Genomic DNA, 53,660 nt, shown 5'->3' on the forward strand with positions numbered 1-53,660 from the left:
TTCGGCGACTTCACAATTGCCCAGGCCAAGGCCCATATGGCCGAGGCGGGCTTGAACATGAGGCTCGGCGCATGACTCTTGACGATCTCGACGCCATCATCCAGTCGCGCAAATCTGCGGACCCGGACAGCTCCTGGACGGCCAAACTGCTCGCCAAGGGCCCTGAGAAATGCGCCGAGAAATTCGGTGAAGAAGCGATCGAAGCGATCATCGCCGCCACCAAGGGCGACACCGAGAACCTGACCGCCGAGGCGGCGGATGTGCTCTACCACCTGCTGGTCCTGCTCGCCGCGCGCGATGTGAAACTGGCAGATGTGATGGAGACCCTCGCCGCACGCACCGGGCAATCCGGCCTCGCCGAGAAAGCCGCCCGTTGAGCGACGCGAAAAGCGACCCATTGCTGATCCCGGTCCTGTCGGCCTCGAACTTTGTCATTGGCATGGGCGCGTTTCTGGTCGTGGGGATGCTCACACCGATCGCCACGTCGCTCGACATTTCCGCCGCAACGGCGGGCCAGATCATGACGGTCTACGCCATCGCCTACGCGATCCTGTCGCCGCTGCTGGTGGCAATGACGGGCGCGATCGGCCGCCGGCGGGTGCTGGCAGCAGGGCTCTGTCTGTTCGCGCTCGGCGCGGCGCTTGCCGCCGTCTCGAGCTCGACACTGGGCCTGAACCTGTCGCGTCTTTTTGCTGCCGCAGGTGCGGGCCTCTTCACCCCGGTCGCCGCCGCCACCGCCGCCGGGCTCAGCTCCGAGGCCACGCGCGGGAGGGTGCTCGCGGCGGTGTTCTTCGGCCTGACGCTGGCCCAAGTCGTAGGCGTGCCCGCAGGAAGCTACATCGCCTACACCTTCGGCTGGCGATGGGCCTTCTGGCTGGTCGTGGCCCTTGCCCTGCCCTGCATCGCGTTGGTCTGGATGCGCGTCCCCAAGGGCCTGAGCTTCCAAGCCACCAAACTGTCCGACCTTGCGCAGGTGATGAAGAACGGCCCGCTGATGCTCGCGATCCTGTTCACCGCATCCTTTCTGGGCGCGATCTACGTCGTTTTCACCTATCTCGCACCGATGCTGGAAGACCTGATGGGCTTCGGACGTGACGGCATCACGCTGGCCCTGCTGATCTTCGGCGCAGGCGCGGTGGTGGGCAACATCCTGGGCGGCATTCTGGCCGACAAGCTCGGCCCCGCCCGCACGCTTTTGCTGGTCGCCATCGGGCAGGCCGCGATCATGCCCGCCTTTTCCTTCCTGCCGATGCCGCCTTGGGTGGTCTTCGCCATCATTGCGCTGTGGTCCGTGGTCGGCTGGTCCTTCATGGCGTCGCAGCAGTCCCGCCTGATCGCCCGCGCACCCGAGGCCGCCTCGGTCGTGCTCGCCCTCAACGCCGCCTCCATCTATGTGGGCGCGGCAGCGGGCTCCGCCGCGGGCGGGCTCGTGCTGGCCACTGCAGGCCCATCGGGCCTTGGCGTCGCGGCGGGTCTCTTCATGCTGGGGGCTGTGGCCCACGTCATCGCGTCAAACCGCGCCTAGCGCAGCCAAAGCTTGGCGCGTTTGAGCTGGTTGCGCAGCGCCTGTTCTCGGCGCGGCAGGTTTTCGCGATCAAACATCGCCCGGGCCTTCTCGCCCTTGTTCTGGTAGATCATCCGGCGGATCGGCTCATATTGCTTGAGCACTTTTTTCAGCTTGTTCGGCGCGCAGACCTCTTCCAAAATCTCGACCACCGCGTCCCGCTCCCGCGCATAAAGCAGCGGCAGCACGCGGTAATGGCAGGTCACGTCGTGGTCCATCAGGTCGGACACCTCCGGCACCCGCCCCCCGCCAAGGCTGTGGATCACCAGCGGCAGTGCGACTTGGTCCAGCCAAGGCCGCATCTCCTGACACACAAGCTCTTCCGGTGGCTCGTCGCGGATCGCGCGGGCATATTCCAAGAACCGGTCCCCGAATTTCTTGGGGCATTGGTAATAGAAGAACCCGGCGTTGAAGTAGAGATACCGCCGCCAGTACTCCTCCGGCTGGCTCTTGTCCTGCGAGCTGTCGAAATCCAGCCCGAACTTGTCATAAAGCGAGCTCCAGATCTGGCTGTAGGTCGGGCCGTACAGCTCTTGGCTCGGCCAGGTATTTTCGCGCTTCATCGACGCGGTGGGCCGCGCGAAATCGAACGGCACGCGGGACAGATCGCCCGTGATCAACGTGTCGGTATCCAGAAACAGAAACGGCTCGCCCTCGGGCAGGGCTTTCAGACCTTCGATCTTGTTGCCATAGGGGTAGCCGCAGCCGAAGACCTCGTTCTCGAACGGCACGATCTCGGCACCGAGCGCCTCGAGTGCCGCGCGCACCTCCGCGTTGTTGATCGCGGGATTACTGTCCCAGCGGTGGTTCTTCTGCGGCTCCGCGATGATCACGCGGCCTTTGAAATCCGGGTTAGTGTGGCGCAGCGAGGCCACCGCGATCAGCGCCTCGTATTGCAGCCGTCCGCCCTGGCCCACCATCATGATGTTGAACCGGTCGCTGGTCACGGGCTTCGTCTTTTTGGTCTTTGCCATCTGCTCTGGTCTCTCAAACCTCGGCGCGACCATAGGGCGAAACCTGCGCCCTCGGAAGTCGCCCCGGGTGAGGATTTGCGAAAAGTTTGCCTAAAGGACGCAGCGGGCCGATACTGGCCGCATTGCCGCCCGGAGACTTGATATGCGTGCCTTGATTTTCGCCTGTGCTCTCGCCCTGCCTTTGCCCGCTATGGCGAATGATTTCACCACCTCCGCCGGGGTGAAGCCGATCCTGGAGCTGATCCGCCCGCAATGGATCGCGATCAGGCCCTACGAGGGTCAGGACCTGCTCTACATGACGACGCTACTCACCTATCGCTGTGGGATCGAGCAGATCCGCTTTTCCTACAATGGCGGCGATCTGCAGGTGTGGGAGGGGGAGCCATGCTACCACGGCGAGGCCTCGCCGATGGCGCTGAAAATGGAAAACCATCTGCCCTATGCCGTAGCCCCGCTCGACAGTTTGCAGAACGTGACCATCAACCTGCTGTTCGATGACGGAACGACGCTGGAGCAAAGCTACACGCGCGCCGAGGTGCAGATCAACTGAGAGGGAAAGTGGTGGGCGACCCTGGAATCGAACCAGGCGTGCGTCTCCGCGAGGGAGTTACAGTCCCCTGCCACACCTTGCGGCCTGTCGCCCACTGGCGGGTGGGATATAAGCCGGGCCAAGCCCCGTCAATATCAAAACTCCCCGCAACTTGCGCTTTTGTGCGCCAGATGATCTAGACGCCCGCATGAAGCAGAAAAAACCCACCTGGGTCATCCAGAAAGAGCGCGACAGGCGCGCTGCCGCCGCCGAGACCGTGTGGCTGTTCGGCATTCACGCCGTGCGCGACGCGCTCGTCAATCCGATGCGCGAGCGCCTGCGGCTGGTGGTCACCAAGAACGCCCATGACCGATTGGCCGACGCGATTGCCGCCTCTGGCATGACGGCGGAAATCTCTGATCCGCGCAAATTCGCAGCGCCGATTGATCCGCAATCCGTGCACCAGGGTGCGGCCTTGGAGGTCAAACCGCTCGATTGGGGCAACCTGACCGACCTCTGCGCACCACGGGGGCAAAATGCCCGCGTGATTCTGCTGGACCGTGTGACGGACCCGCATAACGTGGGCGCGATCCTGCGCTCGGCGGAAGTCTTCGGCGCGCGCGCCGTGATCGCGCCCCATCGCCATTCGGCGCCAGAGACCGGCGCGCTGGCCAAAACGGCGTCCGGCGCGTTGGAGCGGCAGCCCTATCTGCGCATCAAGAACCTTGCGACCACGATGGAGGCCCTCAAGGAGATGGGCTACCTAATGGTCGGGGTCGATGCGATCGGAGAAGGCACGCTGGCTGATCTGGCGCAAGACCAGCCGATCGCGCTTGTCCTTGGGGCCGAGGGGCCCGGCCTGCGCGACAAGACCAAGGAAACCTGCGACGCACTCGCCCGGATCGACCCGGCGGGTCAATTCGGCTCGCTCAACGTTTCAAATGCGGCGGCCGTGGCCCTATATGCTGTGGGCAAGCCCAGCTGAAGGACACCGCCCATGCGCCCGCAGATCAAACTCGCCACTTGCTGCTATTGCAGCGCGCGCACGATGTTGAAGCCCACTGCGCGCGACGGCCATGAGCTGGCCTGCGGGTCGTGCGGCGCACCGCTTCATGAGATGAAATGGCTCAAATCGCCCGAGCCAGCGGCCCCGAAGCGCAAGGGTGCCAAGCCCGCACCGCGGCCCACACCCTACCGTGCAGAGCAGGCGCGCTACGAGAAGCCGCGCAAATACAAGAAGCGAAAGCCCTTCTGGCGCAAGGCGCTTGAAGAGGTCTGGGACGAGATCGAGGATATCTTCGACTGACAGGGGCCGCTCGGGCCTGTTCACAAGTTTGTAAGACAGCTGGAAACTGCGGCTTGGCACACCCATCTCATGTGTACAGGCGCAGCACCGGAACTGCAGCGCCTATTTTCACTGTCCCTCGTTCCGCGACTTAGCGCCCGTGGCCCCCCCGCCATGGGCGCTTTTTTCTTTCCCTACCGCTCGCTCCCTTGCATATATGCGCCATGGATTACACCGATGCGCATCTCAAAAAGATACTCCAGACCACAAAGGTCGTCGCCTGCGTCGGTGTATCGATGAACCCGGTGCGGCCAAGCTACTACGTCGCGCGCTATCTCAGCCTGAAAGGCTTCACCGTGATTGGCGTGAACCCGGGCCACGTGGGCAAGATGCTGTTCGGCCAACCCATTGCGGCCAGCCTGTCGGACGTTCCGAACGGGGCAAAGGTCGATATGGTTGATATCTTCCGCCGTCCAGAGGCTGTGCCGGGCATTGTGGACGAGGCGCTAGATTCCCTGCCGGACCTGCGGACCATCTGGATGCAGATCGGGGTCACCCATGAGCAAGCCGCCGCGAGGGCGGAGGCGCAAGGGATCACCGTCATTCAGGATCGCTGCCCGAAGATCGAATACCAGCGGCTATTTGGCGAGCTGCGGATGGGCGGCTTCAACACCGGCGTGATCTCGTCGCGGCTGTGATCCAATCGTGCGCTGACGCGCGCGCGATCTATTTGTGCTCTTGGGAGGTTTCACCTCCCGCCGCACGGGCACCCCACCAGAGTATTTCCGACCAAATGGAGATTAATGCGCGAAGACACCCTTGAGGTCGCGGAAGCCCTTGATCTCGATCGGGTTACCCGACGGGTCACGAAAGAACATGGTCCATTGCTCGCCGGGCGCGCCCTCAAACCGGACCGAAGGGGCCAGGACCCAATCCGTACCCGCGGCCTCCAACCGGTCGGCCAGAGCGCGCCAGTCATCGTAGCCCAGAACGAGCCCCAGATGGGGCATGGGCACCATGTGATCGCCCACCTTGCCTGTCAATGCGTTCTCAAAAGGCGTGCCCAGATGCAGCGACAGTTGATGCCCGAAGAAGTCGAAATCGACCCAGGTGTCGGTTGAGCGACCCTCGGTACAGCCGAGGACGCCGCCATAGAAGGCACGGGTCTCGTCCAGATCGGTGACGTGATAGGCGAGATGAAACGGGGTCAACATGAACATGACTTTCACAGCATTGTGGCCCGCCTGCCAAGCCTCTAATGTCCGCGCAACGAAATAAGGGAGACCTCCATGTCCGACACCGAAAGCTACGGCTTCGACACGCTGCAAATCCACGCAGGCGCCCGCCCCGACCCTGCCACAGGCGCGCGGCAGACGCCGATCTATCAGACCACGGCTTACGTGTTTCGCGACGCGGAGCACGCGGCGGCGCTGTTTAACCTGCAAGAGGTGGGCTACATCTATTCGCGCCTGACCAATCCCACGGTGGCCGTGCTGCAGGAACGCATCGCAACGCTGGAAGGTGGCGTCGGCGCGGTGTGTTGCTCGTCCGGCCACGCGGCGCAGATCATGGCGCTCTTCCCGCTGATGCAACCGGGCTGCAATGTCGTGGTCTCCACCCGGCTTTATGGCGGCACGGTCACGCAGTTCAGCCAAACGATCAAGCGCTTCGGCTGGGAAGCCAAGTTCGTCGACATGGACGACACCAAGGCGGTCAAGGCCGCGATCGACGACAAGACCCGCGCAGTCTTTGGCGAGGCCATCGCCAACCCCGGTGGCTACATCATGGATGTGCGCGCCATTGCCGACATCGCCGATGAGGCGGGCGTGCCGTTGATCATCGACAACACCACCGCCACGCCCTACCTCTGCCGCCCGATCGAGCATGGCGCGACGCTGGTGGTGCACTCGACCACGAAATACCTGACCGGCAACGGCACAGTGACCGGCGGCTGCGTTGTCGATAGCGGCAAGTTCGACTGGCAGGCCTCCGACAAGTTCCCGTCGATGTCCGAGCCCGAGCCCGCCTATCACGGCCTGAAATTCGCCGAGACCTTCGGCCCGCTGGCTTTCACCTTCCACAGCATCGCCGTGGGGCTGCGCGACCTGGGCATGACGATGAACCCGCAGGCCGCGCATTACACGCTGATGGGCTGCGAGACGCTGTCTTTGCGCATGGAGCGCCATGTCGAGAACGCCGAGAAGATCGCCGAGTGGCTGGAGAAGGACGACCGGGTCGACTTCGTGACCTATGCCGGGCTGAAATCCTCGCCCTATTACGAGCGCACCAAGACCGTCTGCCCGCGCGGCGCGGGCGGGCTGTTCACCTTCGCGGTCAAAGGCGGCTACGAGGCCTGCGTGAAGCTCGTCGACAGCCTCGAGATCTTCTCTCACGTGGCCAATCTGGGTGACACGCGCTCGCTGATCATCCACTCCGCGTCGACTACCCACCGCCAGCTCACCGCCGAGCAGCAAGAGGCCGCCGGTGCCGCGCCCAATGTGGTCCGCGTCTCCATCGGGACCGAGGACGTGAAAGACCTGATCGCCGATCTTGACCAGGCGCTCACCAAGGCCTGCACTTAAGCCGTCAGCCGCCCCGGCCGGTCCGGGGCGGTTTAACTTTCTTCCCGGGCGGTTCTGCGATATCCTTTGCGTGTCAGGAGCTTCGCGCCTGGCATCAAGATAACTGACGAAGTGGCCCCGCGCGCGATGATGCCAAATTTCGCCCTGAACATGTCCGAGGACGGCATTGCCTTGCTGCATCGTGCAGCCAATGGCGCGGGATGGGTCGAAGTGGGTCGGGTGTCCCTCGACGCCGCCGATCTGGGTGCGGAGCTGACCGCTTTGCGCGAGACGGCCGCGGCCATCGAAGGGTCGGATTTCGCCACAAAACTGATCCTGCCGCCCTCCCAGCTTCTGTATGCCGACATCACCATCGAGGGCGATCTCAGCGCCGATGTCGTGACTGCGTTGGAAGACCGCACGCCCTATTCCGTCGACGAGCTGAGCTACGACATCTCCGGCGCGCCGCCTCAGGTGCAGGTCGTGGCCGTGGCCCGCGAAACCTTGGCCGAGGCCGAAGGTTTCATCGGCCCCTACGATTTCAATCCGGTGGGCTTCACCGCAATTCCAGAGCCGGGGCATTTCAGCGGCGAGCCGAACCTTGGTGCGATGCCCTCGAGCGGGGCGGATTTCGACCCCGACCCGGAGCCGATCCGGATCATCTCGGCCGAGGAGGCAATGCCTGTCTTGGCGGACATGGAAGCCACGGCTGAAGAGAACGAGACCACCGAGCCTGTCGCGCCCGAACTCTTGGACGCCGAAGAGCCTGTGATCGCGGAAGAGGATGCGACCGAGCCCGAAGCGGCAATGGAGCCCGCGCCTGCAGAGATAGAGGCGGCGACCGAGGTCGAACCAGAGCCAGCGGTCCCAGACACGGCACCGCCCGCCGAAGAAGCATCGGCCGACGAGGAGCCCGATCTTGAGACCGCATCGGTCGAGAGCCCGCCCGGGGAAACGCCTCCCGCGGCTTTCTCATCGCGCCGCCGTCCGGTGCTTGGGCCCGCGACGGACACGCCCGGCGAACGCGTCACCTCCCGCGCGCCGCGGATTGCGATCCCCACCGACGAGACGACGAAAAGCAAGAAGTCCAAGACGCCGCCCCGCATCGAGCCCCGGATCAAGACCGGTGAGGCCGCAAAATCGAAACCCGCGCCGCCGATCATTCCACCCGCCACGCCGCCTTATGTCGCCGAGGCGGCCAAACCCGCCAAGAAATCCCCGTCGCGCATGGGGGCCGGGATTGCGGCGCTCAAGAAGCGCAAGAAGACCGTGCCGCCGGTCATGCCGTCCGCCGACAAGCCCGACCCGATTGCCGAGCTTGCCGCACGCCAAGCCGCGGGAAAGCCGCGCTTTCTGGGACTGATCCTCACCGGCATCCTGATCGTCGTGTTGCTGTTGTTCGCGGTGTTCTCGTCCTATTTGCTGCCAGATGAGGTGGCCCGGCTCTTCGGGCGCGACACGCCGCAGGAAACCGAGATCGCCATCGCGCCGCCTCCCCCGGCCACGCCCGAGGCGGTCGAGGAATTCTCACCCATTGCCGAGCCCGACGTCCCGTCCTTCATCGTTCCTGCCCCAGAGGAAATCGCGGAGGCCGAGACACCCGAGCCGGAACAGCCTGCGCCCTTGGTCATGTCGGAAACCGACGCAGAAACCGCATACGCCGTCTCCGGCATCTGGCAGCTGCCGCCCGCGCAGCGCCAACCACAGGTTGAACTGGATCTCGACACGCTCTACGAGAACACGCTCGATCCGGAGCTTGCATTCGAGGACGCGCCGGCCCTTGCCCGCTTCGATCCCGATGCCCAACGAGCCCCCACGCTGACCGCGACGCCGCCCCCGGCAGACATCCTGTTCAGCCTCGATGAGCGCGGCCTCGTGCGCCCATCGCCCGAAGGCGCGCTGAACCCGGACGGCGTACTTGTCTTCACCGGCCCACCACCTGTTGCAGCGGTGCCGCGCCCCGGACCTGCACCATTGGTTGAGACGCCGCCGGAAGACGCCGCCGAAGTGGAGCCGGCGACCGATCCCGAGACCGATCTGGTCGAGGCGGAGACCGCGGCTGTCGTAGTTGACCCGCGTCTTGCAGTCATCCGTCCCGCGCTGCGCCCCGAGGATCTGCAGGAGCGCTTCGAGCGCGCAAATCAGGGTGGGCGATCCACCGCAGAGCTTGCGCGCATCCGGCCTGAACCGCGCCCGCAATCGGCCATCGAGCAGGCCCGCGACGAAGCTATCGCCCGTGCTTTGGCCGAGGCTGAAGCAGGCGTGCAAGAAGCCGAAGCGCGCGCCGCGGCTGAGGCCGCCGCACAGGCCGAACTGGATCGCCCCACGGCGCAAGCGGTTGCCCGCTCCACACGGCCCGGTGCTCGACCGCGCAATTTCGCCCGTGTCGTGGCGCGCGCGAGAGAGGCCGCCCCTGCCCCGGCCGCTGCGGCCTCCACCGCCAGTGTCGCTCGCGCCACCGGCCCCGCGGTCGCGCGCGCCAGCCGCGCGTCACCGACCGGCACCACCCGCGCCTCCGTCGCGCGGGCGGCGACAGACAACAACGCGATCTCGCTGGGGCGCGTGGCCCTCGTCGGGGTCTTCGGCACCTCGTCAAACCGCCGCGCGCTCGTGCGCATGCCCAATGGCCGCTTTAAGAAAGTCTCCGTCGGGGATCGGGTCGATGGCGGCCGGGTCGCGGCCATCGGCGAGGGTCAGCTGAAATACACCAAGGGCGGGCGCACCCTGACGCTCGAGATGCCAAAGGGCTAGACCAGCAGCGCCGCCGCCAGTCCCAGGAAGGCGAAGAAGCCCACCACATCCGTCACCGTCGTCACAAACGCGCCCGAGGCCAGCGCGGGGTCGACGCCCAGCTTGTCTAACACCACAGGCACCAGGATCCCAGCCAAGGCGGCCACCATCAGGTTGACCACCATCGCCACGGCGATCACCAATCCCAACGCAGGCGTGCCAAACCACAATATGCCGATAACCCCCATGATCACGGCAAAGATCGCACCGTTCAACATGCCTGCCACGGTCTCCCGCCGAACGACGCGCCATAGGTTGGACCCGGTCAGATCCCGCGTCGCGATGGCACGCACCGCCACCGTCAGGCTTTGCGTGCCCGCGTTGCCGCCCATCGAGGCCACAATCGGCATCAGCACCGCCAAGGCCACGACTTGCGCCAGAATTTCCTCGAACTGCGCAATCACCAGCGAGGCCAGGATCGCGGTCGCAAGGTTCACCGCCAGCCACGGGAAGCGCTGTCGCACGGTATCGAGCGTCCGGTCCGACAGGCTTTCCTCGCCGCTAACGCCCGCGAGGCGCAGGATGTCTTCCTCCGCCTCTTCGTCCAGCACGACCATGGCGTCGTCAATCGTGATCACCCCCACCAGCCGGTTGTCCTCGTCCACTACGGGGGCCGAGATCAGATGGTATTGGTTGAACGCGTAGGCGACTTCGGACTCAGGCTGGGTCACCGGGATTGCGCGGAAGCTGTCCTCCGTCAGAGTGCGAAGCTTGGTCTGGCGCGGCGCGCCAAGCAGCTTGCCCAAGGTCACGTAGCCCGTGGGGTGATAGACCGGGTCGACCAGAATGATGTGATAGAACTGCTCCGGCAGATCGTCTTCGGCCCGCAGGAAATCGATGGCCTGGCCCACGTTCCAATCCTCCGGCGCCACGACCAGCTCGCGCTGCATCAGACGCCCGGCGGAGAACTCCGGATAGCTCAGCGCCTGCTCGACCGCGGCCCGGTCGGCATCTTCCAGCACGTCGAGAATGGCCTGCTGCTGAGCCTCTTCCATGTCCTCGACAAGGTCGACGACATCATCAGATTCCAGCTCCCGCACCGCTTCGGTCAGCACACCCTCGGGCAGGTAGCCGATCACCTCTTCGCGCAGGTTTTCATCCAGCTCCGACAGGATTTCGCCGTCGATGCCCATGGACCAGAGCGACAGCAGCGCCCGGCGCTCAGGCCCGCCGATCTGTTCCAAGAGGTCGGCAATGTCGGCGGGGTGCAGCGGCTCGAGTAGCGTGTCGAGCGTGCGCGCTTCCATCGCGTCGATCGCGTCAAGCACCTTGTCCGTCAGGCCGCGCTCCAGCGCGTATCCCTCGTCACCTTGCTCCGGAGCCTGCTGTTCTGGCGCTTGATCAGACATGGGCGGCAAACCTCTCAGCAAAGGGCGTGATGCGTCCCTGATAACCTGTCGAACGGCAAGGATATAGCCGCAATCTGCAATTCCCTTCGCGCCGTCCGCACGCTAGATGGAAGCGATGACTGCAAAGAGCCATATCCTGCTGGGCCAGACACTTAGCTTCGACGGCGACCCGTTCAATGACCCGGGTGCCCCGCGCCACGAGACCCGTGGTGCGGTCGTGGTCGAAGACGGCGTGATCACTTCCACGGGCCCCGCCGACACAATCCAGCGCCCGGCGGGCGCACAGGTGCACGACTACGGCGAAAAGCTGATCACGGCAGGCTTCATCGATGCCCATATGCACTACCCGCAGACCGCGATGATCGCGAGCTGGGGCAAGCGACTGATCGACTGGCTCAATGATTACACCTTCCCCGAAGAAGCCCGTTTCGGTGATCGCGCCTACGCACAGGAGATTGCCGCGCGCTATTTCGATCTCGCGCTCGCCCATGGCACGACGACTTCCGTCAGCTATGCGACGATCCACCCCGAAAGTGTCGACGCCTACTTCACAGAGGCCCAGCGCCGCGGCCTGCGCGCGCTCACGGGCAAAACCTGCATGGATCGCAACGCGCCCGACGATCTGCGCGATACGGCGCAAAGTGCCTATGACGACAGCAAGGCGTTGCTTGAGACATGGCATGGTCGCGACAGGCTCGGCTATGTGATCACGCCGCGCTTTTCGCCCACGTCAACTCCGGAGCAACTTGAGGCACTCGGCGCGCTCTGGGCCGAGCATACCGATTGCCTGATGCAGACCCACATCTCCGAGCAAGTCGAGGAGATCGCATGGGTGCACGACCTTTTCCCCACCGCGCGGGACTATCTCGACACCTACGAGGCCCACGGCCTGCTTGGCACCCGCGCCCTTTACGGCCATGCGATCCACCTGACCGAGCGCGAGGAAGCCCGGATCAAGGAGGTCGGCGCGGGCCTTGTGCACTGCCCCACGTCCAACACCTTCATCGGCTCTGGCCTGTTCGAGACCGCTCGCCTCAAATCCGCAGGCCATCGCGTGGGGCTTGCCACAGACACCGGCGGCGGATCGTCTTTCTCGATGCTGCGCACCATGGCCGCCGCCTACGAGCTCAGCCAGTTGCGGGGCACCGCGCTGCATCCGTCGCAGCTGATGTGGCTGGCGACCTGCGGTTCGGCGGACGTTCTCCATTTGAGAGATAAAATCGGCAATCTTGCACCGGGAATGGAGGCCGATCTCGTGGTGCTTGACCTGCACTCCACAGCTGCTATTGCCCAACGCGCCGCCCGTGCAAACGATATCTGGGAGGCCGTCTTCCCAACCATCATGATGGGCGACGATCGGGCCATTTCGGCCGTGTGGGTAGGAGGTAGACCATGTCTGGATTGACGGCGTATCGGCGCATTCTGGCAATTGCCTTCCTAATGATCGGTCTGATCTCGATCTTCGCGCCCGCCCGGTTTGCCAGCCTCTACGGCCTCGATTTTGCCAGCCCGGTTGGTGCTGCCAGCCTTGCCGCGATCTTGGGCGGCGGAGAGCTGGCAATCGGTCTGGCGTTGGCCGCGCCGCGCTATGTCGGGCTGACTGAGACGGGCATCATTCGGTTCGTGGCGTTGTTGCTCGCTTGTGTCGCGGCGACACGGCTGCTTTGGCTTGCGGTCTTCGGTGTCTGGTCCGTCGGCATCCTCGCCGAGCTTGCGCTAGAGCTTATCGTGATCGGCCTTGCGATCTGGCTCCTGCGTGGACGGACTGTGCCGGCCTGAGCGAGGGACTGCTCAGCACCCGTCGCGGCCGAAGACCAGAACCCAGTGATTTCCGGGTCCCCGGGCGGCCCCGAACGCCCGCGCCTCACGCGACAGGTTATTGCGGCGATGCCCCGGGCTTGCCATCCAGGACGCCATGGCCGCGGCAGCGCTCGGCTGGCCTTGGGCGATGTTTTCGGCGACGTAGCAATACCCAAAGCCTTGCGCCTGCACCCGGTCAGACACTTGCGAGCCACCGCTGCCGGTGTGGCTGAACCGACCCGTGCGCGCCATATCCGTGGCATGCGCCTGAGCTGCCGCAACGAGCCGCGCGTCGCGCGCAAGCGGCGGAAGCCCTCGCGCCGTCCGCTCCGCGTTCAGCAAAGCGCCGAGTTCGCCCTGCGTGGCGACTGGCACTGTGACGACAGGCTCCTCTGGCGTACACCCCAGAAGGACCGTGAGTAGAACTGTACCAAGGAACATCCGCATCGCAGCTCTCCTACAGGCTTTCGGCCAGCTTCCCGGCCAGCGCGTTTTGGCGCGCGATTGTCGCCGACAGGTCGAGCGTTTCAAATTGGCCGTCGCGGATCACCACGCGGCCTTCGACAATCAGATCCCGCACGCGGGTCGGACCAGCCAGCAGCAAGGCGGCAGGATCCCATGACCCCGCGCTCTCGATGCCGCTGACATCCCAGATCGCGATATCGGCGCGGTAGCCCTCGCGCAGCTGCCCACATTCGCCGCCACGACCCAGCACTTGTGCGCCGCCGCGGGTCGCAATTTCGAGCGCCTCGCGCGCGGCCATCGCATCTGCCCCGCGTGCGACGCGCTGCAACAGCATCGTCTGCCGGGCCTCCGCCACCAGATTGCCCGCGTCATTCGAGGCCGAGCCATCGACGCCCAGGCCGACCGGCACGCCCGCATCGCGCATCGCCCGCACCGGAGCGATGCCCGAGCCGAGCCGGCAATTGGAGCACGGGCAATGGGCCACGCCGGTCTTGGTGCGCGCGAACAAATCAATCTCGCGGCCATCCAGCTTGACGCAATGGGCGTGCCAGACGTCATCCCCGACCCAGCCCAGATCTTCGGCGTATTGTCCGGGGCGGCAGCCGAAGGTCTCCAGCGAGTAGGCGATGTCTTCGTCATTCTCTGCCAGATGAGTGTGGAGCATCACGCCCTTGTCGCGCGCCAGAAGGGCCGTTTCACGCATCAGGTCGCGCGACACCGAGAAGGGCGAACATGGCGCGAGGCCCACCCGCACCATCGCACCTGCGCTGTCATCATGGAACCGGTCCACCAGCCGGATGCAATCGTCGAGAATTGCGCGCTCATCTTCGACCAGATCATCGGGCGGCAGGCCACCGCCGCTCTCGCCAATGGACATGGAGCCGCGTGTCGCGTGAAAGCGCAGGCCGACCTCGCCCGCCGCGGCAATCGTGTCATCAAGGGTCGCGCCACCGGGATAAAGATAAAGATGATCCGAGGTCATCGTGCAGCCCGACAGTGCCAGCTCCGCCAACCCGACCTTGGCCGAGGTAAAGATCTCCTCCGGCCCGAACCGCGCCCAAATTGGATAGAGCGTCTGCAGCCAGCCAAATAGAAGCGCGTCCTGCCCGCCGGGCACCGCGCGTGTCAGCGTCTGGTAGAGATGGTGATGGGTGTTAACCAAGCCGGGTGTGACGACGCAGCCCGCTGCGTTGATGGTGGTGCCGGTGCTCTCGAGCCCATGACCGACGCCCACAATGACACCATCGCGCACCCGAATGTCCGCATCCGCAAGCTCTTGGCGCGCGTCGTTCATAGTCAGGATCGTGTGTGCCCCGCGGATCAGCAGCTCAGACATGACGGGCCAGAATTTCAAGTACCGCGGCGTGCATTTCGGGCGAGGCAGCGGCCACCGCCGTGCCCCCCTGATCCGCGGGCGCGCCCTGCCAGTCGGTGACCACGCCCCCGGCGGCCTCGACGACGCCGATGGGGCCTTGGATATCGTAGGGTGCGAGCCCCGCCTCGATCACCAGATCAATCTGGCCCGCTGCCAATAAAGCATACGCGTAGCAATCCATGCCGTAGCGCGTCAGCCGACAGGTCTCTGCGACCTCACGGAACGCGGCTGCCTGCGTGGCGGTGCCCACTTCGGGGAAGGTGGTAAAGATCGTGGCATCCGCCAGCGTTTTGCAGCCCGATACTTGCAAGGGCCCGTCACTATGCGGACCTTTGAAGCTGGCCTGTCCCAGACCCCCGAGAAAGCGCTCGCCGATATAGGGCTGGTCGATCAGCCCAAGGATCACCCGCGTGCCGTCGTGCAATCCGACCAGCGTGCCCCATGTGGGCGTGCCCGAGATGTAGCCGCGCGTGCCGTCGATCGGGTCAAGCACCCATGTCAGGCCAGAGCTGCCCTGTTTGGTGCCGTATTCCTCGCCCAGGATCGCGTCCTGCGGCCGCTCGCGGTCCAGGATATCGCGCATCGCCTTCTCGGCCGCGCGGTCTGCCACGGTGACGGGATCAAACCGGTCCGCCTCCTTGGAGCTGGTATCAAGCCCGGAGCTCCGGAAATAGCGCAGTGTCTCGCCACGGGCGGCATCGGCCAGCCGGTGGGTGAGCGCCACCAGTTCCGTCTTGTCGATCTCTCCCATGCTCCGCCTCCGCTGCACCACGTTCTCTTGTGACGCGCGGGGCGCGCGGGATCAAGCGTCCGCGCTCTGCTCAGGCGCGCGGCGCGGCGTAGCTGGCGCGGCGCGCACGAAGCTGGCCGCCCCGTCCGGTGCGCCTTCCGCCTCGTCCAGCCCATCAAAGAAGTATGATACCGGGACATCCATGGCCTGCGCGATATCCCAAAGACGCGAGGCGCTGATGCGGTTCGCGCCCGTCTCGTATTTCTGGATCTGCTGAAACCGGATGCCCAGCGCATCGGCCAGCTCGGACTGGGTCATGCCGACGAGCCATCTTTGATGACGCAGGCGTTTGCCCACGTGAATGTCGACGACATGTGCCATGCCCAGCTACTCCATTGTCCGTTCCCGACTCTGTGCGCAAGAAAGCAAACAATTCCTTAACACAGGCGCGCCTTTCGTCGGGGAAGCGGTGGCCTCTGCGGACAGGCTTGGCTAGGCTCGCCCGCGACACCGTCCCACGAAGGAGCCCCCATGCGCGCGTTTCAGGTCACCGCTCACGACACCCCGCCCAGCCTGCAAGATATCCCGCGCCCGGCGCCCGGCCCCGGGGAGGTCCTGCTCGACATCGCGGCCTGCGGGTTGAATTTCGGCGACCTACTGATGGTCAAGGGCACTTATCAGGAGCGCCCCGATCTGCCCTTCACGCTCGGAATGGAGGTCGCAGGCACAGTGGCAGAGGTCGGCGAAGGCGTGACCTCTCCCTCCGTCGGCCAGCGTGTCGCGGTATTTGGCGGCCATGGCGGGCTGGCGGAGTGTGGTGTCTACAAAGCCGCGCTCTGCGTCCCGCTGCCCGAGGCGATGAGCTTCGAGCATGCGGCGGCTTTTCAGGTGGCCTATTCCACCAGCCATGTCGCACTGGATTACCGCGCGCAGCTGAAGCCCGGCGACACGCTGCTGGTCACCGGGGCCGCCGGCGGCGTGGGCCTGACGGCGGTCGAGCTTGGAAAACTCATCGGTGCCACGGTGATTGCTGCGGCGCGTGGCCCGGAAAAGTTGGAAATCTGCAAGAAGGCCGGGGCCGATCACCTGATCGACACCGACAAGGACGACCTGCGCGAGGTGGTCAAATCCTTGGGCGGCGCGGACGTGGTCTATGACGCGGTCGGGGGCGATCTGTTCAAGGCCGCCCTGCGCGCCTGCAAGCCCGAGGCGCGCGTGCTGACGATCGGTTTTGCATCCGGCGACGTGCCGCAAATCGCGGCCAATCATATCCTGGTCAAGAACATCAACGTGATCGGCTTCTACTGGGGCGGCTACCTGACGTTCAAACCCGAGGTGCTGACCGACAGCCTCAAGACACTGGCGGGCTGGTACACCGAGGGCAAGTTGCACCCGCATATCAGCCACACTCTGCCGCTCGAGCAGGCCGGCGAAGGGCTGGAGCTTTTGCGCTCCCGCCGCTCCACCGGGAAGGTTGTGATCACCACTTAGGCGGCGGCGATCTTGCGATCCGCACCATAGGCTTCGTGTATCATGGCGCGCAGGGCCGACAGAACCGGGTCCTCTTTGCTTTGCAGATACAGCGCGATCTGGGTTTTTCCCGGGTCCGGCAGCGCACCGTCATGGGGGATCGGCGCGGTCTGGCGCGGATAGACCCCGGTGATCGCCGCATGCACGCCGAGATCGGCACTGACCACGGCCTCGACCGCGTTGTCGAGGTCGGAGTAGACCACCGGCTCCCATGCCACGCCCACATCATCAAGTCGCTTCAGGACACCGGGGCGGAAGATACAGTTCGTGCAGAACGCGACAGGCAACGGCCGTTGCTTCCACGCGGTGCCGCCTTCAGCCCCAATCCAGACCAGTGGCAGCTCCACTAGCGCTTCGCCCCCCGGGCCGGGTTGCTCTTCGGTGGTCAGGATCGCGTCGCACTCGCCGCGCCCGAACATCTCGCGCAAGCGCATCGTGGGGGCCGAGACCAGCTTGATCTGGACCCGCGGGAAATCACCCGCAAAGCGACGCAGGATAGGTGGAATGTAGGGATATATGATGTCATGGGGGACACCCAGACTGATCTCGCCCTCGTATTCCTGCGCGGTCAGCTTGGTGTAGATCTCGTCGTTGAGCGCCAGCATCCGTCGTGCGTAGCTCAGCAGTTGCTCCCCTTCCGCGGTCAAGGACACCGAGCGGTTTGAGCGGTCGAGCAGGGACACATCCAGCGCCTCCTCTAGCCGCTTGAGCTGCATCGACACCGCAGATTGCGTGAGATGCAAATGCCCGGCCGCCTTCGTCACGCCACCACTATCGGCAACGGCCACGAAGGAACGCAGGGAGGTTAGATCGAGATTTCGGGGCATATCAATCTCCGTGATGAATTATCTCAAAACCATTCATTTCACATATGAAGCATATGGCTCCATATATATCAACATAAATGATCCTTACATGGATTTTCATCACAGAACCGAAAGATAGACCCATGACCGATTTCACGTCCTCCGCCGCCGCATCCCGTCCCTCGCGGGCCCGTGGCATCAGTCTCTTGAGCTACCTCGCGCTGTATCGCCAACGTCGGGCCCTTGCCGCACTCGACGAAGATCGCCTCGCCGATCTTGGCCTGAGCCGGTTCGAGGCCGATGCGGAGGCAAGACGCCCGATCTGGGACGCGCCCGCCCATTGGAAGTGACTGCGCTTCGGCCAATGCAACCTCGCGCAAAAGGCCCAGTCGGAGAGCACTCGGCCGGGCCTTTTTGCGACGCAGGTCACTGATTGGGTACGCAGCTGTAGCCGTCATCGGCGGCGTTCTGCCGTCACTCGAATGCGCGCTATTTCATCGCATTTCGTCAACAAAAACACCAAAATCGCCGCGGCTGTGCCCGTTTAGTCGAATTGGTCAGAATTTATGACGAAAACAGTGCGGAATATCTTGAAATAGCGGGTCCATTGCCCCATTTTTCTAAGCATACCCGGCTTGGGATGTCCCCGCGCCGCTAGAGACTTGCCTGAAAGGGAGTGCTTACATGGCTGAATACGAGACGATGCAGTCGGCGGGCGTAGGAACGCGGTCCGCTGCCATCGACGAGGGCCTCAAGGCCCATATGAGTAAGATTTACGGACTGATGTCCATTGCGATGCTGATCACTGGTGGTGTGGCATTCGTCGTTGGCAACAACGATGCGATGCTGGCAGCCATCTTCGGCACGCCGCTGAAATGGGTTGTGATGTTCGCCCCGCTGGTCGTGGTCTTCGCCTTTGGCGCGATGATCAACAAGCTGTCGGCAGGCGCCGCGCAGCTGGTCTTCTGGGCCTTCTCCGCGCTGATGGGTCTGTCCATCAGCTACATTTTCGCGGTCTACACCGGCCTGTCGATCGCTCAGACCTTCATGACCACGGCGATCGCCTTCGCGGGTCTCAGCCTCTACGGCTATACCACGAAGAAGGACATCTCCGGTTGGGGGTCGTTCCTGATCATGGGCGTGATCGGCCTGATCGTGGCCTCGATCATCAACATCTTTGTGGGCTCTGCCGCGATCCAGTTTGCGGTGTCGGTCCTCGGTGTGCTGATCTTCGCAGGCCTGACGGCCTATGACACGCAGCGTCTGAAGAACGAGTACATTCAGATGGCGAATTACGGTCAGAGCGACTGGCTTGCGAAATCCGCGATCATGGGCGCCCTGAGCCTGTACCTGAACTTCCTGAACATGTTCATGTTCCTGCTACAGTTCATGGGCTCGCGCGAGTAATTGCAACACGCCAGACAAACGAAAAGGGCCAGCTTCGCGCTGGCCCTTTTTTTAATTGCGGTCCGGTGAAGGGTGTTTAGATGCCGCGCGCCTGTGCCCGGGCCTGCGCCGGTGTCAGCGTGCCATTGGTAATGAACTCGCCCGTGCGGGACGAGGCCGTGCCCTGGCGGACAGTGCGCACCTGGCTTGTTCCGACAGCCGCCCGTTCACGGTCTGTGAAGACCGAATAACCGCTCGGGGCCGGGAAGACACCCGGCTCGCCGCGGGCGGCGCGGGCTTGAAATTCGACTTTGCTGCTTGGCCCGAACTCGGCGCCGGTCAGCCAATCATTGTGCACGCCGCGCTGGTCAGAGCACGCGGCCAAAGCAAGAATCGGTAGTATCAGTAGTTTTTTCACGGTCTATACCCCCAAGATATGGTGGGGAGGGTAAAGTGGTCGTCCGAGTCCATCAAGCAAATTCCCGCTAAAAGTCGAGCTTCATTTGAACGGCCGGAAAATCAATGCCGCCGCGCAAAGGAACCGTGATTTCACCCAAGGCCAAGAACCCCATCGCGGCATAGAACGGCACCGCCGTCCTGGTCGCCTGGCACGCCATCTGCACCGCACCCGCCGACCGGGCCTCGAACAGGACCCGCTCCATCATCGCGCGCCCGATGCCTTGGCGCACGCGGGCCGGATCGGTGACGACATGGCGTACATGCGCCACGCCCGGACGTAGCGATGCACCACCGGGGGCCGCCATGCTCCAGCCGCCCGCCCCCACAAGGATCGCGCCATCAAAGACGCCGTAATAGGTGCCAGAGGTCACCAACCCAGGCTGCGCCCGACTGATGAGCGGCAAGGCGGTCACCAGCACCGACGCAGGATAGTCCGGCTTCAGCAGCACCGGGTAGGCGCGCGCCAGCAGCGCGTCAACTGCGGGAATATCGGCACGTGTCGTGGGGCGGATGTCCATGGTCCTCTCCAAACGCAAAAAGCCGCGCTCTAGGGCGCGGCTTTCTCAAATTCGTCGAAGGGGGCGATCTTACTTGATCTTGCCTTCTTTGTATTCGACATGCTTGCGCGCAACGGGGTCGTATTTGCGTACGACCATCTTCTCGGTCATGGTGCGGGCGTTTTTCTTGGTCACGTAGAAGTGGCCGGTGCCTGCGGACGAGTTCAGGCGGATTTTGATAGTGGTTGGCTTCGCCATCTCACGTCTCCTCATGGGGGGCCGAACATCTGTCGCCAGCCCGGAAATTCACTAGAACCCGCCTTCTAAGGGTCTGCGCGCGCCTGTCAACCGAGAAAGCGTGCCAGGCAGCCCCGATCGGCGGCAACCCGGCGCCCGGCCGGGGTAGGTCAGTCCGCACTTGCCTTTGGCTTCCCTTGCGTCATCCTGTGACGTATTACCCTGAAGCTGAAGGACCCATGCCCATGCGTCTCGCCCCCCTTGCCCTATTCGCCTTTGCCCTGCCCCTGCATGCCCAAGAGGCTGCGGATGCCTTCGCGCCAGAGGCCGCCACCGCCCAAACGACAAAAGACGCAGGCGCGCCCGCCGAGGCGTCGAAATGGATGGTCGCAGCCGCTAACCCGCTGGCCGTGCGCGCCGGCGCGCGGGTGCTCAGCCAGGGCGGCACCGCCGCCGATGCCATGGTCGCAGTGCAGGCCGTGCTTGGACTGGTCGAGCCGCAAAGCTCTGGCCTGGGCGGTGGCGCGTTTCTGGTTTGGTATGACGCAGAGACCGGCGATCTGACCACGCTCGACGGCCGCGAGACCGCGCCGCTGGAGGCCACGCCAAGGCTGTTTCAGGACAAGAACGGCGAGCCGCTGAAATTCTTCGACGCCGTGGTCGGCGGGCTTTCGGTCGGCACGCCGGGGACGCCCGCGTTGATGGAGGCCGCCCATCGCCGCTGGGGCGGGCTTGCCTGGCCCACGCTCTTCTCCGAGGCGATCACGCTGGCCGAGGATGGGTTCGCCGTCTCGCCGCGACTTGCGGCTCTTGTCGCCAGTGATCAGGAACGCCTCACCCGCTTCCCCCGCACCGCCGCCTATTTCGTCCCCGAGGGCGCGCCGATCGCCGAGGGCAACACGCTGCAAAATCCCGCCTATGCCGAGACGCTGCGCGCGATTTCCGCAGATGGCGCTGACGCGTTCTACTCCGGCGAGATCGCCGCGGGCATTGTCGAAACCGTACGCGGGGCCGCGGGCAATCCCGGTGTGCTGTCCATGACCGACCTGTCAATCTATGAGGTCAAGGAACGCGCGGCGGTCTGCGTCACCTATCGCGCCCATGATGTCTGCGGCATGGGCCCGCCGTCTTCGGGCGCGCTGACCGTTGGGCAGATCCTGGGCATGCTCGAAAGCTCCGATTTGGCCGCTTTGGGCGCCGAGAACCCGGAAAGCTGGCGGCTGATCGGCGATGCCTCCCGCCTCGCTTTCGCAGATCGCGGCCGCTACATGGCCGATAGCGATTTCGTGCCCATGCCGACCAAGGGGCTCGTGGACCCGGAATATCTCACGGGGCGCGCGCAGGCGCTCAACACCGACAAGGCGCTGACCGAGGTCAGCCCGGGCGAGCCACCTTTTGATCACGCGCTGCTTTGGGCCGATGACGAAAGCCTTGAGCTGCCCTCGACCTCCCACATCTCCATCGTGGACCAATATGGTAATGCGCTGTCGATGACGACCACGATCGAGAACGGTTTTGGCTCGCGGCTTATGGCCCCGGGCGGCTTCCTGCTGAACAACGAGCTCACCGATTTCTCCTTCCGCAGCCACGACAACGGCGTTCCCATCGCCAACCGGGTGGAGCCGGGCAAGCGCCCGCGCTCTTCAATGGCGCCCACGATCGTGATGAAGGACGGCAAGCCCGCGATGGTGGTGGGCAGCCCGGGCGGATCGCGCATCATCGGCTATGTGGCCAAGACGATCATCGCGCATCTGGACTGGGGGATGGACCCACAGGCGGCGGTCGCCATGCCGCATCTGGTCAACCGCTTCGGCACCTATGATATGGAGGATGGCACGACCGCCACCGGCTTCACCGATGCGCTGACAGAACTGGGCTTCGAGACCAACGCCCGCGCGCTGACCTCGGGTCTGCATGCGATTGCGATCACGCCGGAGGGCTTACGCGGTGGCGCGGATCCCCGCCGCGAAGGCATCGCCATAGGCGAGTAATGCGGCGGGTCATGATCATCGGCCAGCCGGGCTCTGGGAAATCGACCCTGGCCCGACAGATGGGCGAGATCACCTTTCTGCCGGTCGTCCATATCGACCATATCCACTGGAAGTCCGGCTGGATCGAGCGTCCGCAGGAGGAGAAATCAAGGTTATGCGAAGACGTGCACGCGCGCGATGCGTGGATATTTGAGGGCGGCTACTCCGCGACATGGTCCTCCCGGATGCAACGCGCGGACACGCTGATCTGGATCGACCTGCCCCTGCCGCTGCGCGCCTGGCGGGTCTTCAGGCGCACCGCGCTGAGCTACGGGCGCACCAGACCGGATCTTCCCGACGGATGCCCCGAATATTTCAGCGCTGAGTTCTGGCACTATATCTGGCGCACCCGCCACACGGCACGTGCGGGTTGCGCCAACCTATTTGCGTCCTGCCCGGAGACAAAAGACCGCCACCATTTGCAATCCCCGCGCGCGGTGCAAAACTACCTGTCCCATCTGACAGAGGCGCTTTCGGTGGGACATCTCGGCATCCCACACCGATAGGCACGCGCTTCTTTTGCGGCGATCTGTCTTTCTTTGTTCCAAAAATACGGATGGCGCGACATTGGCTACGCAGATTTCGGGCTCACCTTTCGCGCAACACTTATCTGCTGACACATAAAATCGACCGTCAGCGATAACTGGAACCATCCTCAGGAGCGACAGGCAAAAGATACGCGCGGAGGGCCTGTAAGCCGGATTCTGTCCAAGGAGTTGCCCCCTCTGGATGACCATTCCTCTCAAGCCACAGTCGCCCGTGGCCCTCTAGCTGCCAACCCGAACCTGCTGGGGACAAAGGCATCCCCGAGGGCCGAGGCCCTCGCGCGGTTCCTATTTGGCATTGCTCCCGGTGGGGCTTGCCGTGCCGCCCCTGTTGCCAGGGGCGCGGTGGGCTCTTACCCCACCGTTTCACCCTTACCCCCGGCCTGCGGGGGCGGTCTGTTCTCTGTGGCGCTTTCCGTCGGATTGCTCCGCCCGGGCGTTACCCGGCACCGTTGCCTTGTGGAGTCCGGACTTTCCTCGTGCCCTTGCAGGCCCGCGGCCATCCGGCCCTCCGCGCGTGGTCTGCCCTACGAGACGGCGGGCTGCCGGTCAATGCCCCAGCGCAATGCCAGCGCCTCGGCCATGGCAACATCGCGCGCGGCCACTGGTCCCTCGGCGGACGGATTGAACCGCAGCCGGAAGGCCGCCAGCCGTATGTCGTCCTCGACCTCTGCGGAATAGCCGAACCGGATCGCCGCCGCGTGAAAGCGCACGGGATCAGGCTCCGCATCGCCATACTCGGGCCACACCGCCAGCCCCTGCCGCGCCAAGCGGCGCCAATCGAACCGCCGCCCGGGATCAATCTTGCGCCCCGGCGCCAAATCGGAATGGGCGATCACCGCGTCGGGCGGCATCGACCACCGCGAAAGAACACCCCCCATCAGTGTCTCGAGACTGTCCATCAACCCCGCGCCAAACGGCGCAAAACCGGTATTCGACATCTCAATCCCGATTGAGCGGGAATTGACGTCACCCCGCCCCTGCCATGACCCCGCGCCCGCATGCCACGCGCGCTTCTCTTCCTCGACCAGCTGGATCACGTGGCCGTCCTCGCGGATCAGGTAATGGGCGGAAACCTCCGTCTCCGGGTTGCTCAGCGCGCGGCAAGCCGCCTCGCAATCGGACATGGCTGTGTAGTGCAGCACGACCAGCTCTGGCCGCGCTCCATCCTTGCGGTCACCGAAATTCGGCGAGGGCCGCCACTCCGGCGTCATCAGTTGCGCACAAGGCTCCGGTACTTGGCCGGGTTCCACCCGCAGGCGTAGCCGTCCCCGTCGGGGTCCACACCCAGTTTGTCCTTGGACGGGCCACCGGCCTTCAGGAAGGCATCCTGTGCAAGCTCGCTCGATCCGTAGGACGCGCAGGCCTGCGCTGCCTTGCCCGCGCCAAAGGGCGAGCGTCGGTAAACCTTTTGGCCGACCGGATGCCGCGTCTCAAGCGCGAACTCGATCGGCGTCGGTGTCTTGGCGCCGGGTCGACGCGGCACGGCGGTGGGCTCGATCACCTTGTATTGCGCGCTTTGCGCCTGACGGCGGGCGGCGTCGCTTTCAATCGACTGGCGGCTGGAGACCGCCTGAAAATCCTGCTCATCCGAGATGGACGGATTGTCGAGGTCGGGCTGCAGCGCCGCGTTGGGAGACGTGTTCTGAATGCCCGCAGGCACGCTTTCGCCCCGCGCAGGACGCCCGTCGGTGCCGCGCACCGCGGCGACAGCGGCGCTGGCGGTCTGTTCCGCCTCGGTGGGCGCTGTGCCCGTGGGCGGCGCAACAGTTGCAGGCGCAGTGCCTGCCGCGGTCGTGCCGCGACGCAGCTCCGCCTCGCGGGCCTGACGTTCGGCCAGATAGCTGTCGTAATTCTCAAACCCCACGCCCTTGGCGCTGTCGGGCACCGGAGTGGTACAGGCCGCAATCACGGCCACTGAGAAAACTGCAAACACACCACGCATCGAAACGGCCTCACTTTTTCTTTGTTGCGCGCGAGATTACCACCATTTGGCGGGCTTCGCCACAAAACCGGCGGCCTGCTCCAGCGCATAGGCGGTGTTGAGCAGGTCGCCCTCTTCCCAAGGCCGCCCGATCAGCTGAAGACCCAGCGGAAGCCCTTGTTTATCAAGGCCTGCTGGCACGGCGATGCCGGGCAGACCGGCCAGGTTCACTGTGACCGTAAAGACATCATTGAGGTACATCTGGACCGGATCGGCGTCGGCCATCTCGCCCAGACCGAAAGCGGCCGAGGGCGTTGCGGGCGTCAGGATCGCATCGACGCCTTGGGCGAAGACATCCTCGAAATCCTTCTTGATCAGGGTGCGGACCTTGCGGGCGCGGTTGTAATAGGCATCATAGAAGCCCGCCGACAGCACATACGTGCCGATCATCACACGGCGCTGCACTTCCGGGCCGAACCCTTCGGCGCGGGTCTTCTCGTACATCTCGGTGATGCCGTCGCCTTGCGCCAGCTGCGCGCGGTGCCCGAAGCGCACCCCGTCATAGCGCGCGAGATTCGACGACGCTTCGGCGGGGGCCACGACGTAATAGGCGGGCAGCGCGTATTTCGTGTGGGGCAGCGAGATATCGACGATCTCGGCGCCCGCGTCCTGCATCATCTCGCGACCCTTGGTCCAAAGATCCTCGATCTCCTGCGGCATACCATCTAGGCGGTATTCCTTCGGGATGCCGATCTTCTTGCCCCGGATGTCGCCGGTCAGCGCGGCCTCGAAGTTGGGCACGGCCAGCTCTGCGCTGGTCGAATCCTTCGGATCATGGCCCGACATGGCCTCCAGCATGATCGCCGCGTCGCGCACGGATTTGGTCATCGGCCCAGCTTGGTCGAGCGACGACGCGAAGGCCACCACGCCCCAGCGCGAACAGCGCCCATAGGTGGGCTTCATGCCCGTGATCCCAACGAAGGCCGCAGGCTGTCGGATCGATCCGCCGGTGTCAGTGCCAGTCGCAGCCAAGCACAGATCCGCTGCAACGGCAGAGGCCGAGCCGCCGGATGAGCCGCCCGGGGTCAGATTGCGGTCGTCGATTTTCCACGGGTTTACGACGTCGCCATAACACGACGTCTCGTTCGACGAGCCCATGGCGAACTGGTCCATGTTCAGCTTGCCCAGCATGACCGAGCCCGCATCCCAAAGCTGTTGGGTGATGGTGCTCTCGTATTCGGGCTTGAAGCCTTTCAGGATGTCGGAGGCCGCCTGGGTCTCCACGCCTTTGGTCGCGAACAGGTCCTTGATGCCCAAGGGCACGCCGCACATGGCCGGCGCGTCGCCCGCCTTGATGCGGGTGTCCGCGACCTCGGCCTGAGCCAAGGCGATCTCGGGCGTGTTGTGTACGAAGGCGTTGAGTGCCGCGGAGGCTTCGATCTCGCCCAGGCAGTCCTGCGTGACCTCTTTCGAGGTGAACGCGCCGCTGCGCATTCCATCGCGGGCCTCGGCGATGGTCAGTTTGGAAAGCTCGCCCATTATTCCACCACTTTCGGCACGGCAAAGAAGCCCTCACGCGCATCGGGCGCGTTTTTCAGGATGGCTTCCTGCTGGTTGCCGTCGGTCACCACGTCCTCGCGCCGCTTCAGGCGCATCGGTGTGACCGAGGTCATCGGCTCGACGCCGTCCACATCGACCTCATTGAGCTGCTCCATGAAGGCCAGGATGCCGTTCAGCTCGGAGGCGAGCGTCGGCAAATCCTCTTCCGGCACGGCGATGCGGGCCAGCTTGGCCACGCGGGCGGCAGTTGCGGTGTCGATGGACATGGGGGGCGTCTCCTTACATCTCCGCCCTCGTTTAGCGCCACGCTGGCAGGGCTTCAAGCGGCAGTGTCGCGGGCAGGATGGCCCTGCCCGCGATCGGGCTCAATACAGGCCGCGCATCAGCAGATGCAGGTCGACCTTGGCCTTGTGCGGCTCGGCGGGCGGCAGCCCCAGATCGGCCCGCATGTGATCGTCCAACAGGTCGAGCCGCTCGTATTTGTGGTCGGGCGGCCGCGTCCGCTTGGCGATCCTGGCCAGCAGGCCCAGCAAGACCGGTCTGAGCCCGTGATCGGCGATCAAATCATCGAGCGTGTCGTTCAACGTCGTCCCGAGCGTGTCCGGGGACTTTAAAGGCAATGCGTTCATATGTGTCACATCAGACCGACGCGCGGCGTCGGCTCCTTTTGAGAGAGACGGCCCCGACCACAAAAGCGCAAAACGCAAGCCGAGCGGGGCGGTTACTGTGGGTTTGAAGGTTTGGAAATGTGGCACCCGCAGGTGCCGGCGGTGCACTTAGGCGGCGGTTCCAGATACGCCCTTACAGGCATACTCAAACAGGCCGGTCCAGCGGGAGGATTGACGTTCGAACTTTTGCATCGTGCGTCCTCCTGTGATTGCTGGGTTGCACTGCGCGATGTCGTAGCCGCAAAAGTGAGTCGTGTGAACCTCTTTCCGCTGCGTCAGGCAAAATTGTGCCTGACGCGCCAAAGTCTTTTGAAGACTTTGGACCAGACTTTTCGGGAAAAGTCTGCCCGCGCCTAGCGACGGTCGGCGAAGAAATCCTTCAGGAGCGCCTCGCAAGCGGCAGCGTCGATCCCGTCATAAATCTCGGGCCGGTGATGGGATTGCGGGTGCGAAAACACCCGAGCGCCATGCAATGTACCGCCCGATTTGGGATCAGCCGCCCCGAAATACACCCGGGCCAGCCGCGCATGGGCGATCACGCCCGCGCACATCGCGCAGGGCTCCAGCGTCACATACAGGTCGCAGCCCGTCAGTCGCTCTGCCCCCAAGGCCGCGCAGGCCGCCCGGATCGCCAGCATCTCCGCATGGGCGGACGGGTCGTCGAGTTCCCGAGTTCGGTTCCCCGCCCGCGCCAGCACTGCGCCCTCCGGCGACAGCACCACGGCCCCCACAGGCACTTCGCCGCGCGCGGCGGCGGCGCGCGCTTCCTCCAGCGCGACGGACATATGGGACGTGAACGCCATCCCCGATGCCTAACCCCTTCACAAGAGCGCGCCAAGGGCGTAGGCCCGGCCCATGAGCACTGACACACCCAAGGGCGACCGCATCGCCAAGGTTCTGGCCCGCGCGGGCGTGGCCTCGCGCCGGGGCGCGGAAGCCATGATCGAGGCGGGCCGCGTGACCGTGAACGGCACCCAGATCCTGTCGCCTGCGCTGAACGTGACCGAGGCGGACGTGATCACCGTCGACGGCAAGCCGCTGGCCGCGCCTGAGCCCACGCGCCTGTGGCGCTACTACAAGCCCATCGGGCTGGTCACATCCGAGAGCGACGAGAAAGGCCGCGACACCGTGTTCGAGGCGCTCAAGGACACGCTGCCCCGGGTCGTCAGTGTCGGGCGGCTCGATATCAATTCCGAAGGGCTGTTGCTGCTGACCAATGACGGCGAGATCAAGCGGCGGCTTGAGCTGCCTTCGACCGGCTGGCTGCGCAAATACCGCGTGCGCGTCAATGGCACGCCCGAGGACAAGACCCTTGCCCCCCTGCGCCGGGGCGTCGTCGCCGATGGCGAGAGGTTCCAGCCGATGGAGGTCTCGCTCGACCGCCAGCAAGGCGCCAATGCCTGGCTGACTGTTGGCCTGCGCGAGGGCAAGAACCGCGAAATCCGCCGCGCCATGGCAGAGGTCGGGCTGAAGGTGAACCGGCTGATCCGCGTCAGCTACGGGCCGTTCCGGCTAAACGAATTGAAGCCGGGCGAGGTCGAAGAGGTCAAGGGCCGGGTGCTGAAGGAACAGCTTGGCCTGAAGGCCGATAATGAGAAGCCCATGCTGAAGAAGAAACCGATGAAACGGCGCAGCCGGGCTGCGGCACCTCCCCGAAGTGTTAAGCCCAAAACACGGTAGGGTAACCCATGGGTTACGCTATCCTGCAGCAGGCGTTAACCACAAAATAAGACAACGTCTCGAGTCATTCCGCAGCATGATTTACCATTTTTAACAAAATGTTAAGAAACTCTGCTCAATCCGAACAGCGCCCAAGCACAAGGCATTAACCAAATGCAGGCATGTGGAACTTGTCGCGCTGGCCCCGCGATGTAGTAATACGCGCAACATACAATAATCACGACGGGACAGAAAAATGGCCGATCTGCTGACGCTCGAAAACCTGGGCAACCTCCTGATGCTATGCTTCCTGCAAGCGGTGCTGGGCTTCGACAACCTGCTCTACATCTCGATCGAGAGCCAGCGCGCGCCGGTGGCGCAGCAAAAGGCGGTGCGCTTCTGGGGCATCATCCTGGCGGTGGCCCTGCGGATCATCTTGCTGTTCACAATGGTCTCGCTGCTCAGCTCCCTGACCGAGCCGTTCTATATCTTCGACTGGGAAGGGGTGATCACCGGCGGCGTGAACTTCGCCACCTGCGTCTTTGTATTTGGCGGTATTTTCATCATGTACACGGCGGTCAAGGAGATCGGCCACATGTTGTCGGTCGAACATCTCGGCCATGATGTCAGTGGCAAATCCGGTAAATCCGCAGTGCAGGTGGTGATGCTGATCATCTTCATGAACCTGATCTTCAGCTTCGACTCGGTCCTGTCGGCCATCGCAATTACCGAAGTATTCCCGGTGCTGGCCGCCGCAATCCTGATCTCGGGCCTTGCGATGTTGCTGTTGGCCGATGGTGTGACAGAGTTCCTGCAGAGAAATCGGATGTACGAGGTTCTCGGCCTGTTCATCCTGCTGATCGTGGGCGTGGTGCTGCTGGGTGAAGCCGGCGTGGCCGCAGCGCACGCGGCCCACGACGACGATCTGCAGATGAAGATTTTCGGCTATCCCATTATTCCGATGTCGAAATCTACCTTCTACTTCTCCGTCATCGTGCTGTTTGCGGTCGAGATCATCCAGTCGGGCTATGCCCGCAAGCTGGCCGCAGAGCGCGCAGGCACGCAAGGCGGCGGTCACTAACTGGTAACTGTCGGGGGAAGCGCCTATGTTTCCCCTGAACACACTTGCTGGGGGGCCCATGTCGGCCGGAGCGCTTCAAAAGATCGCCTATGTGCTGCTACTTGGCCTCGTCGCCTTGGCCTCAAGCGGGGTGCTGTGATGGCGCAGAAGTTCGGCGGGCAGTACAGCCCCGGCGGGAATTCGAACGCGCCAAAGCCCGCATTTGGCGGGGCGAAACCGGTCGTTGGGCGCACCCGTGCAAACCTTTTGTTTCTCGCGGCCCTGCCCGTGCTTTTCACAGCGTTCAGCGGCGGCGCGGCAGGCATGGCCACAGCCCTTGGCGCCTTCGCGTTGATGATCCTTGGCGCCTGGTTGACGCGTGAAGGGATCGACGCACAAGCGGCCTACGATGCCCGCACCATTGCCCGCAGACCCGCAATACCGCGCAAGATTTTCGGCGGCATCGCTTTAGCCTTGGGCGTGGCCGTTGCGACGCTGGACACCTCTATCATGGACGGCGTGCTGTACGGCGCGATTGCCTTGGTGCTGCACCTGACCGCCTTCGGGCTCGACCCGTTGAAAAACAAGGTGGCCGAAGGCGTCGACACGTTCCAGACCGACCGCGTCGCCCGCGCGGTGGAAGAGGCAGAGCGGCATCTGAGCGCGATGCTCGATGCGATCAAAAGCGCAGGCGACCGGGTGATGATCGCCCGGGTGGAGCAGTTTCAGGCGACCGCTCGCGCCATGTTTCGCACGGTCGAGGATGACCCGCGCGACCTGACCTCCGCACGGCGATATCTGGGCGTCTACCTGCTGGGCGCGAAGGACGCGACGATCAAGTTCGCCAAGCTCTACGCCCAGAACCGCGACCCGGACGTCAAAGCGGATTACACCGCCCTTCTTGACGATCTAGAAGCAAATTTCACCGCGAAAAATCAGGCACTTCTGACTGATAATCGCACCGACCTCGACATTGAAATCGATGTGCTGCGCGACCGTTTGCAGCGCGAAGGCATCAGACTGCCCGAAGGAGACTGACCCCATGTCCCAGACCATCCGCGAGAAAGCCGCGCAATCCACCCAAGCTGTCGAAGAGTTGCAGGCGGTGGTGCTCGAGGAGCCCTCGACCGAGCTGGTGCCGCTGGCCCAGGCCGACGCGCCCGTGGCCGAGAATATCCGCAAGCGCATGGCCGAGATTGACATAACGGACACCAATTCCATCGTCTCGTTCGGGTCGACCGCGCAGTCGGGCCTGCAAGAGATCAGCCAGTCGATGCTGCAGGACGTAAAGAACAAGGATGTGGGCCCGGCGGGCAACTCCCTGCGCGACATCGTCACCACGATCCGGGGCTTCAACATCTCCGAGATGGACATGCGCCGCGAACGGTCGTGGTGGGAAAAGCTGCTGGGCCGCGCCGCGCCCGCCGCCAATTTCATGGCCCGCTACGAAGACGTGCAAGGCCAGATCGACCGGATCACCGACAACCTGCTGAACCACGAACATGTCCTGCTGAAGGATATCAAATCGCTCGACGTGCTCTATGACCGGACGCTCGATTTCTACAACGAACTGGCGCTCTACATTACCGCCGGCGAAGAGAAACTGGCCGAGCTGGACAGCACCGACATCCCCGCCAAGGAAGCTGCGGTCGATGCGGCCCCCGAGGATCAAAAGGTGATGGCGGCCCAAGAGCTGCGCGACCTGCGCGCCGCCCGCGACGATCTGGAGCGCCGGGTGCATGACCTGAAGCTCACGCGGCAGGTAACGATGCAGTCCCTGCCCTCGATCCGGCTCGTGCAGGAAAATGACAAGTCGCTGGTCACCAAGATCAACTCGACGCTCGTGAACACCGTGCCTTTGTGGGAGACGCAGTTGGCGCAGGCCCTGACGATCCAGCGCTCGTCCGAGGCCGCCGCCGCCGTGCGTGACGCCAACGATCTGACCAACGAGCTGCTGACCGCCAATGCCGAGAACCTGCGCACCGCCAACGCCGCCGTGCGCCAAGAGATGGAACGCGGCGTGTTCGACATCGAGGCCGTGAAACGGGCCAACGCCGATCTGGTCGCCACGATCGAGGAAAGCCTGCAGATCGCCGATGAAGGCAAGCGTAAGCGGGCCGAGGCAGAAGCGGAGATGGAGAAGATGGAGAAAGAGCTGCGCACGACGCTCGCCGCCGCGTCTTCCACCAAGTCGGGCACTGGCGATAATATCGGAACCTCTGTCTAGGCGATGCTGGGGCGCTGGCATCATATCGCGGGACTTTGCGCGGCGGGAATGATCCTCGCCGCCTGCGAAGAGCCCGTGACCAGTCCGCGCCCCGAACAACGTACCGCTCCCAAGCCTGCGCCCGTGGTGCAGGTGGAGCCGTCCGAGCGGTCGAAAGAGCTGTCGAGCTACTATGCCCGCGTTCAGCAACAGTTGTTGACCCAAGGCCTGCTGCGCACCGATGGCGGCGGGATCGACACGCCCTTCTCGAAGCGCCAGCTGGTGGAAAACTTCATCCAGATCGGGGTGTTCAACGAGTTCACGCTGGTCGACGGGCTTTACACCAATGCGCGCTCCGAAGGGCGTGTGCAAAGGTGGGAAAAACCGGTCAACATCTCGATGCAGTTCGGCGATGCCGTCACGCCAGAGATACGCAAGCAGGACCGACAGACCGTAGCCAACTATGCCCGCCGCTTGGGTCGGGTGACCGGCAACCGGGTTGCCACGACCTCAGGTCGGGGAAATTTCCATGTTGCCGTGCTGACCGTGGACGAGATCGAGGCGTTCGGGCCGCAGCTGATGCGCCTGATCCCCGGGCTGGATGCGGGCATCGCGGCGCAGATCACCTCTATGCCGCGCCCGATCTACTGCGCGGTCTACGCCTTCTCGGACGCCGACAAGCCGGACAGTTTCCACTCCGCGGTGGCGATCATCCGGGCCGAACACCCGGACCTGTTGCGCCGCAGCTGCTATCACGAAGAGATCGCCCAAGGTCTGGGCCTGAGCAATGACAGCCCCGCCGCGCGGCCTTCGATCTTCAATGATGACGACGAATTTGCATTGCTGACCCGCCATGACGAGCTGCTGCTGCAAATCCTTTATGACAAGCGCCTGCCGCTTGGCGCGACCCCGCGCGAGGCGCGCCCGGTGATCGAGGTTCTGGCCTCTGAACTGCTGGGCGGCGAGAGTTAACCCCAACCTGTAAGGACACGGATTATATGGGTATTTTCGATTTTCTGACCGGCGAGTTCATCGACGTCATCCATTGGGTCGATGACAGCCGCGACACGATGGTCTGGCGGTTCGAGCGCGAAGGCCACGAGATCAAGTATGGCGCCAAGCTGACCGTACGCGAAGGTCAGGCGGCGGTATTTGTCCATGAGGGCCAGCTGGCGGATGTGTTCACGCCGGGGCTCTATATGCTCGAGACGAACAACATGCCCGTGCTGACCACGATGCAGCACTGGGATCACGGCTTCAAATCGCCCTTCAAGTCCGAGATCTACTTCGTCAACACCACGCGCTTTAATGATCTGAAATGGGGCACGAAGAACCCGATCATGCTGCGCGACCCCGAATTCGGCCCGCTGCGTCTGCGTGCCTTTGGCACTTATTCCGTCCGGGTGACCGACCCTGCGAAGTTCCTGTCTGAAATCGTCGGCACCGATGGCGAGTTCACGATGGATGAGATCAGCTACCAGATCCGCAATATCATCGTGCAAGAGTTCTCCCGGGCGATTGCCTCCTCTGGTATTCCAGCGCTTGATATGGCGGCAAACACCGCCGATCTGGGCAAGCTGATCGCCGCGGCGATCACGCCCATCGTCGCGCAATACGGCCTGTCGATCCCCGAATTCTACATTGAAAACATAAGCCTGCCCCCCGCTGTTGAAGCTGCTTTGGACAAGCGGACCTCCGTGGGCATCGCGGGCGATCTGGGCAAGTTCACGCAGTACTCCGCAGCAGAGGCGATGACCGCTGCGGCCTCCAATCCCGGTGCGGCCGGAGGTGGCATGGGCGCGGGCATAGGCGCCGGGCTGGGTATGGCGATGGCAGGTCAGATGGGCGCGGGCGGACCATGGGGCCAAGCGCCCGCTGCAGCGGCTCCGTCACCGCCACCGCCGCCGGTCGAGCATGTCTGGCATATTGCAGAAGCGGGCGAGACCAAGGGGCCGTTTTCCAAGGCCGCGTTGGGTCGCATGGCCGCCGAGGGCAGCCTGAGCCGCGAAAGCTTGGTCTGGACGCCCGGTCAGGATGGCTGGATGCGGGCCGAAGATGTGCAAGAGCTTGCGCAGCTCTTCACCATCCTGCCACCACCTCCGCCGCCCGCCTGACCGCTTGCCGAAGGCCGAGAGATCACAACACGGTGTTCCCCGCTGCGCAGCGCGGGAGGTTTCGGGTAACATGCCACCGATGACCTTTTCATTGCCCCATAGACGCACTTGGTTGAAATGGCTCCATTGGGGGATCCTGCCGTTCTTCGTGTGGTTCCTGTTCGCCGATCCAGACGCGCTGCGCCGGGCGGGCAAGTGGGTGTTCCGCTTCCACTCGGTGATGGGGTTGATTTTCGTCACGCTGGCGTTGGCCTGGACGGCGACTTATCTGCGCTCGGGGCTGGCATCGCGACCCGGCCCGAAGCTACCCTGCTGGGCGAGGCGGGTGCATCGCGCGATGCATGTCACGCTGGTCTGGGGCCTGTTTCTTGTGGCGTTCGGTGGCTTTTTGCTGGGACTGACCTCGACCGTGACGCTTTGGGCGGGGGGTATCATTCCCATAGCCCCACCGATGGGCTGGCCGAAGCTGAACGCGCTCGTCGGAGACGCGCATACCTACCAATTCTACCTGCTGGCTGGGCTCGCGGCCGCGCATGCGGGCTTCCACATTTGGCGACATTATCACTTGCGCGACAACGCGCTTCGTATCATGGCACCAAAGGCGATGCATAGGTGGCTTTGAGATGACACGGGACGGGTGGAACAAGGCGCTCCATTGGAGCCATTCGGGCCTGATGGGTCTGGTGCTGCTGGCGCCCTCGACCCTGGTTCTGGCGCTCTACGCTGCCTGCGCTCTGGCATGGGCCGGGATTTTTGCGTGGCGTGGCCCGGCGCATAGACCCGGTCCAAAACTCGAGGGCGCGGCCCGGCTGTTTCACATCTGGGGCCATCGGGCGTTGTATCTGGGCGCGGCTGTCGCGGGGATCAGCGCGGTCGCCACGATCTTTGGCATTGAGACTCCTTTACACCAACTGATCCTGGCGCTCTTCGCCGGCGGGATGCTGCACGCGATTTTCCATCTATGGCGGCATACGACCTTGATGGATGGGGCGCTGAAGCTGATCTTGCCCAAAGCGATGCACGGGATTCTGTAGCATGGCCGATACCGTCATCGAGCAGCACCGCTTCCCCTGCGACACCTGCGGCTCGGACTTGCGCTTTGATCCCAGCACAGGGCAGATGACCTGCTATCATTGCGGCAACACCGAGCCGCTGAGCAGCGGCAACGCCCGCGATATCAGCGAGCTGGATTTCAACGCGGCCATCGCCAACGCGCTCGACGCCGCGGAGATGGAAGAAACCCGCGTCTCCACCTGCCCCAACTGCGCGGCGCAGGTCGCGTTCGATCCTGACACACACGCGGCGGAATGCCCGTTCTGCGCCACGCCCGTCGTGACCGATACCGGCACCCACCGCCATATCAAGCCCCGCGCCGTTCTGCCGTTCCAGATCGAGGAGCGCGCCGCCAAATCCCGCATGACCGACTGGCTGGGCGGGCTCTGGTTCGCGCCCAATGGGCTGCAGGACTACGCCAAGAAGGGCCGCGCGCTCAGCGGTATCTACGTGCCCCACTGGACCTATGACGCGGACACCAAGACCGCATATACCGGCCAGCGCGGCACAGTGTACTACGAGACCCGCACCGTCGTGCGTGATGGCAAGCGGCGTCAGCAGAGGGTCGCCAAGACCCGGTGGACGGGGGTTCGCGGACGGGTCGCACGGGCCTTCGACGATGTGCTGGTGCTTGCCTCCTCCTCGCTGCCGCGCCGCTACACCGAACGGCTGGCCCCGTGGGACTTATCGCACCTCGTGCCTTACTCACCCGAATACCTCGCGGGGTTTCGCGCCGAAGGCTACACCGTGTCGTTGCAGGACGGCTTTAATGATGCTCGGGCCAAGATGGACGCGATGATTACCCGAGACATCCGTTTCGACATCGGTGGCGACAAGCAGCGCATCACCTCCGCCCAGACGCAGGTTCGCGATGTCACGTTCAAACATATCCTGCTGCCGGTCTGGATGGCGGCCTACAAGTATCGCGGGCGCACCTATCGCTTCGTGGTAAACGGCCAGACCGGCCATGTGCAGGGCGAGCGGCCGTATTCGCGCGCAAAAATCGCCGTGGCCGTGATCCTGGGCTTGCTCGTGGCGGGGGCGCTCGGCTACATGTTTGCGCTAACACAGTAACCCGAGGACGGTTCCATGATCCTATGCTGCGGCGAGGCCCTGATCGACATGCTGCCCCGCGAGACCACGGCGGGCGAGCCCGCCTTCGCACCCTACGCTGGCGGCGCGGTATTCAACACGGCGATTGCCTTGGGGCGATTGGGAGCCGAGCCGGGCTTCTTCTCAGGACTGTCTACGGATTTATTTGGCGAGCTCTTGGTCGAGAAACTGTCCGAAGCCGGGGCCTCGGCGGAACTCGCCCATCGCTCCGACCGCCCGACGACGCTGGCCTTCGTGCGGCTCGAGGACGGGCATGCGACCTACACGTTTTACGACGAGAACAGCGCTCTGCGGGTCATGACCGAGAACGACCTGCCGACATTACCCGCGTCTGTCAAAGCACTGTTTTTCGGGGGTATTTCCCTTGTGGGCGAGCCGTGCGGTTCCGCGTATGAGGCGTTGATGGCCCGCGAAGCCGACGCCCGTGTGAGCATGATCGACCCAAATATCCGCCCCTCCTTCGTGACCGACCGCGCGGCCTATGTCGCCCGGATCAGCGCGATGATGGCGCAGGCCGACATCGTGAAGCTCAGCGATGAGGACCTGCATTGGCTCGAAGGGGATGGCGATCTGGCGGACCTTGCCCGCAGCATCGTCGACCGTGGCGCAAAGATCGTCCTGATCACCGAAGGCGCCAAAGGCGCGAGGGCCTATACCGCCGCCCACACGGTCCTTGTCCCGGCTGAGAAGGTCGACGTCGTCGATACCGTCGGTGCGGGCGACACGTTTAACGCAGGCGTGCTTTCGGCGCTTCAAAAGGCGAAAGCTTTGGACAAGGCAACCCTCGCTGACGCGCCCGAAGCACTGCTGCGCGACGCGCTCACCATGGGCATCCGCACTGCCGCGATCACAGTCTCGCGCGCAGGGGCAAATCCGCCCTGGGCATCTGAGCTGTGAGAGCCCTGCTGCAGCGCGTGACCGAGGCCTCGGTCACGGTCGGCGGTACGGTTATCGGCGAGATTGGTCCGGGGCTTTTGATCCTGATCTGCGCGATGGACGGCGACGAGGCCACACAATCGGCCAAGCTCGCCGCGAAAATTTCGAAGCTGCGCATCTTCAAGGATGAGGCCGGCAAGATGAACCGCTCCGTGTTGGACACAGGCGGCAGTGCTTTGGTGGTCAGCCAGTTCACGCTGGCCGCCGACACGTCGCGCGGAAATCGACCCGGCTTCTCGACCGCGGCCCGCCCTACCGAGGGCGAGGCGCTCTATCTGCGCTTCGTGGAAGACCTGCGTGCCCTCGGCATGCCGACGGAGACCGGAGAATTCGGCGCGGACATGTCAGTCGCCTTAGTCAATGACGGCCCGGTGACGATCTGGATGGACGACCGAGGCTAGGTCTGGCGCGCTCAGACCAGACCGGAGGATTTCGCGAACGGATCCCAGCTTGCGTCCTTGTGCCAGGCATATTCGCAGCCCTCGGCCATCTCGTCGGCCCGTTCCATCCCGAACAGGTCAGCGGCCACCGCCAGCGCGGCATCCATCCCGGCAGACACGCCTGACGCGGTGTAGAACTTGCCGTCCTCGACCCACCGCGCCTGCTTGACCCATTCCACCCTCGGGGCCAGATGCACCGTGTCGTTGAAGTCGAGCTTGTTGGTCGTGGCCCGCCGCCCGTCCAGAACACCGGTCATCCCCAGCAGCACGGTCCCGGTGCACACGGCGAGCACCTTTTCGGCGGTTGCGCAGACCTGCGTGATCCACTCCATCAGCTCCGGGTCTTTCGCGGCCTCCAGCGCCGAGTCGCCGCCCGGGATGAACAGCAGGTCATAGGCCGTTTGGTCCGATAGGATCTTGTCGACGACGATCCGCTGCCCATGGCGGCTGATCACGGGATCGCGCGTTTGCGCCACGGTCGTGATCTCGATCTCGTCGCGAAATCCGCCAAGCAACTCAATGGGGCCGAAGAAGTCCAAGGTCTGAAACTCGGGGAAGACCAATGCGGCCATTTTCATCATGTCGGGGACCTGCTTTTGGAGTTCATCCCGAAGCTTGCACAGGTCGCGGACGCCTGCGCAAGCGGCGCATCTTTAAAAGTCCACTTCGATCGCCACACCCCGTTCCACCGCGATCTCAACCACAGATTGGGCAACGGCTAAGTCCTGCAGCCCCACCCCGGTACCATCGAACAGCGTGATCTCATCGTCGCTCGACCGCCCCTTGTGGACCCCGTTGATCACGTCTCCGATCTGATTGACCTCGGTCTCCATGATCAGCCCCGCCTTGACCGCATGTTGAGCCTCGCCGATGGAGATCGACTGCGCCACTTCGTCGGTGAACACGGTGGCCCGGGCCAGCAGCTCGGCCTCGCATTCCTGCTTGCCGATGGTGTCGGTACCCATGCACGCCACATGGGTGCCCGGCGCAATGTGATCGGGCCCAAAGATCGGCGCGAAGGACGAGGTGATCGAGATCACCACATCGGCCTCGGTCATACCCTCGAGTTGCACCTCTTCGAAGGGCAGGTCGAACTCGGCGGCGACCTCTGCCATGCCGGGCAGCATCTCGGGGTGGTAGTTCCAGCTGATCACCTTCTCGAACGCATGGGTTTGCAGGGCCGAGCGCAGCTGGAACTTGGCCTGATGGCCCGCGCCGATCATGCCCATCACGCGCGCATCCTTGCGCGCCAGATGCTTGATCGAGACAGAAGACGCCGCCGCCGTGCGCAGGGCCGTCAGCAGATTGCCGCCAACCATGGACGCGACACGGCCCGTATCGGGGTCGAATAGAAACACGGTGGATTGGTGATTGATCAGTCCGCGCTTCTCAAGATTGTGCGGCCAGTAGCCCCCGGCCTTCAGCCCCAGCGCCATGCCCTTGCCGTCAAAGCCCCCCTTGAAGCCGTAAAGCGCCTCTTCGTGGCCGATGGCCTCGCGGATCACAGGGAAGTTGTAGGCATCACCCTTGGCCATGGAGGCAAAGACCGCCTCCACCGCGTCAAAGCTCGCCTCAGCCGAGATCAGGTCCGCAATGGCGGATTCGGGCACAATATACATCGGGTCGTCCTTATCATGTGGTCTTGCACAAAGGGCGGGCCCCAAAGCGCCCGCCCCCAGTGTTTCATCTTGGCAAAAATAGTCCCCCCGAAGGGTCGCCTAGTAAGCTTTCCCGCGGGCCGAGACGGGCCACAGCGTTTCCACCTTGCCATTGCGCACGCCAACATACCAATCGTGCACGTTGCAGGTCGGGTCACAGTGGCCGGGCACCAGCTTCAGCTTGTCGTTGACCTTCAAAACCCCGTCCGGGTCGGCCACGACGCCGTGCTCGTCAGAGCATTTGACGTATTCAACATCGTCGCGCCCGTAGATCGTGGGCAGGCCACTATCCACCGACTGGGCCTTCAGCCCCGCATCTACGATGGCCTTGTCGGCCTTCGCGTGGGACATCACGGAGGTCAGGATGAACAGCGCGTTCTCCCATTCGCCCTGGTCGATGCGGTTGCCATCTTTGTCAAGAATGCGACCGTAATCCGCATCCATGAACGCGTAGGAGCCGCATTGCAGCTCGTTGAACACGCCCGACGCGCTCTCGAAGTAGTAGCTGCCCGTGCCGCCGCCGCCGACGATATCGCTCTCGATGCCTTCGGCTTTGAGCATATCAAGCGTCTCGCGCACCTGCTCAATCGCGACGGAGGTCTTTTCCTTGCGGTCCTCGTAGCTGTCCATGTGCTGCATCGCGCCTTGGTAGGCTTGGATGCCTGCATATTTCAGCCCCGGGGCGGCGTCGATGGCCTTGGCCAAATCCACAACGGGCTGGCCGTATTGCACGCCGCAGCGACCCGCACCCACGTCGATTTCGACAAGGCACTCGATCTGCGTGCCGTGCTTTTGCGCGGCCTCGGACAGCTCCGCCACGTTGTCCATGTCATCGACGCAGCAGATGGCACGCGCGCCGAGCTTGGGCAGGCGGGCAAGGCGGTCGATCTTTTCGGGCTGGCGCACCTGGTTGGAGACCAGCACGTCCTTGATGCCGCCGCGGGCGAAGACCTCGGCCTCGGACACTTTCTGGCAGCAGACGCCGACGGAGCCGCCGAGCTTTTCCTGCAAAAGCGCGACGTCGACGGATTTGTGCATCTTGCCATGCACCCGGTGGCGCATCCCATGGGACTTGGCAAAATCGCCCATCTTCTTGATGTTGCGCTCCAGCGCGTCGAGGTCCAGCACGAGGCACGGCGTGGCGATGTCCGCCTCGTCCATTCCGGGCAGCGCCGGCACGTCGTAGCCGACTTCCAGCTCTTCAAAATTCACGTTATCTTTCATCGTATCTCTCCCGTTAATTCAGCATCCATGGCAGCTTGTCGAGATCGACATTGCCGCCTGTTACGATCACGCCGACCCGCTTGCCGGCAAACTTTTCCTTGTTCTTCAAAATGGTGGCCAGCGGCACCGCGCAGCTGGGCTCCATCACGATCTTCATGCGCTGCCAGGTGAGCTTCATCGCGTCGATGATCTCCTGCTCGGACGCGGTCAGGATGTCGCTCACATAGTTGCTGACGAAATGCCATGTGCGTTCCTTCAGCGGCACTTTCAGCCCGTCCGCGATGGTTTCTGGTGCATCATCTGCAATGATGTGGCCCGCTTTGAACGAGCGGTAGGCATCGTCGGCCTGTTCCGGCTCGGACGCGATGATCTGCACCTCCGGCGCAATGTTGCTGAGCGTCAGGCAGGTGCCCGAGATCATGCCGCCGCCGCCGATGGGCGCGACCATCATGTCGACGCCGCCGGTCTGTTCCATGAACTCGCGCGAGCAGGTCCCCTGCCCGGCGATTACACGCGGATCGTTGTAGGGATGCACGAAATCGCCGCCCGTTTTGGCCTGCACCTCGGCGAACACCTCTTCGCGTGACGTGGTCGACGGTTCACATTCGGTGATGATCCCGCCATAGCCGCGCACGGCGGCCTTCTTCGCCTCGGGGGCCGTGCGGGGCATAACCACATTGCACGGGATCCCACGGCGGCCCGCCGCGTAGGACAGCGACAAGGCGTGGTTGCCCGACGAGTGCGTGCACACACCTTTGGCCGCATCCTCTTCCGACAAGCCGAACACTGCGTTAGAGGCCCCGCGCACCTTGAACGCGCCTGCCTTTTGGAAGTTCTCGCACTTGAAGAACAGCTCTGCGCCGGTCAGCTCGTTAAAGTAGGATGACGTCAGGACCGGTGTGCGGTGGATGTAGGGCGCGATACGCTCATGGGCCTCCAGCACGTCGTCATAGGTCGGGATATACATCTCGCTTACGTCTTTCATGTCAGATCACTCCGCAGCCAGCGCGAGCACATTGTCGCCGTGGCGATAGACAGACTGGGCCGCGGCGACGCCGGAGCCCAATTCGATCGGGTAGCCCAGATCGGCCATGCACATCTCAGCCACGGACAGGCCCGACAGCATCATTGCGTCGGTAAGCTGGCCCAGATGGCCGATGCGGAACACCTTGCCCGCGACCTCGCCCAGGCCGACGCCAAAGGCCATGTCATACTCCGACGCGGCGCGGGTCACGACGTCTGTGCCGTTGAAACCGTCGGGCACCTTCACGGCCGTTACCGTATCAGAAAACAGGTCCGGTGTCTTGGCGTAAGGCGTCATGCCCCAGGCCTCAATCGCGGCGCGCACGCCGGTGGCGATGCGAGTGTGGCGAGCATAGACATTGTCCAAGCCTTCGGTCAGCAGATCTTCCACCGCGACGGACAGGCCGTGGATCAGGCCAACCGGCGGTGTGTAGGGAAAGCCGCCGCCGGCCATGCTGTCGCGCATGTCGCGAAAATCGAAGAAGGTGCGGGGCAGCTTCGCCGTTTCCATCGCAGCCACGGCCTTGGGGGAGATGCCGCAAATTGCAAGGCCCGCGGGAAGCATGAAGCCCTTCTGCGAACCGGTGATGGCGACGTCGACGCCCCAGTCATCCATGTGGAACGGCATCGACGCAATGGAGGACACGCCGTCGACAAAGAACATTGCCGGATGGCCTGCGGCATCCATGGCGCCGCGCACGGCGGCGATGTCTGACTTAACACCGGTGGCTGTCTCGTTATGGGTGGCAAGAACGGCCTTGATGCGGTGCTCTTTGTCATTGGTAAGCGCCTCTTCGATGGCCGCGATGGGCGCGCCCTCGCCCCACGGGGTCTCGATGATCTGCACGTTCAGACCATGACGCTGGCACAGGTCAATCCAGCGATGGGAGAACATGCCGAAGCGCGCCGCCAGGACGGTATCGCCCGGGGAAAGCGTGTTGGACACGGCCGCTTCCCAGCCGCCGGTGCCCGTCGCTGGGAACAGGATCACCTCGCCGTCCGTCGTGCCGAGGATGGTCTTCACGCCTTCAAGCGCAGGCTTCAACATCCCTGCAAATGCGGGGCCACGGTGGTCGAGGGTCGCCATATCGGCGGCCTTGCGCAGGTGCTCGGGCATGTTGGTCGGGCCGGGGATGAAAACCGGGTTCTGGGACGTTCTCATATCAAAATCCTCCACTAATCCCTTTGGTAGATATCGGTCCAACCCCGATTCCACAATTTTTTTGAAATTATTTTCCGTAATATGAAAAATGCGTATTGCATATATTTTTCAGCTAGTTAGATTTTTTAAATCACGGTGTCGTTTTTCATAAGGTGAATTAAATGCTGGAATCTGCCCCCAAAAAACGTGCTAGAGGACGGCCCAAGGCCTTCAACGACAAGTCCGAGCAAAACACCGTGCAGTCGCTGGAGCGCGCGCTTTCCGTGCTGAAGCATCTGGCCGAACAGCGCGGGATTGCCCTGTCCGACTTGGCCAAGGAGACGGATCAAAGCCCTGCCACGCTCTACCGCATCCTGACGACCTTTCAGCTGCACCAGATGACCGAGTTCGACGAGAACGAGCAGCTCTGGCATATCGGCGCGGGGGCGTACCGGGTGGGTGCGAATTACCTGCGCCGCACCTCGGTGGTGGAACGCTCACGGCCCGTGATGCGCCAGCTCATGCAGGATACCGGTGAGACAGCGAACCTTGGGGTGGAGCAGGCCGACATGGTGCTGTTTGTCAGCCAGGTGGAAACCCATGAAAGCATCCGTGCCTTCTTCCCGCCCGGCACGCAAAGCAAGATGCACGCCTCTGGCATTGGCAAGGCGCTGCTGGCCTACTACCCGCCGGAGCGCCTGGATCAGTGGTTCCTGCAACAGCGCCTGACCCGCTACACCGACGCGACGATCACCGACCCGGATGTGCTTCGCCAAGAGCTGGCCGATATTCGCGTCACGGGCCTGAGCTTTGACAATGAAGAGAAGAATATCGGGATGCGCTGCATCGCTTCGCCCGTGTTCGACGGCTTCGGGGAGCCGGTGGCGGGCCTGTCGGTCTCTGGCCCGTCGAGCCGCATGACCGACGCGATGATCGACGCCATCGGGGCCCATGTGAAAGCCGCCGCCGCGCGCGTGACCGAAGCAGTTGGCGGCCAGCCGCCGGAACGCTAGATTTCGCGCAACGGAGGAAGAGTGATGAGCGACCGACGCCCGATTGACGGCCTGTCCCATGTGATTGGCGCGAGCACGCCGCCGCTGCTGGACCTGACGATCCCTGAGCTTTTGGCCCAGACCGCAGCGCGCCTGCCCGATCGTGAGGCTTGCGTTTTCCCGGCTCAGGACATCCGCTGGAGCTACGCCGAGTTCGCGCGTCAGGTCGACCGGCTTGCGGCAGGGCTTGCCAGTCTGGGCCTCGAGAAAGGCTACCGCGTCGGCATCTGGTCGCCCAACCGCGTCGAATGGCTGCTGACGCAGTTCGCGACTGCCCGTATCGGGGCCATTCTAGTCTGCATCAACCCGGCCTACCGCCAGTCAGAGCTGGATTACGCATTGAACAAAGTGGGCTGTGCCGCGCTGATCACGGCGCAGAGCTTCAAATCGTCCGACTACATCGCGATGATCCGCGCGCTCGACCCGCGACCATCTACCCTGCGCCACCTGATTGCGATGGGCGACCCGCCAGAGGGTTTCTTAGGCTTTGACGATATCTTGTCCAATGACGCGCCGCCCGAGGTCGCGATGGACCCGCACGAGCCGATCAATATTCAATACACCTCCGGCACAACAGGCAGTCCCAAAGGCGCCTGCCTGACCCACCACAACATCGTCAACAACGCCTATTTCACCTGCGCCACGATGGGCTTCACCGAAGCCGATCGGCTCTGCATCCCGGTGCCCTTCTACCATTGCTTCGGCATGGTTATGGGGACCTTGGGCTGCGTCGCCCATGGCGCGACGATGGTGGTGCCCGGCGAAGGGTTCGAGCCGGAGGCGACCTTGCAGGCCGTCCACGACGAGCGCTGCACGGCGCTCTACGGCGTCCCGACCATGTTCGTGGCCGAGATGGCGTTGCCAAGTTTCGACACGTTCGATCTGTCGCATCTGCGCACCGGCATCATGGCGGGGGCCCCCTGCCCCCGCGCGATCATGGAGCGCGTGCAGCGGGACATGAATATGACCGGCGTGACCATCGCCTACGGGATGACCGAGACCTCGCCCGTTTCGTTCCAATCCGGGCTCGACGATCCGCTGGACAAACGCGTGGGCACCGTCGGGCAAATTCACCCCCATGTGGAGGTCAAGATCGTGGATGAGAGCGGCGCAACTGTCCCGCCCGGAACACAAGGCGAGTTGCTGACGCGCGGCTATTCGGTGATGCAAGGTTATTGGGGCGAGAATGCCAAGACCTCCGACGCGATCAGGGACGGGTGGATGCATACCGGCGATTTGGCGACGATGGATGCGGAGGGCTATGTGCAGATCACGGGCCGCGTGAAAGACATGATCGTGCGCGGCGGCGAGAACATCTACCCGCGCGAGATCGAAGAATTTCTCTTCACCCATCCCGACGTGGCCCAAGCGCAGGTGTTCGGCATTCCCGACGATGTCTATGGCGAGATCGTCTGCGCGTGGCTGGTGCTGCGCGACGAAGCGTCCGTGTCAGAGTCGGATGTGCAGGCCTTCTGCAAGGGCCAGATCGCGCATTACAAACTGCCCGCCCACGTGCGGTTCAAAGACGAGCTGCCGATGACGGTGACCGGCAAGCCGCAAAAGTTCATCATGCGCGACGCGATGGTGGCGGAGCTTGCGAACGCCCGGGATAAAGCGCAAGAGAGCTTAGCGAAATGAAGTGAGACCGCCATGGCCCGCGCGCCTTTCAAGATCAACGGCACCGAGATCGCGCCCGGAGCGCGGGCGACCGTAAACCTCCCTGTCTCGACCCTGTCTGACCACACACCCGTGACGATGGCGGTGCATGTGATCCATGGAAAACGCGCAGGCCCAACGATGTTCGCATCTGCAGGCATTCATGGCGACGAAGTCATCGGGGTCGAAATCCTGCGCCGCCTGATGCACACGCCTGCGCTTGCGACCCTGCGCGGCACGTTGCTGGTCGTGCCGATTGTCAATGCGTTCGGGTTTCACAACCATTCGCGCTACTTGCCGGACCGCCGCGATCTGAACCGCTCGTTCCCCGGGTCCGAGCGCGGCTCGCTGGCCTCCAGGCTGGCGCATATCTTCATGGAACAGGTGGTCGAGCAGTGCGATTTCGGGATCGATCTACACTCGGCGGCGATCCACCGGACAAATCTGCCGCAGATCAGGGTCTCGGGCTCAGACACTTCGAAAATGCCGATGGCGCGGGCGTTTGGCGCACCGGTGATCCTGACCTCGGCCTTGCGGGAAGGCTCCCTGCGCGCCGCGGCACGCGACAAGGGGATCGACGTGCTGCTCTATGAGGCGGGCGAAGGCCTGCGCTTTGACGAGATGTACGTGCGCGCGGGCGTCGCAGGTATTCTGCGCGTCATGGTCCACCGCGAGATGCTGGCGCGCAAGGCCGTGGCGAAAGCCAAGGTGGCGCCGGTCTTGGCGAAGTCGTCGAAATGGCTGCGCGCGCCGGCAGGCGGGCTTTTGCGCAGCTACAAGAGCGAAGGCGAGATGGTGCGCGAAGGCGAGCTGCTGGCAATGGTGTCAGACCCGTTTGGCGAGGCCGAGCGGGAGCTGGTGGCAAGCTTTGATGGCGTAATCATTGGTCGAGCCGTGATGCCGGTCGTGAACGAAGGCGATGCGGTATACCACATCGCTGAAGTGGTCTCTTACGCGAAGGCCGAAAGTGCCGTGGAAGACCTGACGAGCCAGCTGGAAGAAGACCCGCTGTTCGACGAAGACGAAATCATCTGAGCGGGAGCGAAACTGCGTCGACGCAGTTTTCGAAATCCGTCTTGGAAGACGGTTTCCGACGCGAATTCCAATTCGCGTGACAAAGGCCGTTCGAACGGCCTTTCCCGGCTCACTGGATCGGCCTAAGTCCCAGCAGCTCTCGCGCCTGCGCGGGCGTCGCAATCGGCCGCTCGTACTTTTCACAAAGCTCTGCTGCCCGGGCGATTAGCGCGGCATTCGATGGCGCAAGCGTTTCGCGGTCGAGGCGCACGTTGTCCTCTAACCCTGCGCGGGTGTGACCGCCCGCGGCGATCGCCCATTCATTGACCACTATCTGGTTCTGACCGATGCCCGCGGCACACCACGGCGCCTCCGGCGCACGGGTTCGCATCGTGTGGACATAGAAGTCGAACACCTCGCGATCAGCAGGCATGGCATTCTTCACGCCCATAACGAACTGCACGTAGAGCTTTCCATAGAGCGTCCCCGCCTCATGCATACGGATCGCGTGCAGGATGTGGGACAGATCGAAGGCCTCGACCTCCGCCACGACCTTGTGGGTCCGCATCTCAGCTGCGAGCCAGGCCACAAGATCAGGCGGGTTCTCATAGACGCGGCTTGGAAAATTGTTCGACCCGACCGAAAGCGAGGCCATATCGGGCCTCAAGGACAGCATCGCGCCGCGCTCCTGTCCCGCACCTGACCGCCCTCCGGTCGAGAATTGGATGATCACGCCGGGGCAGTGTTTCTCGAGGCCCTCTTTCAGCCGCGCGAACCGCTCGGGGTCCGAGGTCGGCGTCTCGTCTTCCTTGCGCACGTGGGCGTGGATGATCGACGCTCCGGCCTCCACCGCCGCGTGGCTGCTTTCGACCTGCTCGCTGACGCTGATCGGCACCGCCGGGTTGTCGGCTTTGCGCGGCACCGACCCTGTGATCGCGCAGCACAGGATGCAGGGTTTTCCCGCGACGGATTGAGCTTCAGACATTGAGAAATACCGTTTCATTTTCGCCTTGCAGACGAATGGTATGCGCGTAGCGCGCACCATCCCGCGCTGCGATCATCGTGTGCGCCCGGTCGCCGGCTGCGGCGAGCACCGTGTCCTTTGAATTATCGAGATCCCCGAAATATATCCGCGTATGCAGGCCCAGGTTGATGCCCCGCGCCACGATCCAGAGCATCAGATGGGGCGCCTGCCCCGGCAGCGCGCCCGGGCAGATCGTATCGATATGGATCGCGCCGGTCTCTGCATCCGCGGGCAATCGCGTCCAGCCGTGCGCGCCGCCGGTGTCGAACCGGCCGTCCGCATCCGGCTGCCAGACTTCCACCATCGCATCGCCCACCGGCGTGCCCGCCCCGTCCAGAAGAACGCAATCCACCTGTACTCGCTCGCCCTCACCGGCCATCGGGTGGGCGCCCAAATCCTGTCCCTCGTACATCCCGGAAAGGCCCGCGAAGCTGGGAACGCATCCGATATGAACATACGGCCCGGCTGTCTGGGACGGGCTTTGCTTCAGTGCCATCAGTTCCCCTCCGGTCGGTTCTCAAACGGGGTCGAGCCACGTCCGCGCAGCACGATGTCGAAGCGGTAGGCGCGAATGTCCATGGGCACCGTATGCTCCATATCAAGCTTGGCCACGAGAGACTCTACCGCATCGGGGTCCGGGATGGTCTGCACGATCGGGCAGAGCGGGATATGCGGATCACCTTCGAAATACATCTGGGTGATCAGGCGTTGGGCGAAGCTCTCGCCAAAGCAGCTGAAATGGATATGCGCGGGCCGCCAGTCATTGCCGCCGTTGGGCCACGGGTAGGGCCCGGGCCGGATTGTGCGGAAGGAATAGGCGCCATCCTCGCCCGTAATCATCCGCCCACAGCCGCCGAAATTCGGGTCAAGCGGAGCGAGATAGCCATCCTTCTTGTGGCGATAGCGCCCGCCCGCATTGGCCTGCCACACCTCGATCAACGCGCCGCCCACCGGACGGGCCTGCTCGTCGAGAAGCCGCCCATGCACGATGATGCGCTCGCCAATAGGCTGCTGGCCGGGTTGCGCGTAGTTCTGGATCAGATCGTGGTCCAGCGGGCCAAGGAGGTCATGGCCAAAGGTCGGCCCGGACAGCTCACCGGGCCCTTGCTCGATCTCGAGCAATTTGTGGGACGGCGCGCGCAGCCGGGTGCTGCGGTAGTCCGGCGTCAGCGCCGGAGGGTGTCGATCAAGATCCTGCGGCGCAACCTTGTTCATTTGGCCAAAAGGCCCCAAGCCTCGTAGTCGGACACAAGCAGATGGGTGGGATCGACATCCTCCTCCACCTGCGCGAAACGCCCGATTGGCTGGGTGAAGACATTGTCAGTCAGATCGTCATTGACCGCAGAGACTTCACCGATCAGCACGTCGCCGCCCGCGCCCCAGAACTTGTGCCAGTTGCCCGGGCGCAATGTCACGCTTTCGCCGGGCGAAAGCTCCAGGACATCGCCCGCCTTCAATATGCGCGGGATGCCGTCGCAGGCCACGGGCACGTCCGCGTGCGGGTCGAGGTTTCCCTCCGCATCGCTTTCGAACATTTCGATCGCCAAAGTGGCGCCACCACGATTGATGATGTCCTCAGTCTTGAAGATGTGGCGGTGCATGGGCGAGATCTGATTTTCGCGCGAGATCATGATCTTCTCGGCATAGCACATGCCGCCGCCCTTCTTCTCGAGCTCCGACAGCACGCCGTTTCGGGTCGTGAACAGGAACAGGCCCATCTTCTCGAAGTCGCCATCCCCGTAATCTGTGATGTCCCAACCCAACCGGGCGGAAGTGATGCCGCCGATCTCCCCCTTGCGCGCCTGCATCTCAGCCGGGCTCCAATAGGCGAACGGCGGCAGTCGGAACCCGAACGAGGCGATAAAGTCATCAGCCTGCGCGATAATGGTGTTGATTTCGGAGCGTTTCACCGGTCGCCTCCCGTTCCAGCGTCAGAGGAATTCCTATCAGGCAAGCGGGCGCGATGAAAAGAGATTTCCGTCGTGAGAGCAGGACGGCGATTTGGGTAAATGGATGGTGCCCGGGGGCGGAATCGAACCACCGACACGAGGATTTTCAATCCACTGCTCTACCCCTGAGCTACCCGGGCACCGGGTGTTCGCATAGAGGCCTTACCTGCGAACGTGGGCCTCTTTAGGCCAGTGGTTTCATGCTGTCCAGAGGGGATTGGCGAAATTTTCGGACCGAGGCATTGCCCCCCGTCAAGCGAGCTTTCAATGGGTCTTGCGCGGGGTGTTGGAGGCGATCTCGCCCAACGCCTTTTCAAGCTCTTCCATCAGTTCGTCCTCGTCATCAGGGTCCTGGCTTGGGACCGCGTAGGCGCCCGTCATCCAGCGACCCAAATCCACATCCGCACAGCGTTTGGAACAAAACGGGCGGAATTTGGCATCCGTCTCCTTGGAGCAGATCGGGCAGCTCATTGGATCAGTCCTTTGGGCAGTGGCAAGCGCTCGCGCTTTCGTTGCAACTCAAAATGCCCCAGCGGGGTCCAGCCGACAAGGGAGGTCTCGATGCTGTCTGCGCGGAAAGCCTGCCGCAACGCGACCTCGAACTGCTTGCGGTCCTTTTTGGGCATCGGCGCGAGATCAAGCGTGATCTGACCGCCAAGCCCGCGCAGGCGCAATGCGCGGGGCAAGACCTTGGCCATGGCCAGGTTCGCCTTCAGGCCCGCAGCGGGCGAGAAATCCCCACCTGTGTTGACATCGACCGCCACCAGCGCGCGCGTCGGCTCTATGAAGATCGAGCCTTGGGCAATCGGCACCTGCGGATCATCAAGGGCGGCCAGCGCATCGAGAACGCCGTGCGCCTCGAACCCCTCCACGTTCTCGTCTCCATAGGGCCAATCACGCCACGCCAGATCATGCGGCCCGGGCGCATCGACCAGAAGCTCGGGCGGGCCTTCCGTGTCCGCGAGCACCGCATCGGCCAGATCGAGCAGGCTATCTGCTTCCTCGGCGATATCGTCAGGATCAAGGCCGACCGCGCCGGTGCGCAGGATCACGCCATGCCCGGCCTCAGGCGCGCGGGAGCGGTGCAGCGCCTCGAGCAGGGTCTCACGCACGTCCTCATCGCGGATCTGGCGGGAGACGTTTAGACCCTTCGCCCCAGGCGTCACGATCACGGCGCGGCCCTTGAAGATCAGCCGATCCGTGACCGGAACGGCCTTGTGCGGCTCAGCGTAGGAGGTCACCTGCACGAGCATCGTCGCGCCGGGCTTGAGCCCCTGCGCGCCGCGCAAAAGCGCGGTGTCACCGTCCGGGAGCTTGATGATCATGCCGCCCTGTCCCTTCACGGGGCGGTCTGCGGTGGCGCGGAAAATGGCGCCGGGCGCGGGTGGTGCATCATCTGCGGGGGCAAGCAACAGATCGTCGAGTTGTCCATCCACCAGCCGGGCCGCGGCCTCGCGCCCGTCAAGCTGGCCCAATACGATCCGCGCGCCCTTCATCGCCGCGCCTCGAAGCCCGCGGCGCGCAACAGGACCGCGGCTTCGGCCACTGGCAGGCCGACCACGGCCGTGTAGGAGCCCTCGATCCACGGGATGAACGCGCCTGCGGGGCCTTGGATCGCGTAGCCGCCCGTCTTGCCCTGCCAATCGTCGGTTGCCAGGTAGCCGTTCAATTCTTCGTCCGAGAGCGATTTCATCTTCACAGTTGTGACCACGTCTCGCTCCCAGATCTGCGCGTCACGCTTCACAGCGACCGCAGTGATGACCTTGTGGCGGCGCCCGGACAACGACAGCAGAAACTGCGCCGCCTCGGCCGCATCGGCGGGCTTGCCCAGAATGCGCCGTCCCACGGCGACCGTCGTATCCGCGCACAGCGCGACCTCATCCGGGGCAAGCTCCAACGCCTCCGCCTTGCTGCGCGCGATGCGCTGACAATAAGCGCGAGGCAGCTCACCCGGCTGCGGGGTCTCGTCAATGTCGGGGGGGCGCACGTCGTCGGGTGTGATCCCCAGCTGCGCCAAAAGCTCCAGCCGCCGCGGCGAGCCAGAACCCAAAACCAGCCGCAACCCGGGGTCCCGGGCCAGCGTGGTCACTTGAAGCGGTAGTTGATCCGACCCTTGGTCAGATCATAGGGGGTCATCTCGACCTGCACCTTGTCGCCTGCCAGAACACGGATGCGGTTCTTGCGCATCTTGCCTGCCGTATGTGCGATGATCTCATGGCCGTTTTCCAGCTCGACCCGAAATGTCGCGTTCGGCAGGAGTTCCTTCACGACGCCGGGGAATTCGAGCAGTTCTTCCTTGGCCATGTTCACTCCGTTGTTGCGCCCACCAAGCTGCGGGCGTGGCACTAAATGCGCCGGGTCTTGGGGGTTTTCAAGGGTTAACTCGCCCCAAGTGCGGCGCGGCGCGCTATTTTAAGGCCGTTGGCGGGCCAAATCGCTTGAGGATGCGCTCTTTGATCTGGTCGCGGGCCATGCGGTACGAGTTCAGCTTTTCCTCACGCCCCTCGCCAAGCCCCGTGGGATCAAGGATCGGCCAGTATTCGACATCTAGATGGTAGAGACGGGTCATCTCCAACGCCTGGCGCTGCGAGGCAGGGCTGAGCGCCACAATCAAATCGAAGCCCGACAGATCGTCCCCCCATTCCTGCATCTCCTCAAAGCTGCGGGTGCGGTGGCGCGACAGCTCGACCCCCAGCTCGGCGCAGACTGCGACCGAGAAGCCGTCGATGTCGAGATCGTTCTTCACCCCCGCCGACTGGATATAGATGTCGGTGCCGTAGAACTTCTTCATCAAGCCCTCGGCCATCGGAGAGCGCACTGCGTTGTGGTCACAGCAGAACAGCACCGATTGGGGATGATCCGCCGACATCCGCTCAGCCCCCGAAATGAAGAACGCAGATCAGGGTGAAAAGGCGCCGTGCGGTGTCACTATCGACCTCGGCCTTGCCCTCGAGACGCTCCATCAAAACCTGGGCGCCCTCATTGTGAATGCCCCGGCGGGCCATGTCGATCGTCTCGATCTGTGCCGGGGAGAGCTTCTTGACCGCGTCGAAATAGCTTTCGCAGATCTGGAAGTAGTCCTTCACGACCTGTCGAAACGGGCCGAGGGACAGGTGAAATTCCACCGCCTTCTCATCCGCTTCGGTCTGTACATCGAACACCAGCCGACGCTCTCGGATCGCAAGCTCAAGCTTGTAGGGCCCCTCCGGCGCGCCGTCCTGCGGCAGGGCGAAGCTGTTCTGCTCCAGCAGATCAAAGATGGCGACCTTGCGTTCCTGCTCGATCTCGGGCGTGGGGGTCGGAAGGCCGCTATCGTCGATGCGGACCGCGCATAGCTTACTCATCGTTTAACCTTTCCAATCGTGCCCTGACCGACAGGCCATGCGCCTCTAGCCCTTCGGCTTTTGCCAGCGTTTCTGCCGCGGGACCAATGGCCTTGAGCGCCTCGGGCGTCATGCGCGCCAATGTGGTGCGTTTAACAAAATCCATCACAGACAGGCCCGACGAGAACCGAGCCGAACGCGCAGTCGGCAGCACATGGTTCGGCCCACCGATGTAGTCACCAATCGCCTCGGGCGTGTACGCCCCAATGAAAATCGCGCCCGCGTGGCGAATGCGCGCCGCAATGTCGTCGGCATTTTCACACGCGATTTCAAGATGTTCCGGCGCAATCCGGTCGGACAGGGTGACCGCCTCATCCATGTCCTGGACGACCACCACCGCCCCGTAATCCTGCCAGGACGGCCCCGCGATCGCGCGGCGCTCCAGCGTCTTCAGGCGGCGCTCCACCGCATCGGCGACCGCTTGCCCGAATTCTGCATCATCGGTGATCAGGATGCTTTGCGCGCTCTCGTCATGTTCGGCCTGGCTCAGCAGATCGACCGCGACCCAGTCGGGGTCGTTGTGCTTGTCGGCGATCACAAGGATTTCCGACGGACCGGCGATCATGTCGATGCCGACACGGCCAAAGACACGGCGCTTGGCGGCGGCCACGAAGGCATTGCCGGGACCTGTGATCTTGTCGACCGGGTCAATGGTCTGCGTGCCAAACGCCAGCGCCGCGATCGCCTGCGCGCCGCCGATCCGGTAGATCGTCTCGACCCCGGAGAGCTTTGCCGCCAGCAACACCAGCGGGTTCGCAACGCCGTCCGGCGTCGGCGCACAGATCACCAGACGCTCAACGCCTGCGACCTGAGCCGGGATCGCATTCATCAGAACCGAGGACGGATAGCTTGCCAGCCCGCCCGGAACGTAGAGCCCCGCGGCCTCGACCG

General features: G+C 63.6%; 63 protein-coding genes, 2 tRNA genes and 1 other RNA gene (2 of these 66 cut by a window edge). 30 read left to right on the top strand and 36 right to left on the bottom strand.

Going from position 1 to position 53,660, the window contains the following annotated elements:
* The 3 genes in view from hisF to C8N43_RS14430 are tightly spaced (each overlapping or abutting the next) and all read left to right on the top strand, a layout consistent with a single transcriptional unit that may run on beyond the window.
* Nucleotides 1-75, top strand: the end of a protein-coding gene (hisF, locus tag C8N43_RS14420) for an imidazole glycerol phosphate synthase subunit HisF (RefSeq protein ID WP_107846476.1). The gene continues 690 nt to the left of window position 1, outside the view; only the last 75 of its 765 coding nucleotides appear in the window; its start codon lies beyond the left edge, outside the window; its stop codon occupies nt 73-75.
* Nucleotides 72-377: a phosphoribosyl-ATP diphosphatase gene (locus C8N43_RS14425; RefSeq protein WP_107846477.1), complete on the top strand. Its 306-nt coding sequence runs from the start codon at nt 72-74 to the stop codon at nt 375-377. The genes hisF and C8N43_RS14425 overlap by 4 nt, the downstream gene beginning before the upstream one ends.
* The gene (locus C8N43_RS14430) at nt 374-1,525 is read left to right on the top strand and encodes an MFS transporter (RefSeq protein WP_107846478.1); all 1,152 of its coding nucleotides are present in this window, start codon (nt 374-376) and stop codon (nt 1,523-1,525) included. Before C8N43_RS14425 ends, C8N43_RS14430 begins: the two co-directional genes overlap by 4 nt.
* Here the strand turns inward: C8N43_RS14430 and C8N43_RS14435 are convergent.
* On the bottom strand, nt 1,522-2,538 hold the full coding sequence (locus C8N43_RS14435; RefSeq protein ID WP_245913037.1) for a hypothetical protein: 1,017 nt from the start codon (nt 2,536-2,538) through the stop codon (nt 1,522-1,524). The genes C8N43_RS14430 and C8N43_RS14435 overlap by 4 nt on opposite strands.
* 142 nt (nt 2,539-2,680) lie before the next feature.
* On the opposite strand from C8N43_RS14435, the gene C8N43_RS14440 reads away from it, so the two are divergent.
* Nucleotides 2,681-3,088, top strand: coding sequence for a hypothetical protein (locus C8N43_RS14440; RefSeq protein ID WP_107846479.1), 408 nt, complete (start codon nt 2,681-2,683; stop codon nt 3,086-3,088).
* A gap of 9 nt (nt 3,089-3,097) precedes the next feature.
* Here C8N43_RS14440 and C8N43_RS19645 read toward each other — a convergent pair.
* A tRNA-Tyr gene (locus C8N43_RS19645) sits at nt 3,098-3,181 on the bottom strand.
* A 94-nt stretch (nt 3,182-3,275) separates the two neighbouring features.
* Between C8N43_RS19645 and rlmB the strand changes: the two genes are divergently transcribed.
* The 3 genes from rlmB to C8N43_RS14455 all read left to right on the top strand — a co-directional run bounded on the left by rlmB (nt 3,276) and on the right by C8N43_RS14455 (nt 5,050).
* On the top strand, nt 3,276-4,052 hold the full coding sequence (gene rlmB, locus C8N43_RS14445; protein ID WP_107846480.1) for a 23S rRNA (guanosine(2251)-2'-O)-methyltransferase RlmB: 777 nt from the start codon (nt 3,276-3,278) through the stop codon (nt 4,050-4,052).
* Between the two features lie 12 nt (nt 4,053-4,064).
* On the top strand, nt 4,065-4,373 hold the full coding sequence (locus tag C8N43_RS14450; RefSeq protein WP_107846481.1) for a hypothetical protein: 309 nt from the start codon (nt 4,065-4,067) through the stop codon (nt 4,371-4,373).
* A 203-nt stretch (nt 4,374-4,576) separates the two neighbouring features.
* Nucleotides 4,577-5,050 carry a CoA-binding protein gene (locus tag C8N43_RS14455; RefSeq protein ID WP_107846482.1) on the top strand — a complete coding sequence of 158 codons (474 nt, stop codon included), beginning with the start codon at nt 4,577-4,579 and terminating at the stop codon, nt 5,048-5,050.
* 102 nt (nt 5,051-5,152) lie between these two features.
* Here the strand turns inward: C8N43_RS14455 and C8N43_RS14460 are convergent, their stop codons facing one another.
* Nucleotides 5,153-5,566, bottom strand: a complete 414-nt coding sequence (locus tag C8N43_RS14460; protein WP_107847263.1) for a VOC family protein — start codon at nt 5,564-5,566, stop codon at nt 5,153-5,155.
* 75 nt (nt 5,567-5,641) lie between these two features.
* Here C8N43_RS14460 and C8N43_RS14465 point away from each other — a divergent pair, with 75 nt between their 5' ends.
* Together C8N43_RS14465 and C8N43_RS14470 are read left to right on the top strand one after the other, a co-directional pair.
* Nucleotides 5,642-6,934, top strand: coding sequence for an O-acetylhomoserine aminocarboxypropyltransferase/cysteine synthase family protein (locus tag C8N43_RS14465; protein WP_107846483.1), 1,293 nt, complete (start codon nt 5,642-5,644; stop codon nt 6,932-6,934).
* 111 nt (nt 6,935-7,045) lie between these two features.
* Nucleotides 7,046-9,664: a hypothetical protein gene (locus C8N43_RS14470; protein WP_107846484.1), complete on the top strand. Its 2,619-nt coding sequence runs from the start codon at nt 7,046-7,048 to the stop codon at nt 9,662-9,664.
* Here the strand turns inward: C8N43_RS14470 and mgtE are convergent.
* Nucleotides 9,661-11,052, bottom strand: coding sequence for a magnesium transporter (mgtE, locus tag C8N43_RS14475; protein ID WP_107846485.1), 1,392 nt, complete (start codon nt 11,050-11,052; stop codon nt 9,661-9,663). The genes C8N43_RS14470 and mgtE overlap by 4 nt on opposite strands.
* 115 nt (nt 11,053-11,167) lie before the next feature.
* Between mgtE and guaD the strand changes: the two genes are divergently transcribed.
* Nucleotides 11,168-12,457 carry a guanine deaminase gene (guaD, locus tag C8N43_RS14480; protein ID WP_170114427.1) on the top strand — a complete coding sequence of 430 codons (1,290 nt, stop codon included), beginning with the start codon at nt 11,168-11,170 and terminating at the stop codon, nt 12,455-12,457.
* Nucleotides 12,445-12,831 (top strand): hypothetical protein, encoded by a 387-nt coding sequence (locus C8N43_RS14485; RefSeq protein ID WP_107846487.1) that lies wholly within the window; start codon nt 12,445-12,447, stop codon nt 12,829-12,831. The genes guaD and C8N43_RS14485 overlap by 13 nt, the downstream gene beginning before the upstream one ends.
* A gap of 12 nt (nt 12,832-12,843) precedes the next feature.
* On the opposite strand, the gene C8N43_RS14490 is transcribed toward C8N43_RS14485, so the two are convergent.
* Genes C8N43_RS14490 through C8N43_RS14505 form a run of 4 tightly spaced genes read right to left on the bottom strand, consistent with a single transcriptional unit; the run spans nt 12,844 to nt 15,803 of the window.
* A complete protein-coding gene (locus C8N43_RS14490) occupies nt 12,844-13,299 on the bottom strand; it encodes a CAP domain-containing protein (RefSeq protein ID WP_107846488.1) in 456 nt (151 codons plus the stop codon).
* Nucleotides 13,300-13,309: 10 nt separating this feature from the next.
* Complete coding sequence (locus C8N43_RS14495; RefSeq protein WP_107846489.1) at nt 13,310-14,653, bottom strand: 8-oxoguanine deaminase; 1,344 nt, start codon at nt 14,651-14,653, stop codon at nt 13,310-13,312.
* Nucleotides 14,646-15,443, bottom strand: a complete 798-nt coding sequence (gene hisN, locus C8N43_RS14500; RefSeq protein ID WP_107846490.1) for a histidinol-phosphatase — start codon at nt 15,441-15,443, stop codon at nt 14,646-14,648. The genes C8N43_RS14495 and hisN overlap by 8 nt, the downstream gene beginning before the upstream one ends.
* 51 nt (nt 15,444-15,494) lie before the next feature.
* Nucleotides 15,495-15,803, bottom strand: a complete 309-nt coding sequence (locus C8N43_RS14505; RefSeq protein ID WP_107846491.1) for a helix-turn-helix domain-containing protein — start codon at nt 15,801-15,803, stop codon at nt 15,495-15,497.
* Nucleotides 15,804-15,953: 150 nt separating this feature from the next.
* Here C8N43_RS14505 and C8N43_RS14510 point away from each other — a divergent pair, with 150 nt between their 5' ends.
* Nucleotides 15,954-16,913 (top strand): NADPH:quinone oxidoreductase family protein, encoded by a 960-nt coding sequence (locus C8N43_RS14510; RefSeq protein ID WP_107846492.1) that lies wholly within the window; start codon nt 15,954-15,956, stop codon nt 16,911-16,913.
* On the opposite strand, the gene C8N43_RS14515 is transcribed toward C8N43_RS14510, so the two are convergent.
* Complete coding sequence (locus tag C8N43_RS14515) at nt 16,910-17,779, bottom strand: LysR family transcriptional regulator (RefSeq protein WP_107846493.1); 870 nt, start codon at nt 17,777-17,779, stop codon at nt 16,910-16,912. The genes C8N43_RS14510 and C8N43_RS14515 overlap by 4 nt on opposite strands.
* A 122-nt stretch (nt 17,780-17,901) precedes the next feature.
* On the opposite strand from C8N43_RS14515, the gene C8N43_RS14520 reads away from it, so the two are divergent.
* Both C8N43_RS14520 and C8N43_RS14525 read left to right on the top strand, forming a co-directional pair.
* Nucleotides 17,902-18,108: a DUF1127 domain-containing protein gene (locus tag C8N43_RS14520; RefSeq protein ID WP_107846494.1), complete on the top strand. Its 207-nt coding sequence runs from the start codon at nt 17,902-17,904 to the stop codon at nt 18,106-18,108.
* Between the two features lie 334 nt (nt 18,109-18,442).
* Nucleotides 18,443-19,165, top strand: coding sequence for a Bax inhibitor-1/YccA family protein (locus C8N43_RS14525; RefSeq protein ID WP_107846495.1), 723 nt, complete (start codon nt 18,443-18,445; stop codon nt 19,163-19,165).
* 76 nt (nt 19,166-19,241) lie between these two features.
* Here C8N43_RS14525 and C8N43_RS14530 read toward each other — a convergent pair whose 3' ends face one another.
* The 3 genes from C8N43_RS14530 to rpmG all read right to left on the bottom strand — a co-directional run bounded on the left by C8N43_RS14530 (nt 19,242) and on the right by rpmG (nt 20,358).
* Entirely contained in the window at nt 19,242-19,562 is a 321-nt protein-coding gene (locus C8N43_RS14530; protein WP_146174232.1) for a hypothetical protein, read from the bottom strand.
* Between the two features lie 67 nt (nt 19,563-19,629).
* A complete protein-coding gene (locus tag C8N43_RS14535) occupies nt 19,630-20,121 on the bottom strand; it encodes a GNAT family N-acetyltransferase (RefSeq protein ID WP_107846497.1) in 492 nt (163 codons plus the stop codon).
* Nucleotides 20,122-20,190: 69 nt separating this feature from the next.
* The gene (gene rpmG / locus C8N43_RS14540; protein WP_011454349.1) at nt 20,191-20,358 is read right to left on the bottom strand and encodes a 50S ribosomal protein L33; all 168 of its coding nucleotides are present in this window, start codon (nt 20,356-20,358) and stop codon (nt 20,191-20,193) included.
* 224 nt (nt 20,359-20,582) lie between these two features.
* On the opposite strand from rpmG, the gene ggt reads away from it, so the two are divergent.
* On the top strand, nt 20,583-22,328 hold the full coding sequence (ggt, locus tag C8N43_RS14545) for a gamma-glutamyltransferase (protein WP_107846498.1): 1,746 nt from the start codon (nt 20,583-20,585) through the stop codon (nt 22,326-22,328).
* Nucleotides 22,328-22,873 (top strand): P-loop NTPase family protein, encoded by a 546-nt coding sequence (locus C8N43_RS14550; RefSeq protein ID WP_107846499.1) that lies wholly within the window; start codon nt 22,328-22,330, stop codon nt 22,871-22,873. Before ggt ends, C8N43_RS14550 begins: the two co-directional genes overlap by 1 nt.
* Before the next feature lie 171 nt (nt 22,874-23,044).
* Here C8N43_RS14550 and rnpB read toward each other — a convergent pair.
* The 7 genes from rnpB to C8N43_RS14585 form a co-directional block, all read right to left on the bottom strand.
* An RNA gene (gene rnpB, locus C8N43_RS14555) (RNase P RNA component class A) lies at nt 23,045-23,427 on the bottom strand.
* 12 nt (nt 23,428-23,439) lie between these two features.
* Nucleotides 23,440-24,126: an N-acetylmuramoyl-L-alanine amidase gene (locus C8N43_RS14560; RefSeq protein WP_211308606.1), complete on the bottom strand. Its 687-nt coding sequence runs from the start codon at nt 24,124-24,126 to the stop codon at nt 23,440-23,442.
* Nucleotides 24,126-24,857, bottom strand: a complete 732-nt coding sequence (locus C8N43_RS14565) for a hypothetical protein (protein WP_107846500.1) — start codon at nt 24,855-24,857, stop codon at nt 24,126-24,128. The genes C8N43_RS14560 and C8N43_RS14565 overlap by 1 nt, the downstream gene beginning before the upstream one ends.
* 36 nt (nt 24,858-24,893) lie before the next feature.
* Nucleotides 24,894-26,375: an Asp-tRNA(Asn)/Glu-tRNA(Gln) amidotransferase subunit GatA gene (gene gatA / locus C8N43_RS14570; protein ID WP_107846501.1), complete on the bottom strand. Its 1,482-nt coding sequence runs from the start codon at nt 26,373-26,375 to the stop codon at nt 24,894-24,896.
* Nucleotides 26,375-26,662: an Asp-tRNA(Asn)/Glu-tRNA(Gln) amidotransferase subunit GatC gene (gatC, locus tag C8N43_RS14575; RefSeq protein WP_107846502.1), complete on the bottom strand. Its 288-nt coding sequence runs from the start codon at nt 26,660-26,662 to the stop codon at nt 26,375-26,377. Before gatC ends, gatA begins: the two co-directional genes overlap by 1 nt.
* 99 nt (nt 26,663-26,761) lie before the next feature.
* Entirely contained in the window at nt 26,762-27,025 is a 264-nt protein-coding gene (locus C8N43_RS14580) for a hypothetical protein (RefSeq protein ID WP_107846503.1), read from the bottom strand.
* Nucleotides 27,026-27,417: 392 nt separating this feature from the next.
* A complete protein-coding gene (locus tag C8N43_RS14585; protein WP_107846504.1) occupies nt 27,418-27,867 on the bottom strand; it encodes a nucleoside deaminase in 450 nt (149 codons plus the stop codon).
* A 52-nt stretch (nt 27,868-27,919) separates the two neighbouring features.
* On the opposite strand from C8N43_RS14585, the gene C8N43_RS14590 reads away from it, so the two are divergent.
* The 11 genes from C8N43_RS14590 (at nt 27,920) to dtd (ending at nt 37,606) form a co-directional block, all read left to right on the top strand.
* Entirely contained in the window at nt 27,920-28,744 is an 825-nt protein-coding gene (locus tag C8N43_RS14590; protein ID WP_107846505.1) for a pseudouridine synthase, read from the top strand.
* A 235-nt stretch (nt 28,745-28,979) separates the two neighbouring features.
* Nucleotides 28,980-29,804 carry a TerC family protein gene (locus C8N43_RS14595; RefSeq protein ID WP_107846506.1) on the top strand — a complete coding sequence of 275 codons (825 nt, stop codon included), beginning with the start codon at nt 28,980-28,982 and terminating at the stop codon, nt 29,802-29,804.
* A 138-nt stretch (nt 29,805-29,942) separates the two neighbouring features.
* Nucleotides 29,943-30,821: a 5-bromo-4-chloroindolyl phosphate hydrolysis family protein gene (locus C8N43_RS14600; protein ID WP_107846507.1), complete on the top strand. Its 879-nt coding sequence runs from the start codon at nt 29,943-29,945 to the stop codon at nt 30,819-30,821.
* 4 nt (nt 30,822-30,825) lie between these two features.
* Nucleotides 30,826-32,010 (top strand): toxic anion resistance protein, encoded by a 1,185-nt coding sequence (locus C8N43_RS14605; protein ID WP_107846508.1) that lies wholly within the window; start codon nt 30,826-30,828, stop codon nt 32,008-32,010.
* 48 nt (nt 32,011-32,058) lie between these two features.
* Nucleotides 32,059-32,961 carry a DUF2927 domain-containing protein gene (locus tag C8N43_RS14610; RefSeq protein WP_245913038.1) on the top strand — a complete coding sequence of 301 codons (903 nt, stop codon included), beginning with the start codon at nt 32,059-32,061 and terminating at the stop codon, nt 32,959-32,961.
* A 26-nt stretch (nt 32,962-32,987) separates the two neighbouring features.
* Nucleotides 32,988-34,103 carry an SPFH domain-containing protein gene (locus tag C8N43_RS14615; protein ID WP_107846510.1) on the top strand — a complete coding sequence of 372 codons (1,116 nt, stop codon included), beginning with the start codon at nt 32,988-32,990 and terminating at the stop codon, nt 34,101-34,103.
* Between the two features lie 112 nt (nt 34,104-34,215).
* Nucleotides 34,216-34,725 (top strand): cytochrome b/b6 domain-containing protein, encoded by a 510-nt coding sequence (locus tag C8N43_RS14620; protein ID WP_245913040.1) that lies wholly within the window; start codon nt 34,216-34,218, stop codon nt 34,723-34,725.
* Between the two features lies 1 nt (nt 34,726).
* A complete protein-coding gene (locus C8N43_RS14625; protein ID WP_107846512.1) occupies nt 34,727-35,137 on the top strand; it encodes a hypothetical protein in 411 nt (136 codons plus the stop codon).
* Between the two features lies 1 nt (nt 35,138).
* Nucleotides 35,139-36,230: a TFIIB-type zinc ribbon-containing protein gene (locus C8N43_RS14630; protein ID WP_107846513.1), complete on the top strand. Its 1,092-nt coding sequence runs from the start codon at nt 35,139-35,141 to the stop codon at nt 36,228-36,230.
* 15 nt (nt 36,231-36,245) lie between these two features.
* Nucleotides 36,246-37,166, top strand: a complete 921-nt coding sequence (locus tag C8N43_RS14635) for a carbohydrate kinase family protein (protein ID WP_107846514.1) — start codon at nt 36,246-36,248, stop codon at nt 37,164-37,166.
* Entirely contained in the window at nt 37,163-37,606 is a 444-nt protein-coding gene (dtd, locus tag C8N43_RS14640; protein WP_107846515.1) for a D-aminoacyl-tRNA deacylase, read from the top strand. The genes C8N43_RS14635 and dtd overlap by 4 nt, the downstream gene beginning before the upstream one ends.
* 11 nt (nt 37,607-37,617) lie before the next feature.
* On the opposite strand, the gene C8N43_RS14645 is transcribed toward dtd, so the two are convergent.
* The 5 genes from C8N43_RS14645 to bhcA all read right to left on the bottom strand — a co-directional run bounded on the left by C8N43_RS14645 (nt 37,618) and on the right by bhcA (nt 42,712).
* On the bottom strand, nt 37,618-38,226 hold the full coding sequence (locus tag C8N43_RS14645) for a DJ-1/PfpI family protein (protein ID WP_107846516.1): 609 nt from the start codon (nt 38,224-38,226) through the stop codon (nt 37,618-37,620).
* Between the two features lie 72 nt (nt 38,227-38,298).
* A complete protein-coding gene (gene bhcD / locus C8N43_RS14650; protein WP_107846517.1) occupies nt 38,299-39,264 on the bottom strand; it encodes an iminosuccinate reductase BhcD in 966 nt (321 codons plus the stop codon).
* Nucleotides 39,265-39,363: 99 nt separating this feature from the next.
* Complete coding sequence (gene bhcC, locus C8N43_RS14655; RefSeq protein ID WP_107846518.1) at nt 39,364-40,527, bottom strand: 3-hydroxy-D-aspartate aldolase BhcC; 1,164 nt, start codon at nt 40,525-40,527, stop codon at nt 39,364-39,366.
* Nucleotides 40,528-40,540: 13 nt separating this feature from the next.
* Nucleotides 40,541-41,512, bottom strand: coding sequence for a beta-hydroxyaspartate dehydratase BhcB (gene bhcB, locus C8N43_RS14660; RefSeq protein WP_107846519.1), 972 nt, complete (start codon nt 41,510-41,512; stop codon nt 40,541-40,543).
* Nucleotides 41,513-41,518: 6 nt separating this feature from the next.
* Nucleotides 41,519-42,712, bottom strand: coding sequence for an L-aspartate--glyoxylate aminotransferase BhcA (bhcA, locus tag C8N43_RS14665; RefSeq protein ID WP_107846520.1), 1,194 nt, complete (start codon nt 42,710-42,712; stop codon nt 41,519-41,521).
* Between the two features lie 161 nt (nt 42,713-42,873).
* On the opposite strand from bhcA, the gene bhcR reads away from it, so the two are divergent.
* From bhcR to C8N43_RS14680, 3 genes are read left to right on the top strand one after another with little or no spacing between them, the layout of a single operon-like run.
* Nucleotides 42,874-43,704 (top strand): HTH-type transcriptional regulator BhcR, encoded by an 831-nt coding sequence (bhcR, locus tag C8N43_RS14670; RefSeq protein WP_107846521.1) that lies wholly within the window; start codon nt 42,874-42,876, stop codon nt 43,702-43,704.
* A 24-nt stretch (nt 43,705-43,728) separates the two neighbouring features.
* Nucleotides 43,729-45,381 (top strand): AMP-binding protein, encoded by a 1,653-nt coding sequence (locus C8N43_RS14675; protein ID WP_107846522.1) that lies wholly within the window; start codon nt 43,729-43,731, stop codon nt 45,379-45,381.
* A 12-nt stretch (nt 45,382-45,393) separates the two neighbouring features.
* Nucleotides 45,394-46,434, top strand: coding sequence for a succinylglutamate desuccinylase/aspartoacylase family protein (locus C8N43_RS14680; RefSeq protein WP_107846523.1), 1,041 nt, complete (start codon nt 45,394-45,396; stop codon nt 46,432-46,434).
* Between the two features lie 109 nt (nt 46,435-46,543).
* Here C8N43_RS14680 and C8N43_RS14685 read toward each other — a convergent pair whose 3' ends face one another.
* The 12 genes from C8N43_RS14685 to hisD all read right to left on the bottom strand — a co-directional run.
* A complete protein-coding gene (locus C8N43_RS14685; protein ID WP_107846524.1) occupies nt 46,544-47,398 on the bottom strand; it encodes a 3-oxoadipate:acetyl-CoA acetyltransferase in 855 nt (284 codons plus the stop codon).
* A complete protein-coding gene (gene pcaG / locus C8N43_RS14690; protein WP_107846525.1) occupies nt 47,391-47,933 on the bottom strand; it encodes a protocatechuate 3,4-dioxygenase subunit alpha in 543 nt (180 codons plus the stop codon). Before pcaG ends, C8N43_RS14685 begins: the two co-directional genes overlap by 8 nt.
* A complete protein-coding gene (gene pcaH / locus C8N43_RS14695; protein ID WP_107846526.1) occupies nt 47,933-48,652 on the bottom strand; it encodes a protocatechuate 3,4-dioxygenase subunit beta in 720 nt (239 codons plus the stop codon). The genes pcaG and pcaH overlap by 1 nt, the downstream gene beginning before the upstream one ends.
* Nucleotides 48,649-49,347, bottom strand: a complete 699-nt coding sequence (locus C8N43_RS14700; protein ID WP_107846527.1) for a D-lyxose/D-mannose family sugar isomerase — start codon at nt 49,345-49,347, stop codon at nt 48,649-48,651. Before C8N43_RS14700 ends, pcaH begins: the two co-directional genes overlap by 4 nt.
* A gap of 104 nt (nt 49,348-49,451) precedes the next feature.
* Nucleotides 49,452-49,526, bottom strand: a tRNA-Phe gene (locus C8N43_RS14705).
* Nucleotides 49,527-49,650: 124 nt separating this feature from the next.
* Nucleotides 49,651-49,857, bottom strand: coding sequence for a DNA gyrase inhibitor YacG (locus C8N43_RS14710; protein ID WP_107846528.1), 207 nt, complete (start codon nt 49,855-49,857; stop codon nt 49,651-49,653).
* The gene (locus C8N43_RS14715) at nt 49,854-50,882 is read right to left on the bottom strand and encodes a ribonuclease E/G (protein ID WP_107846529.1); all 1,029 of its coding nucleotides are present in this window, start codon (nt 50,880-50,882) and stop codon (nt 49,854-49,856) included. Before C8N43_RS14715 ends, C8N43_RS14710 begins: the two co-directional genes overlap by 4 nt.
* Nucleotides 50,879-51,448 carry a Maf family protein gene (locus C8N43_RS14720; protein WP_107847265.1) on the bottom strand — a complete coding sequence of 190 codons (570 nt, stop codon included), beginning with the start codon at nt 51,446-51,448 and terminating at the stop codon, nt 50,879-50,881. The genes C8N43_RS14715 and C8N43_RS14720 overlap by 4 nt, the downstream gene beginning before the upstream one ends.
* A 23-nt stretch (nt 51,449-51,471) precedes the next feature.
* Nucleotides 51,472-51,690 carry a translation initiation factor IF-1 gene (gene infA / locus C8N43_RS14725; RefSeq protein WP_007205486.1) on the bottom strand — a complete coding sequence of 73 codons (219 nt, stop codon included), beginning with the start codon at nt 51,688-51,690 and terminating at the stop codon, nt 51,472-51,474.
* Between the two features lie 103 nt (nt 51,691-51,793).
* Nucleotides 51,794-52,255 (bottom strand): arsenate-mycothiol transferase ArsC, encoded by a 462-nt coding sequence (locus C8N43_RS14730; RefSeq protein ID WP_107846530.1) that lies wholly within the window; start codon nt 52,253-52,255, stop codon nt 51,794-51,796.
* 4 nt (nt 52,256-52,259) lie between these two features.
* Nucleotides 52,260-52,730 (bottom strand): UPF0262 family protein, encoded by a 471-nt coding sequence (locus C8N43_RS14735; RefSeq protein ID WP_107846531.1) that lies wholly within the window; start codon nt 52,728-52,730, stop codon nt 52,260-52,262.
* Nucleotides 52,723-53,660, bottom strand: the 3' portion of a protein-coding gene (gene hisD, locus C8N43_RS14740) for a histidinol dehydrogenase (RefSeq protein ID WP_107846532.1). 367 nt of this gene lie beyond the right edge of the window; only the last 938 of its 1,305 coding nucleotides appear in the window; its start codon lies off the right edge, out of view; its stop codon occupies nt 52,723-52,725. The genes C8N43_RS14735 and hisD overlap by 8 nt, the downstream gene beginning before the upstream one ends.

It is taken from the genome of Litoreibacter ponti (assembly GCF_003054285.1).
GTDB lineage: Bacteria > Pseudomonadota > Alphaproteobacteria > Rhodobacterales > Rhodobacteraceae > Litoreibacter > Litoreibacter ponti.

Bases quoted from the DNA above. Each gene is read 5' to 3' on its own strand.
- C8N43_RS14425 (WP_107846477.1), top strand. From the start codon at position 72: ATGACTCTTGACGATCTCGACGCCATCATCCAGTCGCGCAAATCTGCG.
- C8N43_RS14435 (WP_245913037.1), bottom strand. From the start codon at position 2,538: ATGGCAAAGACCAAAAAGACGAAGCCCGTGACCAGCGACCGGTTCAAC.
- C8N43_RS14440 (WP_107846479.1), top strand. From the start codon at position 2,681: ATGCGTGCCTTGATTTTCGCCTGTGCTCTCGCCCTGCCTTTGCCCGCT.
- rlmB (WP_107846480.1), top strand. From the start codon at position 3,276: ATGAAGCAGAAAAAACCCACCTGGGTCATCCAGAAAGAGCGCGACAGG.
- C8N43_RS14450 (WP_107846481.1), top strand. From the start codon at position 4,065: ATGCGCCCGCAGATCAAACTCGCCACTTGCTGCTATTGCAGCGCGCGC.
- C8N43_RS14455 (WP_107846482.1), top strand. From the start codon at position 4,577: ATGGATTACACCGATGCGCATCTCAAAAAGATACTCCAGACCACAAAG.
- C8N43_RS14460 (WP_107847263.1), bottom strand. From the start codon at position 5,566: ATGTTGACCCCGTTTCATCTCGCCTATCACGTCACCGATCTGGACGAG.
- C8N43_RS14465 (WP_107846483.1), top strand. From the start codon at position 5,642: ATGTCCGACACCGAAAGCTACGGCTTCGACACGCTGCAAATCCACGCA.
- mgtE (WP_107846485.1), bottom strand. From the start codon at position 11,052: ATGTCTGATCAAGCGCCAGAACAGCAGGCTCCGGAGCAAGGTGACGAG.
- guaD (WP_170114427.1), top strand. From the start codon at position 11,168: ATGACTGCAAAGAGCCATATCCTGCTGGGCCAGACACTTAGCTTCGAC.
- C8N43_RS14485 (WP_107846487.1), top strand. From the start codon at position 12,445: ATGTCTGGATTGACGGCGTATCGGCGCATTCTGGCAATTGCCTTCCTA.
- C8N43_RS14490 (WP_107846488.1), bottom strand. From the start codon at position 13,299: ATGCGGATGTTCCTTGGTACAGTTCTACTCACGGTCCTTCTGGGGTGT.
- C8N43_RS14495 (WP_107846489.1), bottom strand. From the start codon at position 14,653: ATGTCTGAGCTGCTGATCCGCGGGGCACACACGATCCTGACTATGAAC.
- hisN (WP_107846490.1), bottom strand. From the start codon at position 15,443: ATGGGAGAGATCGACAAGACGGAACTGGTGGCGCTCACCCACCGGCTG.
- C8N43_RS14505 (WP_107846491.1), bottom strand. From the start codon at position 15,803: ATGGCACATGTCGTCGACATTCACGTGGGCAAACGCCTGCGTCATCAA.
- C8N43_RS14510 (WP_107846492.1), top strand. From the start codon at position 15,954: ATGCGCGCGTTTCAGGTCACCGCTCACGACACCCCGCCCAGCCTGCAA.
- C8N43_RS14515 (WP_107846493.1), bottom strand. From the start codon at position 17,779: ATGCCCCGAAATCTCGATCTAACCTCCCTGCGTTCCTTCGTGGCCGTT.
- C8N43_RS14520 (WP_107846494.1), top strand. From the start codon at position 17,902: ATGACCGATTTCACGTCCTCCGCCGCCGCATCCCGTCCCTCGCGGGCC.
- C8N43_RS14525 (WP_107846495.1), top strand. From the start codon at position 18,443: ATGGCTGAATACGAGACGATGCAGTCGGCGGGCGTAGGAACGCGGTCC.
- C8N43_RS14535 (WP_107846497.1), bottom strand. From the start codon at position 20,121: ATGGACATCCGCCCCACGACACGTGCCGATATTCCCGCAGTTGACGCG.
- rpmG (WP_011454349.1), bottom strand. From the start codon at position 20,358: ATGGCGAAGCCAACCACTATCAAAATCCGCCTGAACTCGTCCGCAGGC.
- ggt (WP_107846498.1), top strand. From the start codon at position 20,583: ATGCGTCTCGCCCCCCTTGCCCTATTCGCCTTTGCCCTGCCCCTGCAT.
- C8N43_RS14550 (WP_107846499.1), top strand. From the start codon at position 22,328: ATGCGGCGGGTCATGATCATCGGCCAGCCGGGCTCTGGGAAATCGACC.
- C8N43_RS14560 (WP_211308606.1), bottom strand. From the start codon at position 24,126: ATGACGCCGGAGTGGCGGCCCTCGCCGAATTTCGGTGACCGCAAGGAT.
- C8N43_RS14565 (WP_107846500.1), bottom strand. From the start codon at position 24,857: ATGCGTGGTGTGTTTGCAGTTTTCTCAGTGGCCGTGATTGCGGCCTGT.
- gatA (WP_107846501.1), bottom strand. From the start codon at position 26,375: ATGGGCGAGCTTTCCAAACTGACCATCGCCGAGGCCCGCGATGGAATG.
- gatC (WP_107846502.1), bottom strand. From the start codon at position 26,662: ATGTCCATCGACACCGCAACTGCCGCCCGCGTGGCCAAGCTGGCCCGC.
- C8N43_RS14580 (WP_107846503.1), bottom strand. From the start codon at position 27,025: ATGAACGCATTGCCTTTAAAGTCCCCGGACACGCTCGGGACGACGTTG.
- C8N43_RS14585 (WP_107846504.1), bottom strand. From the start codon at position 27,867: ATGGCGTTCACGTCCCATATGTCCGTCGCGCTGGAGGAAGCGCGCGCC.
- C8N43_RS14590 (WP_107846505.1), top strand. From the start codon at position 27,920: ATGAGCACTGACACACCCAAGGGCGACCGCATCGCCAAGGTTCTGGCC.
- C8N43_RS14595 (WP_107846506.1), top strand. From the start codon at position 28,980: ATGGCCGATCTGCTGACGCTCGAAAACCTGGGCAACCTCCTGATGCTA.
- C8N43_RS14600 (WP_107846507.1), top strand. From the start codon at position 29,943: ATGGCGCAGAAGTTCGGCGGGCAGTACAGCCCCGGCGGGAATTCGAAC.
- C8N43_RS14605 (WP_107846508.1), top strand. From the start codon at position 30,826: ATGTCCCAGACCATCCGCGAGAAAGCCGCGCAATCCACCCAAGCTGTC.
- C8N43_RS14610 (WP_245913038.1), top strand. From the start codon at position 32,059: ATGATCCTCGCCGCCTGCGAAGAGCCCGTGACCAGTCCGCGCCCCGAA.
- C8N43_RS14615 (WP_107846510.1), top strand. From the start codon at position 32,988: ATGGGTATTTTCGATTTTCTGACCGGCGAGTTCATCGACGTCATCCAT.
- C8N43_RS14625 (WP_107846512.1), top strand. From the start codon at position 34,727: ATGACACGGGACGGGTGGAACAAGGCGCTCCATTGGAGCCATTCGGGC.
- C8N43_RS14630 (WP_107846513.1), top strand. From the start codon at position 35,139: ATGGCCGATACCGTCATCGAGCAGCACCGCTTCCCCTGCGACACCTGC.
- C8N43_RS14635 (WP_107846514.1), top strand. From the start codon at position 36,246: ATGATCCTATGCTGCGGCGAGGCCCTGATCGACATGCTGCCCCGCGAG.
- C8N43_RS14645 (WP_107846516.1), bottom strand. From the start codon at position 38,226: ATGATGAAAATGGCCGCATTGGTCTTCCCCGAGTTTCAGACCTTGGAC.
- bhcD (WP_107846517.1), bottom strand. From the start codon at position 39,264: ATGTATATTGTGCCCGAATCCGCCATTGCGGACCTGATCTCGGCTGAG.
- bhcC (WP_107846518.1), bottom strand. From the start codon at position 40,527: ATGAAAGATAACGTGAATTTTGAAGAGCTGGAAGTCGGCTACGACGTG.
- bhcB (WP_107846519.1), bottom strand. From the start codon at position 41,512: ATGAAAGACGTAAGCGAGATGTATATCCCGACCTATGACGACGTGCTG.
- bhcA (WP_107846520.1), bottom strand. From the start codon at position 42,712: ATGAGAACGTCCCAGAACCCGGTTTTCATCCCCGGCCCGACCAACATG.
- bhcR (WP_107846521.1), top strand. From the start codon at position 42,874: ATGCTGGAATCTGCCCCCAAAAAACGTGCTAGAGGACGGCCCAAGGCC.
- C8N43_RS14675 (WP_107846522.1), top strand. From the start codon at position 43,729: ATGAGCGACCGACGCCCGATTGACGGCCTGTCCCATGTGATTGGCGCG.
- C8N43_RS14680 (WP_107846523.1), top strand. From the start codon at position 45,394: ATGGCCCGCGCGCCTTTCAAGATCAACGGCACCGAGATCGCGCCCGGA.
- C8N43_RS14685 (WP_107846524.1), bottom strand. From the start codon at position 47,398: ATGTCTGAAGCTCAATCCGTCGCGGGAAAACCCTGCATCCTGTGCTGC.
- pcaG (WP_107846525.1), bottom strand. From the start codon at position 47,933: ATGGCACTGAAGCAAAGCCCGTCCCAGACAGCCGGGCCGTATGTTCAT.
- pcaH (WP_107846526.1), bottom strand. From the start codon at position 48,652: ATGAACAAGGTTGCGCCGCAGGATCTTGATCGACACCCTCCGGCGCTG.
- C8N43_RS14710 (WP_107846528.1), bottom strand. From the start codon at position 49,857: ATGAGCTGCCCGATCTGCTCCAAGGAGACGGATGCCAAATTCCGCCCG.
- C8N43_RS14715 (WP_107846529.1), bottom strand. From the start codon at position 50,882: ATGAAGGGCGCGCGGATCGTATTGGGCCAGCTTGACGGGCGCGAGGCC.
- infA (WP_007205486.1), bottom strand. From the start codon at position 51,690: ATGGCCAAGGAAGAACTGCTCGAATTCCCCGGCGTCGTGAAGGAACTC.
- C8N43_RS14730 (WP_107846530.1), bottom strand. From the start codon at position 52,255: ATGTCGGCGGATCATCCCCAATCGGTGCTGTTCTGCTGTGACCACAAC.
- C8N43_RS14735 (WP_107846531.1), bottom strand. From the start codon at position 52,730: ATGAGTAAGCTATGCGCGGTCCGCATCGACGATAGCGGCCTTCCGACC.